The sequence below is a fragment of the Streptomyces sp. NPDC046197 genome, from assembly GCF_040646295.1.
GTDB lineage: Bacteria > Actinomycetota > Actinomycetes > Streptomycetales > Streptomycetaceae > Streptomyces.
Genome location: NZ_JBEYZY010000034.1, coordinates 1 through 57,504, shown reverse-complemented (window position 1 = coordinate 57,504; position 57,504 = coordinate 1). Strand labels below are relative to the sequence as shown.

The following is a 57,504-nucleotide window of genomic DNA, read 5'->3' as shown; positions in this document are numbered from 1 at the left end:
GGCCGAGAAGCCCGATCAGGGCAGTCGCGGTGAGCGCCCCGAAGTTGTAGAAGGAGACGATGCGGCCGACCTGGTGCCCGGGGCCGAACTCCTGCTTCAGGTACGGCAGGGACGCTCCGAGGGACGCGGTGAGCGCGCCGAGCACGAAGAACACGCAGAACGCGGAGACGACCGCCGCCTTGGCGACGTACGGAACGTGCGACAGCGGCGGTACCGACGCCTCCGGCGATGCGGACGGCACCGGCTGCGTGGGTGGTGCCGGCGGCGCGGACGGCACCGTGCCGGACGTCATGGCACCGGGCGGGGTCTCGGGGAGCGCGGTCGGTGCGGTCTCCGGCTGGGAGGTGGACTCAGGCACGGGCGCGCTCTCCCGCCGCGGTGATGGTGATCCGGGCGTCGAGCCCGGTCAGGACCAGGCTCTCCCCGCGGTCCTTGGCGTGCGCGACGGACAGGTTGGTGAAGTCCGGAGCCACGGTGATGGCGCCGGCCCCGATCAGTTCGTGCGTGCCGATGCCGACACAGACGGCGCCCGCCGAAACGGCCGAGCGCACCCCGCTGACCGAGTCCTCGAAGACGAGGGTGCGCTGCGGCCGGACGCCTAATCGCCGGCACGCGGCGAGGTAGGGGTCGGGGTGTGGCTTTCCGTGCGTGACGTCGTCGCGGGTGACCCGGACGGCGAACACGTCGAGCAGATCCAGTCCGCCCAGCGCGTTGTCGATCTTGCGCGCCCAGCTGCTGGTGGCCAGGGCGAGGAGGACGCCCCTGTCGGCCAGCCCGGTCGCCAGCGCGTCGGCGCCGGGCACGGCCGGATAGGGGGCTTCCTCCTCCACCTTGTCGACTTCCGCCCAGATCGCCGACCGGTCGGAGTCCGAGTGGTCGGGGAACAGCAGTCGTACCGTCTCGGACCCGGTGCGTCCGTGCACGTACCGCTCGGCGTCGGCGGCCGTCAGTGTCCTGCCGTGGCGCCGTGCCACATCGCGCCAGGCGTTCTCGATCACGGGCCGCGAGTCGATCAGGACTCCGTCCATGTCGAAGACGACGGCATCGACGTCGTGGTGTGTACCGGCTTTTGACTGCATTGTTCTCCTCACCCGGTCGCTCGCGCCGTTCGGCCGGCGATCGGTCGTCAGCTCGTCAGCTCGTCCGTGACCCCGTTCGCGCCGTCCTTCCACACCAGGTAGACGTCGTCGATGAGCAGCAGATCGACGACCTCGTCCTGCAGCGGATCGAGCGCGTCGCGGTGCGAGCCCACGATAGGTTCTTCGTGCTTGTTGAACGACGTGTTGACGAGCGCGCCCTGGCCGCTTTGCGCGTACCAGGCCAGCAACAGGCCGTGCAGGAAGGGGTCGTCAGCCCGGCGCACGATCTGCGGGCGGGCGGTGTTGTCGACGTGCACCACGGCTGGGCACGCCTTGGCGAACTGCTCGGTGCAGTCGTAGGTCATGGTCATGAACAGGGCCGAGGGGTGGTCGGGCTCCCAGCCGCGGTAGCAGTCCGCCGCCAGTTCCTCCGCCGTGATCGGGGCGAACGGCATGAACTCCGTGCGGTTCAGGCGCTTGTTGAGCCAGTCGTTCATGGCCGGGTCGTCGGTGCGGTAGACGACGCTGCGTCGGCCCAGCGCCCGGGGGCCGAATTCCATTCGGCCGCGGTAGAGGCCGATGACTTTTTCCTTGTCCAGGGCACGGACCAGGACTTCCTGAATACCGTGGTCGATTCGCCGGAAACGAAGCCCGGGGTAGTCCTGGAGGATTTCCTCCAGCTGTCCCTCGGAAATCGCCGCATCCGGCCCCAGTGCCATGGATGGGACCCGGTGCCGCTTTCCGGTCTCCCGGTAGGCGATGACGGCTGCGGACTGCAGCGGCAGCCCTCCGTCGCCCATCGGCGGCAGGACATATACGTTGCGGACCCCCGGAGTGTCGAAGATGCGCTGATTCAGCTTTACGTTCGCGAAGACGCCACCGGCCAGGCAGACGTTGCCGCTCGGAACCTCTCCGATGTGGCGGGCCACCAGCGCGGTCAGCAGGTTCTCGACGTGCGCCTGCGCGGCGGCGGCGACATCGGCCCGGTCGTGCTTGGCGATCTCGTCCAGGAGTTCCTCGGAGTAACCCTCGTAGGAGGGCTGGAAGAAGTCTCCGGTGCGCGCCCTTATCGTCCCGTCCTCGGTGATGTCGATCATGCTCTGCATGAGCGGGAGAAGCTTGTGCGGGTCGCCCTGCGCGGCCAGGCCGGTGATCTTCCCCTCGTGCCGGTTCGGTGTGAATCCCAGCAGTTTGGTGATCCGCCCGTAGAAGTAGCCGAGGCTGTCCGCGGAGGTCTCCCGCTGGAGCACCCGCTCGCCGTCCGCGGAGCAGTGCGTCACCGTGAGGGACTGGAAGTCGCCTCGTCCGTCGCAGGTCACGGCCAGCGCCTCGTCGAAGGGCGAGCAGAGGAAGGCGCCGAGGCCGTGGGACTCGTGATGGTCCACGTAGACCGCTTTGCCGCGCAGTCCGTTCTTGTCGACGAACTCGTCGAACTCGGCGCGCTTCGCCTTGTCGTTGCGTATCTCGTCGGAGATCCGCTTGCGCAGGTGGACGAGTCCCTCCGGTCGTTGCTGCGCCTCTTCGGCGACCCGGTCGACGTACAGCAGGAGGTGCTTGTCGGCGTCGAATCCCGCGCACCAGCCGTAGGCGACCCGGTCGATCTCCTGTAAGGAGGTGCCGGCCTCTCGCAACACGAACTCGATGGAACGAGCCGGCCAGGTCTTGTGGTCCTTTACTCGAGTGAAGCGTTCCTCGCTCACCGCGGCGACGATTTCTCCGTCACGTACGAGGCATGCGCCGGCCAAGTCGTTGTTGGTAATCCCTAGGATCTTCATCCGCTACGCCTCCGAAAGCGTTCGTGCAGCAATCCGCGCATCGTCGTCGGATTGCCGCGGGTCGCCAGGAAGCTAAGCATGGAAGTCGTGCCCAGTTCAATCGGTTGATCTCTTTTTCGCCATCCTGTTTGTAGGGTGAAAAGACGTCGATGATGACTGCTCCGTTAAACTCCAATGAAACCTGACCGCGATCGCCGGCCCTGAACTGGGGCCGGTACCAAAATGCCATCGGCCGTATTACTGACCGCCGGACACGAGCCGGAGGCGGGGCAGCCGGTTGAACGGCAGATCGGGGCTCAGATACGCGTACTCTCCACGGGACTTGATCTCCCTGGCGGACCGGCGCAGTGTTTCCCGGGCGGCCTCGACCGCACCAGCGCCGTGCTGGGCCTGCGCCAGCAGGCCCAGATGCAGGGGCAGACGGATCCGCAGCTGCCGCTCGGACAGCTCGTCGACCGCCGATTCCAGGGCGTCGAGCGCGTCCGGCGCCCCGAGCTGGTGCTGTGCCCAGCTGTGGCACACCTGGAGCATGCTCGTCCAGTGCAGCAGTCCGTGCGCGCGGGCGATCTCCAGGCCCCGGGCGCTGGAGGCGGCGACCGCGTCGGGCTCCTCGGCCAGGGCGGCGACCAGCGCATGGAAGTAGTGAGCGCTGGCCCGGTCGACCGGGGTGCCCTCGTGCCCGGTGAGCAGAAGCAGGTCCTCGGACAGTCCGAGCGCCTGGTCGGTGGCGCCGAGCAGCCAGAGGGTGAGGACACGGTGGTTCATGGCCAGGAATCGAGGGTCGTGCTGCGTCCGGTGCGTCAGCCGAGCCAGATGCCTGGGGGAGAGGCTCTCGGCCGTGCGCTCCGCCTCCGTCAGCGCGGTCAGCGCCTCGGCGGGGCGGCTGGGCAGGTGAAGGATGCCACGGGCCAGTCTTTCGTGCAGCCGGACCTCGGGGGCGTCCGACTCCTCCGCCAGGACGCGTAGTTGCTCGACACGGCGCGAGCCCTCCTCATGGCGGCCGGTGACCAGTTTGGCGATGCACTGAAGGAACAGCAGGGCGGGCTCTTCCGCCGCCAGGGCGGCCGTGGCGGCCGACAACCTCAGGATGCGCTGGGACTCGGCCTCCACCTCGCGGTCGCCGTAGCCGCGGGTGACGCTGTCGATCTGCAGGATGCGCCGGCTCAGATACAGCGCCTGCGCCGTCGTCCCACTGGTCGGGGGGGTGGAGGAGAGCAGCGTGCGTGCACGGCGGAACCAGGTCCTCGCGCTGTCGTAGCCGCCTTCCACGGCCGCCTGCTCGCCGGCGCGCAGCAGATGCGGCAGCACCTGGTCCGTGGGCAACGTCAGTGCCGCCTGCCAGGCGTGGTGGGCAAGGCGCGGGGTCACCTCGGGGCAGCCGCCCACGCGCGCGCTCAGTACGTCGACGGCCCTGATGTGCAGGGCGGCACGTTCCCGGTCGGTCATCTCGTCGAGCAGCACGTCCCGGACCAGACCGTGGCGGAACGCCAGCCCGTGGGACTGGTCGCGGTCACGACGCAACAGGCCCGTGCGCAGTGCCTCCTCCACGGCCTGGGCGTCGGGATCGCCATCGCCATCGCCATCGCCCAGCACACCCGTGAGCAGGGTCATCTCCGCCTCGGGACCCAGCACGGCGCAACTCCTGAGCACCCGCAGGACGCGTGGCGCAAGTGCGGCCAGGCGTCGGCGCAGCATGCTGCGCACCCCCGTGGGGATTCCGGTGAGAGCGCTCTCGGAAGCATGCGCGTCGTGCAGTCGGCGTGCGCCACCCGCGTGCGCCAGCAACCGGCCGAGGAGATACGGGTTGCCGCCGCTCCGCTCGTACAGTCCCCGCACCACGGCGGCGTCCAGTCCGGGCCCGGCCTGAGCCGCGACCAGGGCGTGGACATGGTCCTCGGACAGGTTGTCCAGGTGGACCACTTCCGCACGGGAGTCGGCGAGCAGCTCCTGCAGGGGGCCGTCGGGCTCGGGGTCCGTCCCGAGCCCGGGTTCCCTTGCGCTGATCACCACGCTCATGGAGCGGCCGTGGGTCCGGCCGCTCAACAGCCCCAGCATGTCGAGCGTGGGGTGGTCCGCCCGGTGCACGTCCTCGACGACGAGCAGGAGTGGAGTGTCGTCGGCGTGGCGGAGAATCGATTCGCACAGCGCGTCGTGCGCAAGGAAGTGCATCCGTGCCACGCGGCCGTCGTCGGCCGGTGCCGCCTCCTGGCCGGATAACGTTGTCATGGCATCGTGCGAACAAGGCGGTGCCACAGCGTCGTTCGACACCCCGCCCGGGGCCGTCAGTTGCCGCAGCACCTGATGCCACACCCAGCCTTCCGGCGTCCCCTGTGTGTTCCGGCAGCTGACGCGGATCACCTTCGTACCCTCGACCCACTCATCCGTGCCGGTGGTGGCCCGAGCCAGCAACTCGGTCTTGCCCGCCCCGGCCTCGCCGACGACCGCGGTGAGGTGCCCGCTGCCCCGCAGCGCGGCCGTGACCGACAACCGCACTGCGGCGAGAGCGTGTTCGCGTCCTTCGAAGAGCGGGGAATCCGGCGCGGGGCCGCGCCGTCCGAGCTCGGACGTGCCCGCGACGTCCGCACCGGTCACCCGGGCGGAGCCGGCGCCGGATCCGGGGCCGATCCGCGCAGGACGGCCCGGGTCGCGTGCACCGTCGGAAGCGCGCTCGGCCTCCTGCGGGTGGCTCCGCGCCTCGATCCGGCGGGGCGCCGGTGAGATGTCGCCAAGTTCGTGACGCAGTATGGCCAGGTGGACGCGCTGCAGCTCGCCGCTCGGAGCCACCCCGAGTTCCTCCGACAGCTGGGTCCGCGTGCGGTCGTAGAGGCGGAGCGCCTCGGCCTGCTGGCCGAGACGGTACAGGCCGGTCATCAGGCCGGCGACCATGCGTTCGTCGGTGGGGCAACGGGTCACTTCCCGGCGCAGCGCCGCGACGGCGTCACCGGTTTCGCCGAGGGCCAGCAGCGCGTCGGCGCGGGCCGCCACGGCCGCCGTACGCAGATGCTGCAACCGTGCGCCTTCCTCCGCCAGCGGGGCGTAGGACGTGAGGTCCAGGAAGGGGTCCGCCTGCCACAACTCCAGGGCGGAGCCCAGCAGATCGCGGGCGAGCTCGAACCGGCCCTCGGAGGCGTGGGCCTGCCCGCGAGCCACGAGCTGGTCGAACCGGTACAGGTCGACGGCCCCCGCCTCCAGCGTGAGGACGTATCCGGGGGCGCGGTAGTGCAGCGGAGCGGCCGTCTTGTCGGGACCCCGTTTCGACGTCAACGCCCGGCGCAGGTGCGACATGTAGGTCTGCAGGGTGGCGTGCGGACGCCGGGGCGGGTGCTCCCCCCACAGCTCGTCGACGAGCTGGTCGGCCCGGACCACCTGCCCCAGCCGCAGCAGCAACAGGCCGAGTACCGCCCGGTGCCGCGGTGGCCCCAGGTGCACCTGCTCACTGCCGCATCTGGCCGTCATCACGCCAAATGCGTCAAGTGACAGGTCTGCCGCGACGGGCCGGATTCGTTGCACTTCCGCTGTGTACGTCATACCTGGCGTATATGCCTTTCGCTCGTCACACATGTGAGGGCGAGCCGAGAGTACGCCCGCGCTTGTGTAGAAAGAGTGCCGATGGACTGACGCTCAGAATGCGCCATGTCCGACCACATGCGGCGGGTCGTGCCCCACTGCCGTACAAGTCGCCGCATAGACTTGTGATCAGCACATTCGATCTAACAGCCCGCACGGGCGGGGCTCCAGGAAGACATGAATCATCAGGTCACTTTCGCGGTTCTGGGCCCCATCAAGATCTGGCGGGACGGTGTGGAACTGCCACCGGGACCGCCCAAGCAACGCGCCGTGCTGGCCCTGCTCCTGCTCCACGCCGGGCAGCCCGTGAGCCTGAGCAGAATCGTGGACGTCCTGTGGCCGAGCGACCCTCCCCACAGCGCGGTGAACGTCGTCCACCGACACGTCGGAACGCTGCGCAAGTTGCTCGAACCGGGGCTCCCCCCGCGCGCGCCGGGCGAACTGCTGGTACGCCGCGCCGGCGGCTACGCCATCAACGTCGACGCCACCACCCTGGACCTGCTGCGCTTCCGCGACCTGGCGCATCGGGCCCGGGAGGCCTCGGCCGGCGGCACGTCGGGCTCTGCCGTCGAACTCTTCACCGAGGCACTGGCCTTGTGGCGGGGAGAGGCCGCACAGGGCGTCCCTCAGGACGTCCGTGCCCACCCGGTGTTCTCCGCCGTCGACAGCGAGTACCTGGCCACTCTGCGGGAGGGCGCCGACCTCATGCTGGCGTCGGGCGAACCCGAGCCGGTCCTGCCCCTCTTGCAACGCGCCATCGCGCAACACCCCCTCGACGAGTCCCTGCACGCGCGACTTGTGCAGGCGCTCGCCGACACCGGCCGCCAGGCCGAGGCGTTCGCACTCTACGACGCCACACGCTCCCGGCTCGCCGAGCAACTCGGCATCGACCCCGGCCCGGAGCTCAGCGCGGCCCGCGCGCGTCTGCTGCGCCAGGAGGAAGCGGCCACCGGCGGTTCGGGCGACGGCCCCCCGGCGCAGATGGCGGAGCCCGCCGTGCCCCCGCGGCTGCTGAACACCCCGCCGAACGCACCGCTGACCGTGCGGCCCACGCAACTGCCCCCGGACTTACGCACCTTCGTCGGCCGTAAGGACGAACTCGCGCGAATCACCGGCTCGCTGGACACGATCGGCGAGGGACCGGGAGCGGCGTCCGTGGTCATCAGCGCCATCGACGGGATGGCCGGCGTCGGCAAGACCATTCTCGCCGTGCACCTGGCACACCGCCTCGCCCACCGGTTCCCCGACGGCCAGCTGTACGTCAACCTGCGGGGGTTCGACCCGAGCGGCGACAGCATGGCCGCCGCCGAGGCCATGCGCTCGTTCCTGATCGCGCTCGGCGTTCCCGCCAGACAGCTGCCCGCGGACCTCGACTCCCAAGTCGCCCTCTACCGCAGCCTCCTGGCCGGACGGCGGGTCCTGGTCGTCCTGGACAACGCCCGCGACTCGCAGCATGTGCGCCCCCTGATGCCGGGCAGTTCCTCATGTCTCGTCATCATCACCAGCCGCACCCAGCTGCGGGGCCTGGTCGCCACCCACGGCGCACGACCACTGACTCTGGGCCTGCTGAGCCGGGAGGAGTCCCATGATGTGCTGGTCGGCCACCTGGGCCGGGACCGGATCGCCGCGGACCCCGACGCCGTCGAGGAGATCATCGACCTCTGCGGCCGGCTGCCGCTCGCCCTGGCGATCATCGCCGCGCGCGCCGCCACCCAGCCGCACCTGCCCCTGGCGTCCATCGCGGCCGAGCTCCGGGCCGACCACGGCAGCCTGGACGTCTTCGCCGGCGAGGACCCGTACACCGACCTCCGTACCGTCTTCTCCTGGTCCTGCAACAGCGTCGGGCCCGATGCCGCACGACTGCTGCGGCTGCTCTCGCTGCACCCCGGGCCGGACATCTCCGTCGCCGCCGCGGCCAGCCTCGCCGCGCTGCCGCTCAGGCGGGTCAGGGCGCTGCTGGCCACACTGGCCGGCGCCCATCTGCTGACCCAGCTGACGTCGAACCGCTTCGCCTTCCACGACCTGCTGAAGGTCCACGCGGCCGAGCTGAGCCGGGACAGCGACGACGAGGACACCCGCCACACCGTCCTGCGGCGCCTGCTCGACCACTACCTGCACAGCGCGTACGCCGCCGCGAGCGCGCTCACCCCGAACCGCATCGAATGGAGCCTCGAACCCGACGCCGAGCCGGGAGTCGTGGCCGAACCCGTCGCGGGACAGGAGGAGGCGACGGCCTGGCTCGACCGTGAACTGCCCGTCCTGCTCTCCGCGGTCGGACACGCGGAGCGCAAGGGCTTCCTGCACCACGCCTGGCTGCTGGCACAGACCCTGGAACTGTACCTCGACCGCCGGGGCCGCTGGCAGGACCAGGTCGGCATCCAGGAGACAGCGGTGGACGCGGCCGTCCGGCTGCGGGACCCGCTCCGTGAGGCCCAGGCCCGCAGGTCCCTGGGCTTCGCCTACGGGAGGCTCGCCCAGGACGAACGCGCGGATGTCATGCTGCGGCACGCCCTGCGCATGTTCACGGAACTCGACGACGCCGCGGGGCAGGCCCGCACCCGCCGCTCGCTGGCCTTCCTGGCCAACGTCCACGGCCTGCACAGCGAGGCTTTGCGCCAGTACGCCGAAGCGTTCGACCTCTACCGATACACGGACCATCGCAGCGGTCAGGCCAGCGTGCTGAACGAGACCGGGTGGACCTACATCGCGATCGGGGACTACGAGCAGGCGGTGGCCTGGTGCAGCCGGGCGGTCTCACTGCACCAGACGATCGGTGACACCAACGGTGAGGCGGCGGCGTGGGACAGCCTCGGCCTTGCCCACCACCACCTGGGCCGCCACCTGGGGGCCCTGAGCTGCTACCGGCGCGCACTCAAGCTCTACCAGCGCATGAACGACCGCTACCTGGAAGCGGACACCCTGCTGCACATGGGAGACACCCATGACGCCCAGGGCGCCCGGACCACCGCCGTCGCCCTGTGGCGTCAGGCGGTGCGGATCCTTGACGACATCGGTCATCCGGACGCCGAGGAAGCGCGTCTGCGGCTGAAGGGCGGGCCGACCGAGGACGAGTGACACCGCGTCCTCCCCGGCCGCCGAAGCCGCCGCGCTCTGCAAGGGGAACCGCAAGTGCCTCCGCAAGGAAAGGGTCAGCGGTCGGGCGAGGGATCGGCTAGGCACCCGACGCAGACTCGGAGTCACCACCTGGCAGCCGCCGGTGGCGCCCCCCGGCCGCGGCCCGCAGGCCGTACGCCGTGGCCCGGGCTCCGACTCCAGCGAGGCGACCGTGATACGAACCAGTGCCCAAGTGGTCACACATGCGCGACCGCATGTGCACCATACCGGGCTCTCTCTGATCGCCCTCGAGGACCTGCACCGGCTCAACGCCGAACTGCCGGTCATGAGCGAATTCATCCGCGCGGTGAAAGAGGCGCCCGAGTTCGACAAACACCACCGGCGCCGGCTCATGACGGTGTATCAGCACGATCAGTACACCGCCAAGGCCGAGAAGCAGGCCCCCGGCCTGGTCGGAACTGGCCGTCGAGGTCGTGCAGGACTCGTTTCGCGGCTGGCTCTCCTCCAGCACCGGCGTGGATCTGGAAGGCGCCGCGCTGGAGGTGAACGTATCGCTCCGCGAACCGGGTGACTACCGCAACGTGCACCGCGGCAAGACCGACCGGGCGATGAACGCCGTGTTCGTCCTGAACGAGCAGTGGCCGCAGGACGGCGGAGGCACCTACGACCTGTGGGAGGCGAGGGAGCGCCCGAGCCGGCCCGTCGCATCCAGCCGCAGCCCGGAAGCCTCTGCACGGTGGTCCCCTCGGACGGCTCCTGGCATTCGGTCTCGCCCGTGATGGTCGTGCCCGCCGCCCGCGGCTGCCCGATCGGCTGCTCCTACTGCGACGTCCACCCCATCTTCGGCCGCCCGGAACGCCGGCTCACCGTGGACCGGACCATCGACTGCATCGAGCGGTCCTTCCGCACCGCGTCCTTCGAGTACGTCGCCTTCTACGCACCGACGTTCACCCTCGACCGCCGCTGGACCCTGGAGCTGTGCGAACGGCTCACCGCGGGTGGCGCGAAGTTCCCCTGGAAGTGCGCCACGACCATGCACCACCTGGACCAGGACACGGTGCGGGCGATGGGGGAGGCCGGGTCCGTCCGCATCAGCGTCGGCCTGGAAACCCTCGACCCGCACGGGCACGGCGCGCTGCCCCGCTCCAAGCACAAGTCGCAGCAGGACCTGGAGAAACCGGCGGCCTGGTGTGCCGCCGCGGGCGTCGAACTTCAACGACACGTGGCGGGCCGATTGGAACGGCGACCTGCACGTGCTGCGCGGACCGGACATGGCCGACAGCGCGCGGCGGTTCCTGACGCTGCTGGGCACCTCGGTCGTGCTGGTGCGGTCCGACCACTCCTGGCACGGCGTGCCCCCGGTGTCCGAGGACTGCCCCGAGGACCGGCGGCCGCTGCTCATCCACTTCGTCCGCCCCTGACCAACCGCTCCGCCCGACGGCGGCGCAGAAGGGAACCCTCGTGCACACCACCCGGCCCACGGCCTCGATCTCCAGCTCGACCGACATCACGGACGACATCGTCCGCACCGGCTTCTCCATGATCCCCGGCAGCGACATGCAAGTGCCGCCGGCCCTCCAGGACAGCCTCAAGGCCCTGATCGCCTCCTTCGACGACCTGCCGGCCGATCCCTATCTGCCGGACGGCGGCCGCTACCGCTACCGGCGTCACACGCGCTACATCTACCGGCCCGCGACCGGTGAGCTGCTGGTGGCCGACAACCCGGGTTACTTCCAGACGGTGGAGAACAACCCCTTCGCGGGCGGCCAGTGGCGCAAGTACGAGGAACTGCAGGAGGAGATCCGCAGCGGGGCGTTCCTGGCCGCGCTGATCGACTTCAATGTCGGCCGGCTGCCCATGCCGGAGGTCGAGCAGTGGGCGGTGCAGGTGCAGTGCGTGCGCATCGTGGCCCGCGACGGCGCATGCGGCCGGCCGATCCCCGAGGGCGTCCACCGCGACGGCTGCACCTACGTCAGCCTGCACATGATCAACCGGCACAACATCAGCGGCGGCCGGACCAGCGTCTGCACGCCGGAGCACGAACTGATCACCGAGAAGGTGTTCACCGAGTGCCTCGACTCGTTCTTCGGCGACGACCCCCGGGTACGGCACGGTGTCGGGGACGTGGCCGTCGCCGAACCCGGACTGGGGGAGGGCACCCGCGACATGCTTCTGATGAGCTACGACCCCATGTGACGGCCCGTCACCCGGCAGCACACAACGAGAGAGACGATCGCATGAGGTGGGGCACGTGAGCAGTCAGGAGCACGGAACCGTCGTGGTCTCGGGGGCGTCGTCGGCTTCTGCCGGCGCACCGCGGAGCGACTCGCCGGGCGTGGGCACCGTGGTCGCCCTGGCCCGGCGCGGCGAGCGGCTCGAGGAGCTCGCCCGCCGTGGCCCGGCGGGCCGTGTCGCACGCCGAAGCCGACCGTTGCCGATGCCGACGAGTCTGGGGTTCGGCCCCTGCCGGGACCTTGTCTGCGCTCTGACGCTGCGCTTGCCCAGCCCTTGCACGGCCTTGCACGACGCCCACCGGCTACGGGCGCGCGGTCCCGGTGGGGGCCGGGCTCAGCCGGCCGACGGCTGGATGTAGTCCTCCAGGCGCGCCACGGCGAATCCCTGCTCCTGGACGCGCTTGAGCAGGTTGCGGAACATCTGCGTCATCGTGGCGCCCCTGAGCTCGGCGGGCCCGCGGAAGTGGGCGAGGATGATGTCCCCGGGATGCAGCTTCCGGTCCGGCTTCTGGTACTGCAGGTTGGAGATCTGCATGGTCTCGCGCCACCAGACGATCGCCCGCGGCCCGCAGGCGCGCACCGCGGTCCTGGTGTTGTTGTCGTACGCGCCGTAGGGCGGGCGGAACAGCAGTGGTGCGGCGCCGTACTGATTGGTGAGGATCTTCTGGTCGCCGCACACCTCCTCCTTCTGACGGGACAGCGAGAGGGTGTTCATGGCCGGGTGGTGCAGGGTGTGGTTCTGGATGTGGTTCCCCAGCGCCTGCAGCGGTCTGAAGTACGCGTAGTCCGACTTGATGACGTCGTTCATCAGGAACATCGTGATCGGGACCCGCAGGTCCCGCATCATCCGGACGAATTCGGGGTCCTTCTCCAGTCCGTCGTCGACGGTGATGAACACGACCTTCTGCGAGGTCGGTACATGGGCGAAAACCGGGACCCCACCCGAGGCGGAGAGCTTGACGGGCTTGTCGGCCGGAGGGCGGGGAGCGACGGGCAGTGGCGCCAGGCCCCACTTGCGCCAGACCGCGGGGCCCGGCGGGTCGGTGGGAACGCCTCCGGAGGAGGGCGGCCGCGAGGAGGTGACGGCCGGACCGGTCCCGGAGCCGCCCCCCGCTGAGCAACCCCCGACTGCCAGGGCCGCGGCGACCGCGCCCGTCAGCGGCCCGTACCACCTGCCGCGCCTGTGGTGCCGCTTCACCGCGCAGATCTCCCGAACTTTTGTGCCGACGTTCACTCTCCTGGGAACGGTACCCCGCGACATGCGCAGAAGCCGGTCTCCGGGCCGTGTGGCGCAGTGACCGGGCGCCAAAGGGGTGAGCGAGCCGCGCGCTTGGTCCCCGGAACGCGAGGCGGCCGTACGGATCTGTGCGTAAGTAGCATAGTTCATGTCATTAGCGTGGCAGTTTCTGCGCCATGCGGATGTCTCTGGCGGACCGTGTCCGGCTGGCGGTGGCGGCCCTCATGCATGCGACGGGCGAGTCGCAGACCGGCCTCGCTGCCGCGTTGGGGGTCAGTCAGGCCCAGGTGAGCCGTCGCCAGTCCGGTGCGGCCGCCTGGAGCCTGGCGGACTAGGCGGTCGCCGCGCACTTCGGTATCGACGTCCTGGACCTGATGGCCGGGCCGACCCGGGCCTCCGAATCCCTGCCGGAGCCGCGTCGCCGTCCGAGCGGGCGACGCGGCCCCGAGGCCCGTCCGGTCGCGGGGAAGGAGACCACGCGATGACGGACTTCCGCAGGAGGCGACCGCCGCAGCCGATGACACGGGCAGGCTCACCGCTCCCGATGACCCCGGTACCGGTACCGGGGTGTCGACCCCGGCGAGCGACGGCGACGCGGACGGGGTCGAGGTCCTGCCGGAGCCCCGGCCCTGCGTCCTGTGCGGCAACCCCGCCCGCCACCAGGTCGCCGGCTTTCCCCAGCGCCTGGACCCGGACGGCTGCGGCACGCCGGCGCCTGCGCAGGTGCCGCGCCCTGCGGGCCGGCCGGCCCCGCATCGAACCCCGGTGAGCGCACCTCCGTGAAGGTCGTCCCTGTCGGCCGCCGCATGCAGGCCGCGCCGGTCACGTCCGACCCGATCGGCCAGGCTGTCGCCGCCGCGCTCGACCGGTACGCCGGTGACGTCGAGGCGGCCACCGCGGTGCTGGTGAAGCGGGCGATCCCGGATGCGATGGCACCGCTGGACAAGACCCGCAAGGGCGGCCGGCACGACGTGATCGCGCATCCCTGGGTCCCGGACATCCTGCGCAAGCAGAGCGCCCGCGGCGCGGACCGGATCTGGGGGCCCGTCCGAAGCGGGCACGACCCGAACTGCCGCCCGGCGTCCACGAGGTGACCGCCCTGGACATCAACGGCATCTACCTGTCGGCGCTCAAGACCCATCTGCCGACCGGACAGCTGGAGCACTCGACCGGCGGCGACCACGACCGCCGCCGCGCAGGCGTCCACCTAATCACCCGCCCGCCTATCAGCCGGCCCCCGACCGGCGCCCGTCCCCGGCCGGGTGAGCGGGTCGGCGTCCGTTGCGGGCCTGCCGGCGGGCGACCGACAGGGCTCGCAGCGTGCCTGCCAGTGGCGGTCTCGCCGAGCCGCGCAGCAGCTTGGGACCGCGCGCGAACGCCGCGCCGGCGGTCAGCAGCTCGATCTCGACCACGGCACCCACCAGCGGCCGGTTGGGGGCCGCGGTGAGGGGGACCAACTCCCCGGCTGCCTCCAGCGAGGCGCGGGCGGCGCCGATCTGATGGTGCACCAGCTCCGTCAGGCCCGGCGGCTCCCGGCCCGCGGCCAGGTCCTCCCCCGTGACCGAGAAGCGCTCCAGCGTCCGCGCCGGGATGCCCAGCCGCCCCTCCCGCACGTCCTCGGCGAGGTCGTTCACGAAGTCCAGCCGCTGGCTGCCGTCGATGAACGTCCGGCACGCCGCCCGATACCGTCCGTCGTCGACCTCCGGCCCCAGCAAGGCACCGACCAGCATGAAGGCGGGCAGGGAGTAGGCATCCACATAGGCCTGATAGTCGGCCTCGTCGACGAACCCGGCGAAGTCCAACTCGGCCGTGGCGGTGGACAGATACTCCTCCACCACCGCCCGGAGCCGCGGATACGCGGCAACGGTGTGCACCAGTGTGCGGAGCAGCGGATCGTCGCTCATCCCCGACTCCAGAGCCTTGCGCACCCGCTGCTCCCAGGAGGCCCACGCAGCGGCCCGCCGCGCCTTCGTGCCGGTGTCCAGAAGGTTGTCCCCGTGGTGCATCACGGCCGTCGCTGCCACCACGTGCGGGAGCACCGGCCGCGGCAGCAACAGCCGGGCAGCCAGGTACGAGGTGCGGCGGAAGCGCGTCACCAGGCGCCGCTGGATGCCGTAGTCGCTCCGCAACCGCGGCTCCCGGACCCCCGCCGCGTCCAGGCTCTGATTCCACCCGCTCATGGGCCGATGGTAGGCGGACGGCTTCAGGCCGCACGGTCCGGCCCCCGATCCGAAGGCCGGTCTTCCCGGTTTGCGGAGCGGCCTGCGGCCGCCGTCGTCCGCCGTGTCTGTTCACGGCTATGAGACGGCGTGCCCGCCGCCCGCCCCACCCGTGGCGTCGTAACCCGCGCCACTCGGCGGGAGAGCCGCCGAAGCGTCGCTCGGGGTCCCGAACCGGACCGTGACGCCGGGGGAGTAGAGCACGCTGGCGGGCGGACTCGTCATGCGGGGCAGGCCGGCGGCCGTGACCAGGTCGTCGTCGAGGTCGAGGAGCTCCGCGCCGTGCAGCGGCCATGGAGCGTGCTCGTTGGGCAGGTGCAGCGTCCGGCCGCGCCATGAGACATGAAGTCCCCACCGAGCGGTCAGGAATTGTTCGAGCGGCGTGGGTTCGGTGATCGGCGGCCCGGTGCGCACCACGGCCCGGCTCCTCCCGCCCCGGCCCGCCGGATGGCGACGCCGGCAGGTGTAGGTGATCACGTCGCCGTCGCGGCTCAGCCGCATGCTGGACCAGGTGTACGGCAGTCGAACGCCGAGTCGGCCCACCAGCACGGGTATCAGCCGGGCCGCGTCCAGCGAGCGGAAGACGACGCCGCGGCGCCCCTGGTCGTCCACCGAGTACAGACGCACGTTCGTCTCGCAGAACGTGCCCAGGTAGGGAACTCCCGGCCCCGGGCCCGGGCCCACGCCGCGCATGAGGAAGGGGACCAGTCCGACGTAGGTGACCCCGTCGAGGGTGTCGGGGCGGGTACCGGCCGGCAGCAGTCGCGCAACCCGCTCCGGGGCGACCGGCCAGTGCAGGAAGGTCAGTTCGTGCCAGCCCTGAACGAGGGTCGGCCACCGCACGGGCCGCGGTGTGGACAGCGTGATCGGCTCGGTCTTCATGGTGCAGCAGTACGGGGCACTAGCACGGAAGGACGAACACGTGATGTCCCCAAGTCCCGTGTCCGCGCGGGGTTTCGAGGGACACAGGGCCTCCTCGGGTGCCCGTTTCGCGACCGCGGCGCCGTGGCCGTGAGAGTCCCGCCCCTCGGAGAGCGACGGGACTCACACGGCTCACCGCCGATGTCGGTTCAGCGCGGGTGGTCCGGCCTGGGCGGCCGTGCCCCAGGCGGACGGCTCGGCGCCCACGGTGAACGCGAGCGAGCGCACGTGCCGCAGGGTGTCCGTCGTCAGGTACGTGAGCCCGTACGGGGAGCCGTCGACGCGGGCCGACTGGATGTAGCGGCTGCCGTCCGAGGTGCCGGGCGCCGTCACCGTGAGCGCACCACGCGGGTAGTAGCGCCGGTCGAGCGTGAGGTCGACGCGGGCGAAGACCGGTGTGGACAGGCCCCAGGTGTGGTAGCCGGGCTGCACCGGGAAGATCCCGATGGAGGACAGCACGTTCCACGCCGACATGGTGCCGAGGTCGTCGTTGCCGGTCATCCCCGTCGGGGTGTCCGTGAAGAGGGTCAGCGCCGCGTGCACCACGTCGGTCGTCTTCCACGGCTGGCCCGTCGACAGGTACGTGTACGGGGCGATGAGGTCGGGCTCGTTCTGCGGGTTGTACTTGTCGGCGTTGTAGTAGTCGTACGGGCCGTTCACCCACACCTCGCGGGCGGTCTTCGCGGGGTCCTTCAGCAGCTGCTGGTAGGCGAAGAAGGAGTCCAGGCGGTCGTTGGCCGCCTGCCTGCCGCCGATCAGGGCGACCATGCCCGGCAGGTCCTGAGGCACCAGCCACTGGTACTGCCAGGCGGTGCCCTCGTGGAATCCCTCGCTCCTGGCCGGGTCGTCGGGTCCGGTGAAGGCGCCCGAGGCGTCGCGCGCACGGAAGAAGCCGGTCGAGGGGTCGAAGATCCTGCGGTAGTTCTGGGCGCGGGCGGCGTAGCGTGCCGCGTCCGCGTCGTGGCCGAGACCGCGGGCCATCTCGGCGAGCATCGCGTCCGACAGGGCGTACTCCAGCGTGGCGGACGCACCGTGGTCGTAGTCCGAGTCGCCGGGCTTCACGTGCGGGCGGCCCTTGACGTAGGGCGCGAAGCCGTCGGCGATGTACTCCTCGTTGGCCTCGCGGCCCACGGCAGGGGAGTCCGCGGGCGGCACCCCGTCGGCGTTCTTCTTCAGGGCGCGGTAGGCCCGCTCCTCGTAGCCCTTGAGCAGCCCCTGCTGGTAGGCGTTGGTGAGGAACGGGGTGACCGGGTCGCCGGTCATGATGTTCGTCTCGACCGTGCCGTACCCCCACTTGGGCAGCCAGCCGCTTTCCTCGTCGATCCTGATGACGGAGATCGCCATGTCACGGGCCTCGCGCGGCGCGAGGAGCGAGAGGAGCTGGGACTGCGTGCGGTAGGTGTCCCACAACGACCAGTTCTGGTAGTACGTGAAGCCCCGCGCGCGGTGGATCCTCTGGTCCCAGCCGGTGTAACGGCCGTCGGCGTCGCTGCCGATGTCGGGAGCGAGGAAGGACCGGTACAGGGACGAGTAGAAGGTGCGGCGAAGGGTGTCGCTGCCGCCCTGCACGCGTACGTCCTCCAGCCGGTCCTCCCAGGCCCGCCGTGCGGCGTCACGGACCCGCTGGAAGGAACGGCCGCCCTCGGCACGGAGGTTCACGGCCGCGCCGTGGGCGTCGACGTAGGAAAGGGCGGTCGTCGCCTCGACGGTCCGGTCCTTGGTGGTGTCGAAACGGACGTAGGCACCGTCCCGCCCGGTTCGCGATCCGTCGGTGACCGTCGAGCCGTTCCAGGTGCCGTACGCGGTGAACGGACGGTCGAACCGGGTGATCGTGTACACGGTGTACGGCTTGGTGTCCTGGCAGAAGCCGCTGCCGGTGATCGCGGTGCGCACGGTCCGGTTGTCGAGGATCTCGACCCTGGTGGCAACCGTCCGGTGCAGCGACTGGCCGGCATTGAGCAGGACGTCGGCCTTGTCGGTGGCGGGGAAGGTGTAGCGCTGCACGCCCGTGCGTGCGGTGGCGGTCAGTTCGGCTTCGATACCGGTCTTCAGAGCGACCTTGTAGTAGCCGGGGCTCGCCTTCTCGGCGTCGTGGCTGAACTCCGCCTGGTACTTGGCGTAGTCGGTTTCGGTGACGTCGCCGGTCGTCGGGAGCACCGGCAGATCGCCGCCCAAACCGCAGCCGACGCCGGAGAGATGGACGAGGGAGAAGCCCCGGATGTGGTTCTGCGCGTAGTCGTAACCCGTGTTGTGCCCGGTGTCCGGGGACAACTGCACCATGCCGAAGGGCACGGCGGCGCCCGGATAGGTGTTGCCCTCGTCCTCGGTGCCGATGAACGGATTGACGAGATCGGTTAGTTGACTGTTCCGGGCGGCGGCCGCGTGGGCCGTGGGCGCGGTGAGGGCGGCGCCGAGAAGCGCGATCGCTGTGACCGCCGTGCCCGCACCGCGTATGCGCAGGGTCCATCTCATGGGCGTCAGCCCCTCCCCGAAGACTTGGACAACGTTGTCAAAGCGCCAGGCGCCCATTCTTCGGCCCGCGTGTGCACCCGTCAAGAGGGCCCAGAGGCCGTGGAGTTGGGTGGTCCGGGCCCGGGTGCGTGCGCGGGGCGGAGGTCTCCGAGGGGATGGATGGGGGAGGGTCTGAAGCAACAATTCAGGACATACCCAAAGCTTTAAATAAGCCGGAAGCAACAAATCTTGACGTGACCGATCAGTGTGCGTACGTTCCGCCACAGCCGAACCGCCAGGCACGTGAACTCGGGCGCCGTGACCACCAGTTGGAAGGCCACCCCCCTTCCGTCGAGGAGCACACCATGCGCGGAAAGAGAACTGCCGTCACCCGGGCCACCTCGGACATCGACGCCGGACCACCCCCGAGCCGCCGCAGACTCCTGCTGTCCCTCCTGGCCGTCCTCGGCCTCGCGATGGGCGTCCTGATCGGCCTGCCCGAGTCGTCACGGGCCGCCGGGGGGCTGCCGTGTGACATCTACGGCGACGCCGGCACTCCCTGCGTCGCCGCGCACAGTACGGTGCGCGCGCTGTTCTCCTCCTACGACGGCCCCTTGTACCGGGTGACCAGGACCTCGGACGGCGCGGGCGCCGACATCGGACTGCTGTCCCCGGGCGGCTACGCCGACGCCGCGCGGCAGGACACCTTCTGCGGCGGCACCACGTGCCGGATCACGAAGATCTACGACCAGACCTCGCGGCACAACGACCTGACCCCCGGACCGGCGGGGACGTCCGGCATGGGCGCCGACCGGGGGGCGGACGCCGCCGAGATCGCTGTCACGGCCGGCGGGCACAAGGTGTACGGCATATGGATATCCCCCGGAGTCGGCTACCGCTACACGGGTGTCGCCTCCGGTGCGGCGGTGAACGGCCGGCCCGAGGGCGCCTACATGGTGGCCAGCGGTACCCACGTCGGGTCCGCCTGCTGCTTCGACTACGGCAATGCGGAGAGCACACCGGCCGACACCGGCAACGGTCACATGGACGCGGTGAGCATCGCGACCACGTGCTACTTCACCCCCTGCACCGGTTCGGGGCCCTGGATCGAGGCAGACCTGGAGAACGGCATGTTCCAGGGGAACAACGGCTCCAACACCGCCAACCGCGGGAACAACAGCGCGTTCGTCACGGCCGTTCTGAAGAACGACGGGCAGACGAGATACGCGCTCAAAGGCGGTGACGCGCGGTCCGGTGGGCTGACGACGTGGTGGAACGGCGCCCTGCCCACCCGCGGGGGCTATCAGCCCATGCACCAGGAGGGCGGCATCATCCTCGGCACGGGCGGCGACAACAGCAACTGGAACATGGGCACGTTCTTCGAGGGCGTGATGACGGCCGGTTACCCGACGGACGCCGCCGAGAACGCGGTTCAGGCGAACATCGTCTCCGTCGGCTACTCCGGTGAGACCGACGTGCCCAACGGTCCGCAGGCAACGATCACCGGTCCGGGCGGCAAGTGCGTCGACGTCGCCGCCGACGACACCGGCGTCAACGGTGCCGCCGTGCAACTGTGGGACTGCCAGTCCTACGCCGAGGACCAGCACTGGACCCACAATCCCGATGGCTCGCTCGGCACGCTCGGGCGCTGTCTGGACATCGACGGCAATGGGACGGCGCGGGGTACGCAGGTGGAGTTGTGGGACTGCAACGGTGTCGGTGGGCAGAAGTGGGTGCAGCGGGGGGATGGTTCGCTGGTCAATCCGCAGTCCGGCCGCTGTCTGGACTCTCCCGGCGGCGCGACGGCGAACGGCACCCGCCTGCAGATCTGGGACTGCAACGGATCGGCGGCCCAGAAGTTCTCCCTGAACTGACCGGCCGATCTGGTCCAACCAGTTGACCAGTGCGCCGTGCCGGAGCACCCTGTGCGCCATGGCAGAGCAGCGCATTCGGCGTACGGCCGTCTCGGACCAGCTCTTCTCGGTGCTGAGGGACCGCATTCTGAGCGGAGTCCTGGCCGACGGCACGGCCCTGAAGGCGGAGCGGGAACTGGCCGCGGAGTTCGGGGTGAACCGGCACGCCGTACGAGAGGCCGTCAAGCGGCTTCAGCAGGCCCGGCTGGTCGAGGTGAGCCATGGCGGCCGCACCATGGTGCTGGACTGGCGGCGCACCGCCGGACTGGATCTGGCAGTGCACATCCCCGACCCGGACAGGCCGTTGGGCTCCCACGACCTGCGGCGTGACGCGCTGGAGATGCGGGCCTGCATCGGCGCGGACGCGGCCCGGCTCTGCGCGGCCCGCCGACCGGATAACGCGGCGCAAGCCATTGTTGCGGCAGCCGCCCGCTATGCGGAGATCGGCGCCGACCTCGCCGCGCTCGGTGCGGCGGACATCGCGTGGTGGCGGCTGATCGTCGAGGGCTCCGGCAACCTGGCCTATCTGCTGGCGTTCAACAGTCTCGTGGGCGGCACGCTCGGCGTGGGCGAGGTCCCGACCGACCGGCGCGCGGAGGAACTGCTCGACGTGGGAGCCCACTTGAGGCTCGCGGAACTGATCGCCGCACGGGACGGGGAGGCCGCCGAGCGGCTGGCCCGCCGACTGCTCTCCCGCAGCGTTCCCGCCGTGTCGCAGAGGGGGACGGTCTGACATGATCCCCGCCATCGTGTACGCGATACCGTTCTTCGTCCTGCTGGTCGTCGTGGAGGCGCTCTCGTACCGCTTCCGCCCCGATGACGACGAGCTCGGCTACGAACTGCGCGACGCGCTCACCAGCATGTCCATGGGGGCGGGCAGCCAGGTGATCGGCCTGCCGTGGAGGGTGTTCGCCGTCCTGGCCTACGCCGCCCTCTACAGCCTGGCCCCCTGGCAGCTGTCCGCCTCGTCGGGGTGGACATGGGTGGTGTTGTTCTTCGCCGACGACCTGGCGTACTACGCCTTTCACCGCGCGCACCACCGCGTCCGCGTGCTGTGGGCCGGCCATGTGGTGCACCACTCCAGCATCCGCTTCAACCTGTCCACCGCGCTCCGCCAGAGCTGGACGCCCATGACGACCCTTCCCTTCTGGCTGCCCCTGGCCGTGCTGGGACTGCCGCCGTGGATGATCCTGCTGCAGCAGTCGATCAGCCTCGTCTACCAGTTCTTCCTGCACACCGAGCGGGTCGACAAGCTGTGGCGACCCATCGAGTGGGTCTTCAACACCCCTTCTCACCATCGCGTGCACCACGGCTCCAACAACGTCTACCTGGACCGCAACTACGGCGGCATCCTCATCGTGTGGGACCGTATCTTCCGCACCTTCGAACCGGAGGGCGAGCGGGTGGTGTACGGCCTGACGAAGAACATCGACACCCACAACCCGGTGCGGGTCGCCTTCCACGAGTACGCCGCGGCCTGGCAAGACGTCCGCGAGGCGCCACGCTGGCGCGACAAGGCGGGCCACCTCTTCGGCCCGCCCGGATGGTCGCCGGAGGCGAGGGCCGAGACGTGACGGGCCGCGACCGGAGGCCTCGACCCGTCTGACGTGGCGCACTTCCGTACTGCGGCCCGCATGTCACTTATGGTGGCTTCTGCGCAGGGCTTCCGTGCACGGAATGGAGTCGGGTACGTGGCGTTCGCGGAATCGGCCGGTGGCGGTGAGCCCGTCACCCCTCGCGAGTCGGCCCCGGAGTCCGGCCGGCGTTCCCCGGCACCGCTGCTGGCGGTGTGCGCCGGGTACTTCATGGTGATCCTGGATGTGACGATCATCAATGTGGCCGTGCCGGTGGTGGGACGGGACCTGTCGGCATCGCTCACCGGAATCCAGTGGATCACGGACGGATACACCCTGGTCTTCGCCGGTTTCCTGATGACCGGCGGCGCGCTGGGCGACCGGCTGGGCAACCGCCGGGTCTTCTGCTGGGGCGTGGTGGTCTTCACCGCGGCCTCGGCCGCATGCGCCTTCGCACCGAGCGCCCCCTTCCTGGTCGCGGCCCGGCTGGTCGAGGGGCTCGGCGCGGCGTTCATCGTTCCCGGTTCCCTGGCCCTGCTCCAGCAGGCCTACCCGGCGCCGGCCGCGCGCTCGCGGGCCTTCGGCCTGTGGGGCTCGATGGCGGGCATCGCGGCCTCCGCCGGGCCGCTGCTGGGCGGGCTGCTGGTCTCCACGGTGGGCTGGCGCTGGGTCTTCCTCATCAACCTGCCCGTCGGCGCGGCGTGCCTGGCGCTCACGCTACGGCACGTGGCGCCCTCGCCCCGGCATACCGCACGGGCCGTGGACTGGCCGGCGCAGTGCGCGGTCGTGGCGGCGGTGGCCCTGCTCACCGCCGCGCTGAACGAGGCCGGACGGCGTGGCTGGTCCGATCCCGCTGTGCTCGCCGGAATCGGCCTGGCCGCCCTGGCCGCCGTGGCCTTCGCCGTGCGCGAGTGGCTGGCGCGGTCTCCCGCCCTTCCGCTGCGCCTGCTGCGCTCACGCGCGATGAGCGGCGGAGCCGTGATCGGCCTGCTGTTCAACTTCGGCTTCTACGGCATGGTGTTCACCGCCAGCCTGGACTTCCAGCACCAGCGCGGCTTCAGCGCCCTGGCCACCGGCGCCGCACTGTTCCCGGCGGTGGCGATGACCATGTTCGCCTCCGTCCTGTCCGGCCGGCTCTCCCGCCGCACCGGCGACCGTCCACTGGTGGTCTTCGGCATGCTCCTGGCCGCCTCGGGGCTGGCGGGCTGGGCCGCGGCGGGGGCCGATCCCGCCTACCCGCTGCTGGTGGCTCCCATGATGGCCGCGGGGTTCGGCACCTCCTTCGCCCTCACCGGCTCCACCGCCACCGTGATGGGCGCCGCACCCCCCACGTACCCGGGGGTCGCCTCCGCCCTGTTCAACACCACCCGCCAGATCGGCAGCGCCACCGGGGTCGCGCTCGGCGGGAGTCTGCTCGCCACCGGCGGCGACTACGGTGCCGGGCTGCGCATCAGCATGGCCATCGGCGCGCTCGCCTACCTCACGGCCGCGTGCCTGGCGTGGCTCTGCGTGCCGCCGAAGCCCGAACAGCCGTAGGAGCGTGGTACCCGTGGACGGGGAGACCGGCGGTCGTGTCCACCTGAGACGGTGACGGACGACGCGGTCTCGGAATGGGACGGCATCACGGCGAGTCGCGCCAAGGGCGGGCGCCCGGGTGCCCGATGTGACACCGTGGACGCAGCCCCGGTCCGTCACTCCCCCCGTGGTGACGGACCGGGCCTGTCTGTGTCTCGGGTCGGCGGCCCGGGGGAGCGTGGCCGGCCGCCAGGAAGGGCGGTCAGGGCGGCGAACACGGCGCCGGCCCGCGCGTCGGCGTTCGGCACGAGTGCCAGGTCTGCGGCGTCGGCCGCAGAAAACGGGCGATCTCGCCGCGCGCGGCGGCGCCGGGCGGGCAGCTCCGGGAACCGGACGACCGGGGCCCGGTCCGTCTCGGCCCGCAGTTCGTTCTGCCGCTGCTGCGCGATCAAGGGCACGGCCCCGAAGGATCCGTGCTTGAGGCCGGAGCTTGTGGGCATTCCGAGGCGCTCGGAGTCCATCCGCCCGGCAGGCTTGATCGTCGCATCGGTTGGACGATGGACGACCGGATTCGCACAGACGGATCACGCCTCACCAGCCCAATGGAGGGCAAGCTCGTACGAGGGCGTGTCGCCGCGCGGAGTAGGCAGGGCGAAGCGGGGTACAACGGCTGCTGGCTCTTGTGGTCGCAGGAGCCGGAGCGCGCCCGGCAGACGGGCTGCTCCCGGCATGAATGAAGGAACAACGGTATGGCCAGCGGAACCGTGAAGTGGTTCAACGCCGAAAAGGGCTACGGCTTCATCGCACAGGACAACGGGGGGCCGGACGTCTTCGCTCACTACTCCGAGATCAAGGGCAACGGGTTCCGTGAGCTCACCGAGGGCGAGCACGTGACGTTCGACATCGGGCAGGGACAGAAAGGCCCGCAGGCACAGAACATCGTCCGGGGCTGACCCATGGTGAGGAGTGAGGCTCCTTGTCCCGAGCCGGGACGGAGGACGGCCTGAGAGACCGGGGCTGACGGCAATCGCGCGCGACCGGCAGGCAGCGGCACGCTGCCCGCCGGGTGCAGCCACGCCGTCGGCCCGCCCGGGGCCTGGGGCTCGCGTCTGGATGAGGGCGCCCTACCGGGCCCGCCCGGCGACCACCGTCGCCGCTGCCGACGAGCCCACCATGGAACGCACTCGCCGGCCCTTCTCCGTCCTGCCGCCCCGTGAGGCCGCCGAGCGCCCGGAGCGTCCGCCCGCCGCGCACCGGCCCGGACCGACCCACGATCGCCCGGCCGCGGTGGCCGTGCACCCTGGCCCAGGCCTGGGCTGACAACCCGGCATCCACCGCGGGCGGAGCGCTGAGTCACGAACCACGAACAGGGAATCAACTCCGCCGAGAACCTGTCGGGCCATCCGCCGAGTCAGGCCACGGGGCAATGGGCCGGTGAGAAGAGCGCCTACGACGCCGATCCCAACCACGACACCAACGGTGAGGGGTACAAGAAGAGGTAGGGCCGCTGCTACAACATGATCGACAGCAGGTGGCGCAAGATCGGCCGCGGCGCGAAGAGCGGCGTTCCCATGGCCGGTGGCGGGTGGATCACGGTGTGCCGGTACGGGAGCCGACACCATCCGGAACGGCTCGCCGGCCGGCCGCCGACTGCTCGGGGCGGCCGACCGGCCATGGTGGCGACGAAGCCCGGATCTACTGCGGCGGCTGGTCCCGGTCCCGGTCCATCCCGCCGAGCTGGTCCTTCAGCTTGTCCTGGGCTGTGTCGACCTGGCCGCGGTACTTGTCCTGGGTCCGCTCGTCGACGTAGTCACCGCCCTTGTCGATGCCCTTGCTCGCCGCGTCCTCATGGCCCTTCAGCAGGCCCTTGAGCTTGTCCAGCATGCTCATGTGCGCGTCCTCCCTGTTTGGTCCGTTCCACTCCAGGATGGACAGTGGCCCTGCGAGACGCATCCGCTGGGCAGGCGGGCAGGCGCGGCCCGCAGCCGGGGCCGCCGGGCCCGCCGGGCCCGCTTTCGGCTGCGGCGGTGCCGCACGACCCTCTGTGCCGCACGACGTCTCTAGCGCCGGGACGGGGCAGGGGGCTGTGGTGTGGCGGAGCGGACCTCGGCCGCGTGTGCGAGCAGCAGCAGGGCGTCCACCAGGTCGTGGGCCGCGCTGCCCGTCGCCAGGCGCCGGAGTTGAAGACCCATCACCACGGCGACCGTGGTGGCCGCCAGTCGTTCGGCGTCCGGGATCCCGAGCGAGGTGAGGATCTGAGCGGCGAGCCGGTCGTAGGCGTCGAAGGCCTCCGACGCGGCGTTGCGGAGGCGGTCGTCGCGCCCGGCCTGGACGTAGAGCTCGAAAGGGGCGATGTGCGCGCTGTCGTAGGCCGCCCCGCACGCCACCTGGCCGGCCAGGGACGCCGCGGCCTGGATGTCCATGCCGTCGTTGGTGCACTGGTCCGCCAGCCGTGTGAAGTGGCGTGTCTCCTCACGCACGAAGTGCAGCAGACTTTCCCGGAGCAGTTCGTGCTGGGTCGCGAAGTGGTAGGTGACCGATCCCAGTGAGAGGCCCGCTTCCTTCGCGATCCGCCGGTTGGTGACCGCGGCGACTCCGTCTTCTCCGATGATGCGCAGGACGGCGTCGATGATGCGCTGGCGAGTGGGTGCGGAACGGGCGTTGGACATGCCGCTCATTGTCCCACCGGAGCCCACCGGTGATCAGCGCGGCCCGGAGGGCGTCACTGCCGTGGACACGACGAAGCTTTCTCTCTATCGTTCGTTCGAACGAACGGAATCGGAGGGTAGCGATGCACGTAGCGGGAGCAACCGTTCTGCTGACCGGAGTCACCGGTGGCATCGGCGGAGCGTTGGCCGCCGAACTGTCCGCCCGCGGTGCGGACCTCGTGCTCACCGGCCGGCGCCGCGAGGCGTTGGAACCGCTCGCCGAACGCCACGGCGCCCGTACGATCCTGGCGGACCTCGCCGACGCCGACGATGTGCTGCGCCTGGCCGAAGAAGCCTCCGGTACGGACATCCTCATCGCGAACGCGGCTCTTCCCTCCAGCGGCGACGTGCTGGAGTACACGCCGGCCCAGCTCGACCGGGCGCTCGCGGTCAACCTGCGCGCCCCCGCGACGCTGGCGCGCCTGCTCGCTCCGCAGATGGTGGCGGCCGGGCGCGGTCACGTCTGCTTCGTCGGGTCGTTGTCGGGGATGGCGGCCACCAAGTGGTCCTCCGTCTACACGGCGACGAAGTTCGGGCTGCGCGGATTCGCGCTGTCCTTCCGCCAGGACCTGCACGGAACCGGCGTGGGAGTCTCGATCGTTCAGCCCGGCTTCGTGCGTGGGGCGGGGATGTTCGCCGACACGGGCTCGTCGACGCCCGGCGGCGTGCGTACGGTCTCTCCGCACCAGGTCGTCAGCGGGGTGTTGCGGGCGATCCAGCGGGATGTCGCGGAGATCAACGTCGCCCCGGTCGAGCTGAGGATCCTCACGAAGATCGCCTCGCAGTTCCCGGGCTTCGCCGAGCGGGTGCAGCGGCTGGCACGAACGGAGCAGACGATGCAGCAGATCGTGGCGGCGCAGCGGTCGAGCCGCTGAGCTGCCCGCCCCGCGGCGCGCAGGGGCGGGGTCCGCACGGTCTTGGCGGACGTCAGCCCAGGTTGCCGGTGCGGGCGGCCCGCCACAGGTCGACGCCGCCGTCGGTGGCGTACTTGTCGATCTCGGCCAGTTCTTCGGCGCTGAAGGCGAGGTTGTCCAGCGCGGCGACGTTCTGCTCCAACTGCCCGACCCGGGAGGCACCGATGACCAGCGAGGTCACGCGCTCGTCCCGCAGGGCCCAGGCGAGGGCCATCTGGGCCAGGGTCTGCCCGCGGCGCGCCGCGATCTCGTTCAGGGCCCGCAGCCTGTGCAGCATGTCGTCGGACAGCCACGTGGTGTCGAACGACGTACCCTGTGCGGCCCGCGAGTCCTGGGGGATGCCGTCGAGGTAGCGTCCGGTCAGCAGCCCCTGGGCGAGGGCCGTGAAGCCGATGACCCCGAAACCCTCCTCCCGGGCGACGTCGAGCAGGCCCTCGTTCTCGATCCAGCGGTTGACCATGCTGTACGACGGCTGGTGGATGAGGAGCGGAGTGCCGAGGTCACGGAGGATGGCGGCGGCCTCACGGGTCCGCTCGGCGTCGTAGGAGGAGATGCCGACGTACAGCGCCTTGCCCTGACGGACGGCGGTGTCGAGCGCACCCATCGTCTCCTCGAGCGGAGTGGTCGCGTCCAGGCGGTGGGAGTAGAAGATGTCCACGTAGTCCAGCCCCGTGCGCCGCAGCGACTGGTCGAGCGAGGCCAGCAGGTATTTGCGGGAGCCGCCGCCCTGGCCGTAGGGGCCGGGCCACATGTCCCAGCCCGCCTTGGTGGAGATCACCAGTTCGTCGCGGTAGGGCGCGAGGTCCTGCTTCATCAGCCGGCCGAAGTTGATCTCGGCGGACCCGTAGGGCGGGCCGTAGTTGTTCGCGAGGTCGTGGTGGGTGATGCCCAGGTCGAAGGCGCGCAGGGCGATCTCGCGCTGGGTCTCGAACGGGCGGTCGTCTCCGAAGTTGTGCCAGTAGCCGAGGGACAGGACGGGAAGGTCGAGCCCTGAGCGGCCGGTGCGCCGGTAGCGCATGGTGCCGTCGTAACGCTCAGGATCCGCGACGTAGCTCATCAGGTGATCTCCGGGTGGTGCAGTAATCGGTGCCCCAATGGGTGCAGGGGACGGGTTCCACACTGCGCGCGCGTGATCCTGAAGTCCAACTGTTCCGGTTCATCGGATTCAGCGACGCCGCTTCTCAATCCTGACCGCACAGGACGACGGCGGCCGTGTTCGCGGCACACCGTCCCGTGGGCGGGGGGCTTCCGAACCCGTTGCCGTGGGCACCCTTGACAGCGTGCGTGCTGTTTCGCGACGTTTGGTCCCTGGGGAGACGCCAGCAGCGCGTCATAGGGGGGAGCGGTCGTCCATGCGATCCATGAGCAGACATCAACGTGCCTTGCAAGCCCGTGCCACCACCGGCACGTCCCTCGCGGAGCCTGTGGAAGGGCGGTTGATGTGAGGTGGACATCACCATTCACAGACCCGACGAGCTGAGTGACTCGCTGCGCCGTGCCTGGCACCAGGCCATGGACGCGTCGCCCGAATACGCCAATCCCTTCCTGGCACCGGAGTTCGCGATCGGGATCGGCCGGTACCGCGGTGGCGCCCGGGTGGCGGTCCTGCGGGAGGACGGAGAGCCGGTCGGCTTCTTCCCGTACGAGCGCAACGCCCTCGGCGTGGGGAGGGCCATCGGTCTCGGCCTGTCCGACTGCCAGGCGCTCGTGCACCGCCCCGGGGTCTCCTGGAAGGCCCGGGACCTGCTGCGGGCCTGCGGGCTGTCGATTTTCGAGTTCGACCACCTCGTCCAGGAGCAGAAGCCGTTCGAGGGGCACATCACCGGGACGTTCGCCTCACCGGTGATCGACGTCAAGCCCGGCGACGGCGACTACCCGCAATGGCTGCGCAGCGCCTACCCGGGTCTGGCCAAGACGGTGCTGAAGAAGGAGCGCCGCATCGGGCGCGACACCGGCGAGGTGCGGTTCATCTTCGACGAACGCGATCCGCGGGCGCTGCGCACCCTGATGCGGTGGAAGTCCGCCCAGTACCGCCGGACGGGACGGATGGACCGGTTCTCGCGGCCGTGGATCGTCGACCTGGTGGACTACCTGTGCCACGTCCGGGAGGACCACTTCACCGGCGTGCTGTCCGTGCTGTACGCCGGCGACCGGCCGGTGGCCGCGCACTTCGGCCCGCGATCGAACACGGTGCTCGCGGCCTGGTTCACCGCGTACGACCCCGAGCTGCGCTACTACTCGCCCGGCTTGATCATGCACCTTCGGCTGGCCGAGGCCGCTGCCCGGCACGGGGTGACTCTGGTGGATCTGGGACGCGGCGACAAGGAGTACAAGGACTGGCTCAAGACCCGCGAGCTTCGTGTGGCCGAGGGGTTCGCGGCCCGTCCCCACCCGGTGGCCGCGGCGCACCGGCTGTGGCGCAGACCGGTGCGCGGACTGCGCAACACGGTCCTGGCCCATCCCCAGCTCCGGGAACCGGCCGACCGGCTGCTGAAGACGGTGGGCGCGCTGCGCACGTCGGGCGGAACGGGACGGGTCGCACGCTGAGCAATCCCGCCCCCAGCAATCCCGCCCCCCGCACCGCACACCCGCCACCGCCACCGCCACCGCCCCCGCGAGCGGCCCGGCTGGGGCGGCGGTGACCCGGCGGCGAGCGCCGTGCTGGAAGCGTCCGCGCTGCGGTGGGCGGGCTCAGGCGGCCTGTGCGGCCTGGAGCCGGTCTTCCGGGAGCGGGCCGGGCGGGGTGAGGGTGGCCGTGCCGTCGGTGAGGTGCAGGACGAGATCCGCCTGGGCGGCGAGGCGAAGGTCGTGGGTGATGAGGAACGTGGTGCGGTCGGCCGTGAGACGGCGCAGCGGCGTCATGAGCCGGGCGGTCGCGGCGTCGTCGAGACCGGTGGTGGGCTCGTCGAGGACGAGTACGGGCGCGGTGCGGAGCATGGCCCGGGCCAGGGCGATCCTGCGGCGCTGGCCGCCGGACAGGTGGCCGCCCCGCTTGCCGACGGGGGTGTCGTAGCCCTCGGGCAGGGCGCTGATGAAGTCGTGCGCGTCGGCCGCGTCGGCGGCGGTGAGCACCTCCTGGTCGGAGGCGCCCGGCCGGCCGTAGGTGATGTTGTCGCGGACGGTACCGTCGAAGAGCATGCTGTCCTGGGGCAGCAGGGTGATGTGCCGGCGCAGTTCGTCCACCGTGAGGTCGGCGATGTCCCGGCCGTCGAGCAGGATCCGGCCCCGATCGGGCTCGTGAAACCGCAACAGCAGCTTGCCGAGGGTGGACTTGCCGGAGCCGCTGGGGCCGGTGACCGCCACCAGCAGGCCGGGTGCGATGTGCAGGTGGACCCGGTGCAGCACCGGCCTGCCGCTGCCGGGGTAGGAGAAGCCGACGTCCTCGAAGGTGACCGCGCCGCGGACCGGCTCGGCGAGCGGCGAACCGCTGCCTGCGTCGCCCGGCCGCCGGTCGCTGCCGGATGCGGGCTCGGTCCGCAGCACCTCCAGGAGGCGTTCGCAGGAGGCGGTGGCCGAGGACGCGTTGACCAGGAGTTCGCCGAGTTCCTGCAGGCGTGGATGGAGGTATCCGAGGTAGGCGGCGAAGGAGAGCAGGCCGCCGACGCTGAGGTGGTGCTCGGAGATCTGCCAGGCCCCGGCGCCGATCACGGCCAGGACGCTGAGGGTCTCGATCAGCTCGCCCAGGGGCCCGTACAGCGCCGAGAGCCGGATCTGGCGCAGACCGGAGCGCATCCAGGTGCGCCCTTCGCGGTGGACCTTGCTGAGCTCCGCTTTCTGTCGCCCGTACGCCTGGACCAGCGACATGTTGGTCAGGTTCTCCTCCAGGACGGTGGCCAGCCGGCCGTTGCTGTCACGTTCCGCGCGGCTGGCGCTGCGCATCAGGGTGCCGAACACCCGGGCGACGACCCAGATCAGCGGCGCGGCGGCCAGGATGATCAGGGCCAGCTGCCAGCTGGTCCAGAAGGCGGCGACGGCGAAGACGAGGGCGCCGACCGAAGCGGTGATCAGCTCGACCGGGGCGGACGCCACCAGCGACTCCACGGCTTCGATGTCGCCGGTCATCCGGGAGACCAGGTCACCGGTGCCGTACCGGTCCAGGGCGTCCGGCGGCAGCTGCTGGACGTGCTGGAAGACCCGGTCGCGCAGGCCGAGCAAGAAGTGCTCACTGGTCCAGCCCGCGAGGTAACTGCCCGCGGCGGAGGCCAGCGCGCCAACGGCGGCGAGCACCAGCCAGGTGACGGCCGGCTCCCAGAAGGCGCCCAGGTCCCCGGGTGACAGCACGTCGTCGGTGAGCCGGCCGGCGAGGCCTATCGCGGCCGTGTCGCATCCTGCGGAGATCACCAGCAACACGGCGGAGGCCGTGACGACCGCCCGGTTGACGCTCACCAGCGGCCAGAAGGCCCGGAACGCGGCCAAGGGCGAGATACGGGCGTGGCGGATACTCATGGCGGGCCGATACTCCCTGGTCGGTGCCCAATTCGACGAAGCGCCGGGATTCGTCCGCAACGTTCGCTGCGGACGAATCCCGGCGCGATGCGACTGTCTGCCGGATTACTACTTGGCGCACTTCTTGTGCTTGCGATGGTGCTTCTTGTGCTGGTTCTTCGCCTGCTTTCCGGCGCAGCCGTTCTTCTTCTTCTTGGCCTTCTTGACCAGCATGATCTTGTCGAAGGACATGAGTGCTACACCTCTCTGAACGGGCTTTCGGATGGTGACCAGGAATACGGATGGGGAGTGCGCCCTGTTCAAAAAAGCCAAGGTTAATATCGGATCCATTTTCCTTACTGATTTCTCGCAATGGGCGCACACAAGCGTGTCGTGCTCCGGTGCGGTATTGGGTTTCGCCGACCAGGCCTTCCGGCGGGCTGACGGGTCTGCCGGGGAGGAATGGGTAGGTTTCGGGTGAGTCGGCAACTCCCGGGAGCCGATGTGAACCACTACGACCTAGGCAGCCACAGCCGGTGTGTGACGACGTCGTCCCCCGAGGCCCAGTCGTGGTTCGACCGCGGACTGATCTGGACCTATGCCTTCCACCACGAGGAGGCGGTCCGCTGTTTCGAAGCGGCTGCCGAGGCGGATCCCGGCTGCGCCATGGCCGACTGGGGCCTGGCCTATGCCCTGGGACCCAACTACAACAAGCCCTGGGACTTCTTCGACGACCAGGACCTGACGCGGGCGGTGGAGCGCACGCATGCCGCCGTGGAACGCGCGCACGCCAGGCCTCCGCCTCCCCGGTGGAGCGGGCTCTCATCGAGGCACTGCGCGCCCGCTACCCGCGAGCGGAGGCCAAGGACGCGGAGGACTGCTCGGTGTGGAACGTCGCCTACGCCGACAGCATGCGGGCCGTCCACCGGCTGGCGCCCGACGATCTCGACGTGACGACCTTGTACGCCGACGCCCTGATGAACCTCACGCCGTGGCAACTGTGGGACATCCGGACGGACCGACCGGCCGCGGGAGCGCGCACGCCGGAGGCCAGGACGCTGCTGGAGCGGGCGATCGCGACGGAGGCGGGCGCCCGGACAGCGCGGCCCCCTGGGTGCCGCCGGGTTCACTCGCGGTGGTGTGCGTCGACCGGGCACAGAATGAAGTCCGCGAAGGCCCGTCTGCCGGGCCGGTCACCGATCTCCGTGATGGCCGCACGCAGCGCGCGCAGGTGGCCGGTGGTCATCTGCAGCGGCGGCTCGTCGGGCTGGTAGGTGGTGCGGACCGGGTAGTCGACACCGGGCCGTCGCGTCATCTCGATGTGGCAGCCGAGTACGTGGGAGACCGTTCTGCGTTCGCAGAAGTCGATCAGGCGGTCAATTGTGCGGGCGAAGGCCGGCCAGTCCTCGATGTACAGCCGGCCGGGATAGACCGTGTCGCCGGTGAGCAGGAAACCGGTCCAGGGGTCGTAGAAGGTCACCGCAGCACTGTGGTGGCCCGGAGTGGCAAGGCAGTCCAGCACCCGGCCGCCCAGGTCGACTCGCGCTTCGGCGTCGGGGTTCGCATCGAATCCGAAGTACTTCCAGGCGGTGGCCGGATCGGCGTCCACCACCGTGGTGCCGGGCCGGTCGGTGAACTGCGCGTCGCCCGCGATGTGGTCCCCGTGCGGGTGCGTGTGCAGAACCAGCAGAGGGTATGCGTCTCGCGGATTCCGGGCGAGCCAGCCTTCGACCAGTTCATCGACCACCCGGCGCAACGGGAAGAACTCCGCGGACTCGGTGGCACCGGTGTCGATCAGCACCGCCCTGGCATTTCCGAACATCAGGAACAGGAACGGCGCCTCGTAGTCGACGGCCATGTTCTGCCGCAGGACGTAGGTGTGTTCGTCGTACGCATGGACCTGTACGTCAGGGTCGGTGTTGTGCTTGGCCGACGGTGAACCATGAATCCACCGAACGTCCAGTCCCCGTGGCCGGGGCACTCCACCGGCGAAATCGATCCACCGCTCGCCTGCGTCCACGACGTCTCCCGAAGTGCGTCGTCTTGGCAGGCCGGGTACGGCGCACATCTCGTCCGGGGCAGGCCCGACGAGCCTCCACGGCGACCGTATCACCGCACCGTGCCGGTCCAAGAAGGGCCGAGCCGGTACTTCGGCACGGTCCTGCGCAGCGACCGGCCGCAGCGACCGGCACACCTGTCAGCAACTACCGTCGGACACGGTCAAGTTGATACGCGAAGCTGTCGCCAACCGTCGCGGGCGAGAGGCTTCATGCGGCGGGCCGCCCGGCACGTCGTCGGCAGCGGGGTCCGCCTGCTCCTGGACATCGGTACGGGCCTGCCCACCTCGCCCAACGTGCACGAGACCGCCCAGGAAGTGGCGCCGGACGTGCGCGTGGCGTACGTCGACAACGCCCCGATCGTGAACGCCCACACAGACGCTCTGCTCGGCCACTCCGGCACCACCAGCGTCGTACTCGGCGACCTGCGCGATCCACGGGCGATCGTGGACCACCCCGACCGCCGCGGTCATCGGCGATGTCCAGGGCCACAGCACGAGTGCCGCCACTCTCATGGGTCAGGTCCGCACCGCGGTGCACGCCCACGCGACTGTCGGCGCATTCCCCGGCGAGGTGCTCGCCCGGACCAACCGCTTCCTCGGCGACCTCGAGTCCGGTCTGTTCACCAGTTGCCTCATCGCCCGCATCGACGTGTCCCGCCACCGGGCCTGCCTCGCCAACGCCGGGCATCCTCCACCCCTGGTGCGGCACCCTGACGCCCGTACCGAGATCCTCGAAGTCCCTCCGGGCCTGCTGCTGGGCATCGACCCCGACAGCGACTACCCCACCACCGAGATCCCCCTTCCGCCCGGTACCGTGTTCGCCCTCTACACCGACGGACTCGTCGAGACCCCCGGCACCGACATCGGCGCAGCCATCGCCCACCTCGCCGCGCGACTCGCCGAGGGCGACGACGCCACCCTGGACGCACTCGCAGACGGCCTCGTCGCAGATGCCGCCTCCCGCAACAGCAGCGACGACATCGCGCTCCTCCTCGTCCGTCCCCACTCCTGACCGGCCGTCAGTGCGACCGGTGGTCGACGGAAAGCGTGATCAAGACAGTGGTACACCGACGCGTCGTGACACCGTCCCGCCCTGCCCGCCCGGCCGGAGCCTTGCTGCCGGCGGGCCGTACGAGCGTTCCCGCGCGCTGCACCCCGGATCGCTCACAGGACGGCAGCGGCCCTGCTCTGTGCCTGCGCGAACTCGCTCACGGGATCGCCATCGACGCGCCAGGGCCAGGCGGTGACCGTGCCACCGAGTGCCTCGAAGACCGGACGGGCCTCGCGCCGCCGTTCGGCCGCCATCAGGGCGTAGGCAAGGAGGTTCAGGTCGGCAAGGGCGGCGGCATGGCGCAGGAACGCCGGCTGGACCCACGAGTGGACCGCGCGTTCCAGAGCCCGGGCCGCCGACGCCTGGGACCAGTGGTTGCGTGCCACGAGCGCTTCCAGTCCGCCCCGGGCGACGACAGCGTGGTACTGCAGGACCTGGGCCGTGAGCTCCGTCGCCGCGCAGGCCGCGTTGGCCGGCATACGGGCGGACAGGGCGTCGACGAACTCCAGCACCTGGAGGCGTGATCCGGACTCCTCCGGGGTGAGGTAGGCCAGCATGCTCAGGTATGCCTCACGGTTCCAGCGGTCGCGTGCCAGCACCTCGTTCCACACCCCGTACACCTGTGGCTGCTCCCAGCGCTCCAGGCGTGACACACCGAGCAGCACCACCCACGGCGTCGGGTCTTCCGGTGCGAGATCGGCAGCCCGGAAACAGGTCTCGGTGACGGCGGCCGCGTCTTCCAGCCGCCCCCGCGAGCGGCCGCGTGTGAGTTGCGTCCATGCGTGCAGGACGTGTGCGCTCGCATCGTGCGGCTCACGCGTGGCCCAGGCCGACGCCAGGTGGGACTCGGACAGGTAGTCCGCCAGGACGGACAGACGGTGCGTGCGGCGGTCCCAGCCACCCGTGTCCTGGTTCAGGAGGCGGGACATCTGGGCCAGACACAAGTCCGTCGTCGCGATCGTGCCAGTTCTGGTGATCGCCAAAAGGGACTTCAGCAGCTTGCCCAGGGCCTCGTCGTCGAGTTCCGGGGCCAGGCGCGCCCTTCTGCGACGGCTTGAAAGAAATGCCATGAACGGAGGTTAGAGGAGTCCAGGACCCAGACAAGACATGCGTCTGGATCGTTATGGGTTACACGTCTCACCAGGCGTTACCTGCTCGTATGGCGAGACGCGTGCACTTGGCGCCGGGCGCGGGCGGCGGGCCTTCCCCCCGGTCGCCGGCGGCGAGATCCAGCCAGGCGGCCGTCCCGCCCCGGCGAGGTGACCGCGCCGACCACTCGTCAAGTCGCGCGTGGGTGGCACGGTTGGGCAACCGGAGCTCGGGCTCGGGAGCTTCCGAGGGGATGCGGGAACAGATTTTCTAGAACCAGCCACGCGTTCCCAAACCGGTCCATAGGATGCATCCATCGCGCCGCTCGCAGCGGGCGTGTGCGCACGGCAGTGTCATGTACACGACGGGGGATGCATGGACGGGCTGTTCGTCTTCGGTATGGGCTTCCAAACCGCTGGGGTTCCGACCGCGAGGTCGTGATCGGCAGTTCGGCCGCCGGTGCCGCGGCGACGCGCACGGCAGCGGCCGAAGTCACGTGTCTCGCCGGCCCGGCACCTGTCCCCATCGGCAAGCGGCCTGGGCGTGAAGGCGCCTGAGCCGCTGATGTCTTCGTCCCACACCGAAGGAGCAACATGAGGATGTCACGGGCAGTAATGGGCTCGAATGTCCGGAAAGTCTTAGTAGTCGCCAGTTCGATGGTGGTCGCGGCTGTCGCATGCGTCGCGACCCCCGCGGACGCCGCACCGGCGGCCGACGCGGCACCGGCCAAGGGGTGCCAGACCCTCAGAGCCACACGGACACGTCTCATCGGCGCGGACGGGAAGACCGTCTCGCCGTCAGCGGCGTCAGCCGTGCGGGCCGCGGCCGCGAAGGAGCTGACGTACCGTCTGCCGGGCGGTGCGACCATGTCGACGACCGTCCCGCCCCAAGGCTTCCGGCCGCAGACCGCGGCCCCCGCGACGGCACGCGCCTACGGCTTCAACGCCCCGGACGCCCCCACGGCGCTGGCGGCATGGCGGGCGAGATACAAGGGGTATCGCGCGACCGTCCCCTCCGTGCCGTGCCTGGCACCGTCGCGCAAGTCGTCACTGCGGGTCTCCTACAGCAGCAACTGGGGCGGCTACGTCGCCACCGGGCACTCCAACTACAACGAGGTCTACGACGACCAGAACATCCCCACCTACTCCGCCGCCTGCGGCTCCAACAGGAACACGATGGCCTCCCCGTGGATCGGTCTGGGCGGTTACGGGGGATCCACCAAGCTGATCCAGCAGGGCTTCGACGCGGGCTCCTCGGACACCGCCACCACCGGTGCCCGCATGTGGTACGAGTACCTCAACGCCTCGCACCAGAATCCGCTCGTCTACATCGGGTCCACGAAGCGGACCGGCGACGTCATCTCGCAGTACATGACCTACGGCTCCGGAAAGGCCGTCTTCCACTGGTACGACCGGACCACCGGATCCGGCTGGTCACCGGTCACCGTGTCGGGCCTGTCGGGGTACTACGACGGGCGGACCGCGGACTTCATCACGGAGCGGCCGTTCGGCAGCCTGCGCAAGTTCAGCCGACAGACGTTCAGCGCCGCCGGTGCCAGGTACGGCAGCACCTTCAAGGACCTCTTCAAGCTGTCGACCACCGAGGTGCGGCTGACGACCAACGGCGCTTCCTCCGGTGCCGCCATGTTCACCAACACCCACTCCACGTCCAGTTCGTTCTACCAGACCTGGAAGCGCTGCTCCTAGCCGCAAGGAGTCGGCACTGCCGGTACGCCGGGAGCGGCTCTACGCTCCCGGCGGCCACCGGCACCTCACGTGCCCGGCCGGAGCCTCACCTTCTGGCCACCGGCGGTGACCGCATACCTGACGGTCGAGCCTGCCTCGGTGACCGCGCAGCGGATGGCGACGGTGCCGCCGGGCACACCGGACAGAACCTCCTCGGGGTTCTGGTTCGTCGCGGACTCACGCTTGTCGCGGACCCGTTCGACGGTGGTGAACGTGCCCGCAAAGGCGGCACCGTGTCCGAGCCCCTTCTCGCACACGGAGGCCGGCGACCTCGTCGCGGTGTCCTCACGCCACAGCGCGACGAGGCGCCTGTGGCTGTCCAGGAACCGCAGCGTTCGAGCGGACGTGCCGCCCGGCTCGTCCACGACCACGTACGCGGTACGGGCGACCGCCCCCAGGAGATCGGGTGTCGGCGTCGTCAGCATCGGGCAGGACTGACCGCGCCGCGGCGGCAAGGTGGCAGCGAACGAGCCGTCCGGATGCAGCGTGAATCCGGCGCCGACCAGCGGGCCGCAGGCCCTGTTCACCTGCCACGTGTCCGGGGACCCGTCGGCGCCGATGACGATGTTCGCCGGAAGGCCGCCGACGTCGCGCCACGACGAGACGTCGCGGCCGTCGACCTGAACGGCGATCCAGCGCCCGGTGAGACGTTCGGCGCCCAGGGCCGGCCCGCGGACCTGAGGAGCAGCCGTGGTGACGCTCCTGTCGTGCCTCATCTGTGTTGCCACGGCCACCGATCCGGCGACGGCAACGACGCAGGCGCATACGCCGGCGACGGCGAGCCACCGGCGCCGGCGCCGCTTCGAGCCCACCCGGACCGCCTCGTCGATGTCGATGTGGTCGGCAGGAGCAGTGATGCTGATGGCCGCGATCCGCGCGGCGAGATCTTCCGGCGCCTTGTCGGGGTTCACGCTGCTCCTTCGGTCTTGGCCGGTCGTGCCCGGAGCCGGGAGCGCAGGGCCTCCAGGCCACGGCTCGTCTGGCTCTTGACGTTGCCCGAACTGGTCTTGAGCAGGTTCGCGGTCTGCTCGATGGACAGATCCTCGAAGAAGCGCAGCACGAGGACGGTCCGCTGGCCGACCGGGATCGCGAGCAGGGCGGCGATCAGATCGTCGTCACGCTCGTCGATGCTGGTGTTCGGGTGCGAGCCCAAGGTGGCCACGTCGGCCTCGCTGATCTCGCGTCGGGCCGGCCGCCGTCGGTAGTCGGTGTTCAGATTGCACAGGATCCGATGGACGTACGCACGCGGATCACCGCCTGCCACCACTCTCTCCCACCTGGAGTAGAGCCGTCCGAGCGCGTCCTGGACCAGGTCGTCGGCCAGGTACCAGTCGCCGCAGAGCAGGAACGCCGTCGTACGCAGGCGCGTCCGATGCTCGAGCACCCAGGCACGGAAGGCCGCCTCGCGGGAATCCGTCACGCTCCTCCTCGTCTCACGCATCGGCGCGTTGCCTGCATCGGTCCCCAGCCGACCCAGGTCCCCTCCTTCCACACGTCCTACACGGAATCCGGTCCGCCAAAGGTTGCACACGGCTTCGAGCTCGTCGCCGTGTGCGGGCGCAGAGGTCGCGCCGGAGACCCGAAGCCGCCGTTCGGATCACCGACGGCGGCCCTTCCGGTGATTGCCGGGCGCCTCGCGAGCAAGGCGGCTGCCGCAGGGGTAGGGCGTGTCAAGGAGACGACGGACCGCAGAACCCCTGGAGGAGACCAGTCATGTACGCAGCAATCCGACGCTATGAAGGCGTGACCGATCCGGCCGAGGCCGCACGGCTCGTGAAGGAGGGGTTCGTGCCGCTCATGCGCCAGATCCCCGGCTTCGTGGCCTACTACTGGCTCGATGCCGGGAACTCGGTGATGGTGTCGACCAGCGTCTTCCAGGACAAGGCCGGTGCCGATGAATCGATCTCGCGGGCGTCGGACTACGTGCGGGACAACCTCGCGTCGCTGATGCCCAACCCGCCCCAGGTCATGGCCGGGGAGGTCGTGGCTTCCGCATAGCCTCGATCCGTTGCGATCAGGATGTGGCATCCCGGCTGCCGGACCCGCGCCGCACCCTATAGTCGGCTGAGTGGACCTGGCGACGGCGCTCACCGTGGTGGGGACTGTCGCGGGCGTCATGAGTGTGGCTGTGGCGATCATTCAGCTTCGGCAGCCGACGGCTCCCGCGCCGCGCAGCGACCCCGGCACGTCCCCAGGACACGGCGCGGCGTGCACCCCATGTGGCCGACCCCGGTGCTGCCCAGCAGGGGACTTCCGGCACGGCACACGTGGCACAGACACTGAGCCCGCCGACCGGTCGACTGGGCGAGGTGCACGGACGAGAAGCTCAGCTTGAACTGCTGAGCAGGTGTCTGCGCGAACCCGATGGCCGTTTCCGGGTACTGGGCGGTCTGGGCGGCACGGGCAAGACGACTCTCGCCCTCGCGTTGGCCGAAGGTGCCGAGCACCAGGGCCGCAAGGTGTGGTGGGTGTCCGCCACCGAGCAGAGATCGCTCACCGGTTCCCTGCTCGGGCTGGCCCTCGCCCTCGGGGCGCCGCCGGCCCAGGTGGCGGAGGCCAGGGCGGGAGCCCGCAACGCCGCCGATGTTCTGTGGGACAGGCTGGAGCGGGAACAGGGCTGGTTACTCGTCTTCGACAACGCGGACGACACCGCCGCCCTGGCTCTCGGAGACGCTTCCGTAGGAGATGGCAGCGGGTGGCTTCGCGCGACGTGTTCGGGTCTGATCGTTGTCACCAGCCGAGTCGTGGACCCCGGAGTCTGGGGTCGGCACGCCGTCATCGAAGCGGTCCCGTGCCTGGAGGCCGCTGACGGCGCCCGGGTCCGCCAAGAGCTGGCTCCCCATGCCGGCGCTCCGGCAGAGGCGCAGGTGCTGTCCCAGCGCCTTGGCGGCCTGCCCCTGGGGCTTCACCAGGCCGGCGTCTACCTGGGGTCGCCTTGCGGCCGAGCGCACGTTCAGCGCCTATCTGGAGGCGCTCAACGATCGCTTTCCCCTTCTGATGAGCGCCGGAGGAGACCCCCGTTCGGAGGTGACACACACCTGGGAGTTGTCCCTGGACGCCCTGGAGGCCCAGGACACGGGGCAGGCCCGGCCACTGCTGAGGGTTCTGTCCTGCTACGCGCCCGCGGTGGACGTCCCTTCCGCGCTTCTGTCTCTGCAGGTACTGGGCGACAGCCTCGGCTTGACGGACACGTCCGTGCGAAGGGGACTGGAGGCATTGCTGTCGGTGGGCCTCGTCGAACTGGCCGCGCCCGCCGGGACAGAGGGAACCGCCGGCGTCGTCGTGCACCCGTTGGTGGTGGCCTCCAGCCGCCAGCACCTGGACGTACGGTCGACGACGACCGCCGCCCGGGCCCTGCGAGTCGCCGCCGACGACCTGCGGCAGGACAGCCCCGAGGACTGGCCCACCTGGCTGCGGCTACTTCCGCATGTGCTGTCGCTCCTCTCCCTGCCTCCCGCGGCAATGGACGACGAGGGGCTCTCCGCCGTCGCGTGGACCGTGGTGCGTACCTGCTCGGCACTGAGGTGGAGCGGAGCATGGTCGGCTCCGGAAGGAGTCACACGCGCTGCCCTCCGCCAGGCGGACGTGCTCGGTCCCGGACACGAGGCGGTGCTCGGCCTCCGCTGTCAACAGGCCCTCGCAGCCCTCTACCAGGGGCGCTGGGCGGAAGCGGAGACGCAGCTGGGCGACATTCTGAGGGGCCAGCTCGACGCCCTGGGCCCGGAACATCCCGCCACCCTGGCGACGCGTCAAGAATGCGCACACCTGCTCCTGGAACAGGGACGACTGGCTGAGGCCGAAGCGGCCTGCCGCGATGTGCTGAAGGACCAACTCGGGGTACTGGGACCGGATCATCCAGAGGCCCTTGCCACGCGCCACTGGTTGCTGCGGGCCATCGGCGAGCAAGGGCGCCGCTCGGAAGCGGAAGCGGGATACCGCGACCTGTTGCAGACACGGATCCGGGTGCTCGGCCCTGACCATCCGTACACCTTGATGACCTACAACAACCTGGGCCTGCAGATCGTCGAGCAGGGGCGCTACGCGGAAGCGGCGCTGATCTACGAGGAACTGGTCGAGACCCGCGTACGCGTCTTCGGCGCCCAGCACCCCCTACACCCTCCAGGCTCGCTCCAACCGGGCCGCAACCATGACGGAACTGGGCCGCTTCGCGGAAGCGGAGGCGGAACTGCGCAGCGTGCTGGACATGGAGAGACGGGTACTCGGAGCCAGCCATGTGAACGTCCTGGACGCACGCTACGAACTGGCACGGGCGGTGGCGGCGCAGGGGCGCCACGCGGAGGCCGAGACGGAGTTGCGTGAAATCGTCGAGGCGGAGACCCAAGTGCTCGGACGTGATCACCATCTGACGGGCGACGCCCGATTCGCCCTCAGCCGGACACTGGCCCGGCAAGGCAGGCTTCCGGAGGCAGTCGCGGAGCTTCGGGACCTCCTGGCCGTGCAGACGCGCACCCTGGGCCCGGAGCACCCAAGAACCTCGGCGACGCGGGAGAGCCTCGCCGCCCTGGAAACCGGCGCACCCTTCTGAACCTGACGGACGCCGAGCCGGACGGGAACGCCGCGATCGGGTGGCACAGCTCTGCGCGGTACGCAGTCGCTCACGGGAAGGTGCACGACAGACACAGGTGGGCGAGACTGCTGCTATGGCGTGGCCCTCGCTCCCTCCTGGGCAGGCCCGAGGCTCCGAGTGCGGGTGCCCGAGACCGGAGGTGTCGATCGCCGAGCTGCTGCCGGCCGTCGCGCGGGCCGCGCAGATCGTCGGGCACGACTGCGAGGTTCAGCTCCTGCCGGAGGAGGCCGCGGCGCTGGGGCGGGTGGCGGAGCCGAGGAAGCGGGAGTTCGCCGCGGGCCGGATCTGTGCCCGGCGCGCACTGCGAGCACTGGGGCGACCGGCCGTCGCGATTCCGATCGGAGCGCATCGCGAACCTGTGTGGCCGCAAGGGGTCGTCGGCAGCATCACGCACTGCCCCGGCTACTGCGCCGCGGCCGTGGCGCCGGAGCGGGACCTGGCGGCCGTCGGCATCGACGGCGAGCCGCACGAGCGATTGCCGGACGATGTCCTGGGTGAGATCGCCAGCCGGGCCGAGCTGGCGGCTCTCGATGCCCTGCCCCGGGGCAGTGTCCACTGGGGCAGGGTCCTGTTCAGCGCCAAGGAGAGCATGTACAAGGCGTGGTTCCCGCTCACCTTCAAGTGGCTCGACTTCACCGATGTGTCCGTCACCGTGGACTCGTCCGACGGGACCTTTCACGGGCGTCTGCTCGAGCCCGCGATCGCCGGGACGGCGCCGACCCGGTTCGACGGGCGCTTCGTGGTGCGCGCCGGCCTGGTGCTGACGGCGGTCGCGGTGGCACGGTCCGGACCGCTGGTGCCGGCCGCGCCGGGACGTTAGCAGGCCGTGGCAGTCGCAAGAGCACGCCGTTCGACCGTCCAACCCGTCATCCGTTCAACAGGGACTGCGGCGCCCGGGTGCGGGGGACTGCGCCGACGGTGCCGGCCGGACGTCACGAGGACCGGAACGGGCCTGCGCGTCGGAGCCCAGGACGTCGTCGCCGTAGAGATCCTGTATCCAGTTGGCTTGGTAAACGGTGTCGAGATAGCGCTCGCCGAGGTCCGGGGCGATGGCCACCGCGGTGAGGGCCTGTGTGTGGCGCTGGGTCAGCCAATCGATCGCCCCGCTGACCACGGTGCCCGTGGAGCCGCCGAAGAGGAAACCGTGCCGTGCCAGGCGATGGCAGGCCCGGATGGTGTCGGCCTCCTCGACCTCAATGGCCTCGTCCACGTACGAGGTGTCGAGCAGTGGCGGTCGTATGCTCATGCCCAGCCCGGGAAGCATCCGGCGTCCGGGCGGCCCGCCGAAGGTCACCGAGCCGACGGTGTCGACCGCGACGATCCGCACATGCCGGTGCCAGTGCCTGAACCAGCGGGCGCAGCCCATGAGCGTTCCGGCGGTGCCCGCGCCGACGAACAGGACGTCAAGTTGCGGGAACCAGCGTGCGATCGCCGGTGCCGTCCTGTGGTAGTGCGCCTTCCAGTTGTTCGCGTTGGTGTACTGGCTCAGCCAGACGTACCGCTCGTCCGCCACGCACCGCGTGCGGACGTAGTCGAGACGAGCGCCGAGGAAACCGCCGTCGGGGCTGGGCTCGGTGACGACGTGGACCCGGGCGCCGAGCGCCTCCATCAACAACCGCGTCGACAGGTTGCAGCGCGAGTCCGTCACACACAGGAACTGGTAGCCCTTGCTGGCCGCTATCACGCTGAGAGCCACGCCCATGTTGCCCGACGAGGACTCCACCAGGACCGAGTCGGGCGTGATGACGCCGGTCCGCTCCGCGGCCTCGACCATCTCCGTCGCCGGCTTCAGCTTGATCGAGCCGGCGAAGTTGAAGCCCTCACACTTCAGGAACAGCGGAGAACCGAAGATCGACTGCAGGTCGACGTAGAGGTCCTCCTCGTTGAAGCTGTAGGGCTCGGATATGACTGGCACGATGGCCTCCGTGGGTTGAAGAGCCGCTCGGCGCCGGTTGTGCCGGCGGCCGCTCATCCGTAGCGGTTCAGCTCGTGGAAGAAGTCCGGGACGACGTGCAGCTCTCCGGACCCGGCGACCTGGTCGTAGACGTACTTGCCGAGGGCCAGGTCGAGTACTCCCAGGCCGAAGGGCGAGAAGACCACGGGACGGTCCGGTGGCGGTGTGACGCGCCCGGCCAGGACGTCCTCCAGGGTGCCGTCGAGGAACTGGCGGTTGCCGGTGAGCTGCTCGGTCAGATGCGGTGATGTCTCGGCTCGCAGGCAGTGTTCGACGTCGTCGACGATGTTGGCCGACGCGAGCAGAACCGCGGGCGCCAGGTCGCGCAGCGACACATGGAGTACGAGTGGGCCGTGGGCGAACCACGCCGGGTCGTGGATGTGGGGTCGGGGTGCGACGGTGGCGAAGACCACCAGGTCACTGAGGCGGATCACCTGCTCGGCGTTGTCGTGCACGGTGATCTGCCCGACGGCCCCGGACTGTTCCAGGCAGCATCGGAAAGCTGCCGCGTTGGCGTGGGACAGGTCGAACACGCCGACATGCTCGAACGACCAGCCGGTGCCGGCCAGGAACGTGTGAATGTAACGGGCGATCAGCCCTGTGCCGACGAAACCGATGCGGGTGGGGCGCGGCCGGTGACGGCTGAGCCGGTCGGCCGCCAGCGCGGCCAGCGCCGCCGTACGGGAAGCGCTGATGATGGAGCTCTCGAGGCACGCGAACGGGTAGCCGGTGTCGTGGTCGTTGAGTATGAGCACCGCCGATGCCCGAGGGATCCCGGCCGTGACGTTGTGCGGGAAGCTGGAAATCCACTTGAGGCCGTCGACCGGTGTCTCGCCGCCGATGGACGCGGGCAGCGCGATGATCCGGGAGGACGGGCGGTCGTCGAACCGCAGGAAATAGGAGGGCGGGTTCACCGAACCCCCTTCGGCGTGCAGCCGGTAGGCGGCCTCGACCAGCTCCACGATGCGCTGTTCGCGGCCTTGCAGCACACGCTGCACCTGCGCGCCGGAGACGACGGCGAAGGGCGGCACCCGCAGCGGCCCGGACGCGGTGAGCCGGGGCGCGGGGGAGTAGGTGGTGGTCATGATGGGATCACCTCCACGGTCGGCGAGCAGTCGGCCAGTCGCACCGCGTCGGCCAGGGCCGCGACGACGTCGCGCGGTCCCTCGTAGGCCTCTCTGCTGTGGGCGGTGCGCACGTTGTCGACGAGCAGGAGGTCGCCGTTGCGCCATGGTTCGCGCACGGTGTGGGCCTGGTAGACCTTGTTGATCAGGTCGACGGTGTCCGGGGACATCGCATCGCCGTTCCCGTAACGGGTGTTGAACGGCAGTCCGTCGCCGCCGTAGAGATCCACCAGGTACTCCCGTATCTCCGGATCCAGCGTCCATTCGCTGAGGAACGCGATCTGGTTGAACCAGCAGCGCCGCCCCGTGACGGGGTGATGGATCACGGCGCTGCGGTGCTGCGTGGTACGCAGCCCGCCGTCGGGCTGCCAGGCGAACTCGATCGCGGTGGTGCGGCAGTAGTCCTCGACGGCCGCTCGGTCCTCGGTGCCGAACGCCTCGGCCCAGGAGGCGCCGATGTCTTCGTTGTAGTTACGGGTGAGCAGCCATCCTTCGTGCTCGAACCGCTCGACGAGCGCGTCGGGCAGGGCATCGAGCACGGTCGGCGAGTCGGCGAGGGCGGTCGCACCACCGCTGGTGGGAGCGCTCAGGCACACGAACTGCAGCATGGCCGGGAACCGGAGGGCGTAGCTGAGTTCGTGGTGCATGCACATCTGCTGGTTGGGCGGCCACTTCGACGACGAGTACACGCCGTTGCCGTAGGCGCGTCGTGCGGCGAACGCCTCCCTTTCGTCCATCAGGCTGCTCGCCAGCCGTGTCAGGACCGAGGTGGCCTTGGACAGGTCGTCCAGCCCAAGACCGCGCACCAGCACCGCGCCGTGCTCGGTCACCAGGCTCCGGAGCGTGTCCCGGTGTTCGGCCGCCCAGCAGGACGGATCGTCGGCCGGGCCGGTCGTCAGTATCGGCAGGTGGCCGATCCGCAGGTCCGGCTCGAGTGGTCGTGCGGTGGATGAGGACGACATCGCGCATTGCCTCCGGTAGCGGTTCACGAAACGGTCCGGGACGGTGCGACCCTGGCGTCGAGCAGGCGGGCCAGGTCGGCGAGGACCGGATGTCGGGTGAGGTCCTTCAGGGACACCGTGCGGTCGAGGCGGATGGCGAGCTGGACCGCTGTCAGTGAGGTGCCGCCGTCGTCGAAGAAGTGGTCGTGCCGGCCGACCCGGTGCCGGGGGATGCCGAGCACCGCGGCCCAGGCGGCGGCCAGCCGCTCCTCGGTCGGTGTACGCGGTGATGCGTCGGACCCTGTGTCCGTCGCCTCGTCGGTGCTGCGGGAAACAGTGCCGTCGAGGTCCGCCGCGAGCGCGTTCAGCGCCCTGCGATCGACCTTGCCGTTGGCGGTCAGGGGGAGGTCATGGCGCCAGTGGAAGGCCGAGGGGACCATGTAGGCGGGCAGCCACCGGCCCAGTTCGTCCCGCATCTCGCCGTCCGGGAGCGGGAAATCACCGCAGCAGAAGGCCACCAGGCGGCCGCCCCGGTCGCCCTGGGTGACCGCGACCGCGCCGGCGTGCACGCCGGGCACTTTGAGCAGGGCGCTTTCGACCTCCTCGATTTCGATGCGGAAGCCGCGGACCTTGACCTGGCTGTCCCGGCGGCCGAGGAAGTCCAGCTTGCCCCCGGGCAGCCAGCGGCCGTAGTCGCCGCCTCGGTAGAGCCGCTCGCCGGTGCCGTAGGGGTCGCCGGTGAAGGACTGGCGCGTGCGCTCGGGATCGTTGACGTAGCCGCGGCCGACGCAGACTCCGCAGAAGACGATCTCGCCGGGGGCGCCGAGCGGGACCGGCGACAGGTTCTCGTCGACGACGCGGACCTGCACGTTGTGGATGGGGCGGCCGAGCGGGATCCGCTCGCCGTCCGGAATGCGGTCCATGACCTCGTGGTTGGTGTCGTCCGAGGTCTCCGTGAGCCCATAGGCGTTGACCAGCCTGATCCCGGGCTGGACGGAGAACCAGCGCTCCACGAGGTCCTTCTTCAGGGCCTCGCCCGTGACCGACACACAGTGCAGGTCGGGCAGCCGGCGCGGGAACCGCTCAAGGACGGAGACCACGGCGTCGAGGTAGGAGGGCACGGCCTGCAGGACGCCGACCCGGCCCTCGGCGATGGTGTCGAGATAGCGGGGGACGTCCAGGATCACCTCTTGAGGGACCAGCAGGGTCCGCCCGCCCACCAGCAGCGCCGCCAGCAGCTGCCACAGGGAGATGTCGAAGCACTGGGGCGCGGTCTGGGCGACGACCTCGCCGCTGCCGATCCGCAGGTCGTCGATCTTGGCATGGATGTGGTTGAGCATCCCCGCGTGCTCGCACATCGCGCCCTTCGGCTGTCCGGTGGAGCCGGAGGTGAAGTAGATGTAGGCCAGCTGGTCCAGGGACACGCCGAGGCCGAGGTCGGCGGCCGTGTCCGCCTCCGCGTACGCCGTGTCGATCAGCAGGGTCCGTACGACGGGCAACGTGCCGACGGCGGGGGAGAGGTTGCTGGTGCTGCCGGGCTCGGTCAGTACCAGCAGGGACCCGGCGCGGGAGAGCGTGTTCGCGATGCGTTCGGCGGGGAAGTGCGGCTCGATGGGCAGGTAGACGCATCCTGCCTTGAAGACGCCGAGGACGGCGGCCGCCCAGTCCGGGTCGCGCTCCGTCACCACCGCGATGACGTCCTCCCGGCCGGCCCCACGCCTGAGCAGAGCCCGCGCCACGCAGTTGGCACGCTCGTTGAGCTCCGCGTACGTCCACCGCCGGGCCCCGTGCACGACGGCCACGGCGTTCGGTTCGTCCTGGACGCGCTGCTCGAACAGGGTGTGGACACAGCACTGCGGGAGCTCGCGCCGGGAACCGGCGAGCCCGTCCAGCTGGAAGCGGATCTCCTGGGCGGACAGCAGGCTCTGCGACCCGTGGCGGGCGTCCGGATGGGCGGCCATCGAGGTCAGGGCGGTCAGGTGGTACCCGGCGACGCGTGCGGCGTACGGGGCGTCCAGCGCATCGCGGCGGTACCGCAAGCGCAGGACGGCGCCGCCGTCGTGCCATGTCCACGCGAGCTGCAGCACGGTCCCGGCGGGGAGATCGTCACCTCGCACGGCCCTGCCCCGGTGGTCGGCAGGGAGCGGATCGAAGGAGGCCTCGCTCAACGGTCCGGGCAGGCCCACCTCACGTTCGAGGTTCTCGACCGGGAAGTGCCGGTGCGCCAGCAGGTCCGCTTCGGCACGCCTGGCCTCTCGTACGAGTGCCGCCCACGACGGGGGCCCAGTCGTCAGCCTGCACGGCAGCGGCCGCCGACCGGGCTCGGCGAGGTAGCCGGTCGTGACCTCGCGCTCGCCGGACAACGCCGCCAGCACTTTGGCATGCGCCGCCAGCAGGACCGTGCCGATCGGCACGGCCAGGTCATCGGCCAGCCGGTGCACCGCGGCCATGACCCTGTCGGGGATCATCGTCTCGTGCTCGGCAACGCCCGGCACCGGCGCGGCGGACCAGCGCGGAATGGCGGTGATCCCGCCCTCGCCGAGCACGGACCGCCAGAAGTCCTGGTCCTCGGGGTCCTCGGGCCGGAGCGTACGGCGGCCGGGTGCGACGGTCATCGGCTGCACCTTCCCGCGTCCTCGTGGTCCCGAGCCAGGTCACGGGCCGGATTCCCGCCCCACCGGGAGCGCTGGGGGACCACCTCGCCCTTCATGAGGAAGGAGTCCGGGGCGAGCTCCGCGCCGTCACCGACCACCACGCCGTAGTGGACGAACGCCCCGACTCCGAGCGTGCAGCCGTTGCCCAGCGTGGTGTGGTCGGACTTGAACGTGCCGTCCTCCTGCGAGTGGCACTGGATGACGCTTCCCGCGTTGAGCGTGCAGGCGTCGCCGATGGCCGCCATCGTCCGCTCGGTCACGTAGCAGCCGTCGTCGAAGACCCTGCTTCCGATCCGGACGCCCAGGAGCCGCCAGATGACGTTCTTGAAGGGGGTGCCGTTGAAAATCCGCAGATAGGTCTCCGAGGGCACCTTCCAGTAGCGCTCACGCCACCAGAACCGGGGGTCGTAGATCGAGCAGTACAGGGCTCCCGGAGGGCGCGCCGCCGTGACGCAACGCTCGACCAGGACGAAGTAGACCGGGGTGTAGACCAGAACGAGAACGTCGGCCAGGCCAACGGCCGGGGCGCCGAGCCCGGCGTACAAATCCCCCGCCCCGGCGGCGAGCAGAGCGGCACCGAGAACGTAGATCCACCGCGACAGCAGGTACCACCCCATGGTGGCCGCGTTGTGCTTGTTCTTCGCCGCGAGGCCGCGCCGGAGCTCCTCGCCGCTGCGCAACCGGTCGAATCGGCTGTCGCGCAGCACCGAACGCGGGATCTCGAAACTGGGAGAGCCGAGCAACCCCACGCCTTCCCGGATCTCGCCGTCGATCGGCACCATGACCTTCGTCGCCAGAAGGCAGTTGTCACCGGTGCGCGCCCGCGCCGGGAAGGCGATCCGGTTTCCCAGGAAGCTGTGCGCCCCGATCGATGCGCGGGACACCCGGAACGCGGTACTGGAGAAGTCGGCATTCACGATCGACAGGCCGTCGGCGACCATCGTGCCGCTGCCGACGGAACTCAGGAAGGGGGTTTCGTGCCGCACCTCCGTGCCGAAGTTCGACCCCGTCTGCTCGATGTGGAAGAACTGGTAGCCGATGGCACGCAAGTAGTGGACGATGCAGGAGCTGTCACCGAACAGACGGGTGAGGATCCGCCTGTTGGTCAGCCGGAAAACTGCCCGGTGTATCGAGTAGCGCCATCCGTACAACGGGTAGTCACGGTCCGGCACGAGCGCATGGGCGAGCAGGCGGGGCAGGATGCTGAGGAGCAGCAGGCCGATCGGGACACCGCAGAAGACCAGCACGGCGGCGGCAATGGCGGCCTGCCGGTAGAACGTCCCGCTGGCCAGGACCGCGGGGCCCGGCTGCATGATCGTTTGCAGTTGCGGGACCCCGACCAGGAGCATGACCACGCCACCGATCATGATCGGCACGTAGGCGAACAGCGTGACAACCAGCTGCATGACGCTGTGCACGGCTCTGCGCACCGTGGCGTGCGGCATCTCGCCCACCACCTGGAAGTCCACCTCGGTCCGCTCCGCCGGGGACCCGTGCCAGCGCTCACCGTCGGGCACCTGCTGTCCGCTGTGCAGCGAGGAGGCGTGCCCCAGCTGGGAACCGTCGCCCAGCGCGGTCCCGATGTCGATCACCGTGGCCTCGCTGATCAGCGCCGATCTTCCGATGCTGACCGGGCCCGGCTCGATGACACCGTGGTGCGCCCGGTAACAGGAGAAGAACGAGTCCTTCCGGATGACCGTGCTCTCACCGATGGTGAGCAGGTCGGTGCACACGGGGACATTGCGGGAGAGGAGCACGGTACCGCGCCCGATCCTGGCGCCGAGCGCCCGCAGGTAGAGCACATACAGCGGCGAACCGACGAAGAGGACCAGCGGATCGGTACGGATCAGGGTCCGGACCACCCAGAAGCGGACGTACCCCAGGGACCATATGCGGATCTGCCGCGGCTTCCACCGGCCGACCAGCGCCCACTTCACGATGACGGGCAGGGCGCACAGCCCCACGAAGCCGGCGGCGCCGAACAGGACCGACCTCAGGTACACATCCAGCACGTTCGACCCGTTGGAGATCCACTCGTATCCCGTGGCGCTGGCCAGCGCCACCAGGTAGGTGTAGCCGAGGAAGGCGAGGACCTGCAGGACTCCGCACAGAACGTAGTGGGTCATGCCCGCCATGGCGTCGGGCGTCGGTTGCCGGGCCTGCGACTCCTGGTCCGTGGGGAGCTGGACCACGGGGTGCTGGGCGGCCGGGGGCGGGGCCGGGGACTCGGTGTCCGGGACGGCTGCGGCCAGCCCGCTGATCGTGGGGTGCTGGTATACGTCCTTCATCGACACCGAAGGCAGATCGGCCCTCTTGCGCAGCCGCGCGCAGAAGTGCGCCATCACGAGGGAATCTGCGCCGAGGTCGTCGAAGAAGTGACTGTCGACCGGCACCTCCTCGGTATGTACGACCTCGGCCAGTACTTCCGCCAGAGCGCGCTCCATATCGGGGTGCGCGTCAGTCGGGGGAGGTCCCGCACCGGCCGCCGGTGCCTCCCGGACGCCGGGTGAGCCCCCCGGCCGGCCTTTGTGGGTACCACTTTCCGGTGCCCTTGAGGTGAGCCTCGCATCGGACGTCATAACTTCTATACGGAGGACTTGGGCGGATGTATTGGACAGCCAGGGCTTTTCTCACATGACGAGCATTCATCTCATAAGTCAGACGGAGGTGCGGGGGCCGACCGCTGAAGTGGTATTGACAGGTCAGGTGGTCTGGAAGGAATGCTGCTGCACGAGCCGGGCCGCTACCCCCGTCGCCCACTTCCCGCGCCAAGACCTCGAGCCGCGGTGTCTGGTCGGCCGCGGCAAGGTCACGCACCACAAGGACCTGGGTGACACCGCCTGGTACGCGGTGCGGGCCGGCGACCGCGCCACGGAACGCGCCGCCTGGGAGTTCACCGCGCTTCCCGCACACGCCTGTGCACTCCAAGGCCGTATCGCGTTCGCGTGGCGCGCGATGGACGCCTTCTACGAGGAGGGCGAGCGCATCCAGGGGCACGCCGCGGACCCCTACCACCGCATCGACATCCGCACCACCTCACGGACCATCGAAGTCCGCCACGGCGACACCGTGGTGGCCCGCTCCGCGCGCCCCCTGGTGCTCTTCGAGTCCGGATTCGCGCCGCGTTGGTACGTCCCGCGGGCCGACACCGACGAGACTCGGCTGTGACCCGTTGAAGGCCGGACCTTCTGCCCGTACATGGGTCTGGGCGACTACTACGACATCGGCGAGGCACGCCGTGCCGCCTGGTCGTACCGCGATGCCTACCGGGAGGCCGACCGGATCGGTCGCCTGGTGTCATTCGAGCCGGACCAGGTCGAGGTCCGGCTCGACGGCGAGCGCCTGGAACCGGAGCCCGGGCAGAAGGTCGTTCCGCACGGCGTCGACCGTGGTCTGGACGTCGACGAGCTCCGGACCCGCTGGGCCCCCTGAGACGTTCGCCCGGACGGTCACCGCCTCGACGCCCGCGCCGGTCAGGGCATCTCGAAGTCGCGCACGTCGAAGCCGGGGGCGACGACGCAGGTGACGAGCACGGGCCGGTCGCCGACGGGCTCGGCGGTCTGCCAGACCGTTGCGGGGACCACGAACTGGGGCACCTCGCCGTGTGCCACGTCGCCGCCGAGCGTGACCGTCCCGGCGGCCGTCTCGTCGGGGGTGGAGCCACTGCCGCCCAGCCGCAGGCGAAGGGGTCCCTCCCCGTGCCACAGCCACATTTCGTCGGAGCGGACCCGGTGCCAACGGGACACCTCCCCGGGGTGCAGCAGGAAGTAGATGCCGGTCGCGTAGGGCCGGCTGCCGTCGTAGCCGGCGGGCACGGCCTCGGCGGCCGTCCGCCAGGTTTCCCTGAACCACCCGCCCTCGACGTGTGGTTCGAGGCCGAGGCGGGAGACGAGTTCCGAAGGGTGGGTCATGGGCACATCCTCCCGCAGCGGCCCCGGGCCCCGGCCGGGCGGTGTCAGTGCACCCAGACGTCCGGGCCACCGCCCCGCCACTCGATCCCGCCGTACGCCCGCACGTACGCCTCGTCGGCTTCGCCGAACCCGGCCCGGCGCAGGAAGTCGGCGACGTCCAGCAGCCCGTAGGCCATGCCGAGGAACTGCTCGCCCACCCGGACTCGCCGCCCTCCGTCCTCGGCGGGTGGGTACACGATCACAGCGGCCATGTCCCCAGCGTCACCTCGCGCCGGGGCCACCGCATGCGGGAAGGGTCCTCCCAGGTGGTGCCGGGTCATACGGCCGGGGGACGACCGGCGCGGGGCCAGGCGTTGCTGCTTACGGGGCGCGAGCACGGCCCGGTCGTCACCAGGCGCGACAGCGGGCCCGCGTCAGTGCAGGTCGGCCGCTGCCGGTGTGTCGTCGAGGAAGCCCCCCGACTGGTGCTGCCACAGCTTGGCGTAGGCGCCGTCCGAAGCGAGCAGTTCCTGGTGCGTGCCCTGCTCGACGATCCGTCCGCGGTCAAGGACGACGAGCCGGTCCATCCTGGCGACGGTGCTCAGCCGGTGCGCCACCACGAGCGCCGTGCGGCCGTCCATGAGCTGCCACAGCGCTTCCTGGACGAGGATCTCGCTCTCGGAGTCCAGGGCGCTGGTCGCCTCGTCGAGCAGCAGGATCGGCGCGTCACGCAGGATCGCCCTGGCCAGGGCGACCCGCTGCCGCTGTCCCCCGGACAGCTTGACTCCACGCTCGCCCACCATGGTGTCGAAGCCGTCCGGCAGTGTGTCGGCGAACTCCGTGACATGGGCCGCCTCGGCGGCGCGGCGGATCTCGGCGTCGGTGGCGTCCGGCCGGGCGAACGCGATGTTGTCCCGCAGCGTGCGGTGGAACATCGCCGGGTCCTGCGGTACGTAGGCGATCAGGCTGCGCAGGTCGGCCTGGCGCACCCGGCTGATGTCCTGCCCCCCGATCAGGATCCGACCGCCGTCGATGTCGGTCATCCGCAGCAGCAGCCGGGTGAGCGTGGTCTTGCCGCCGCCGGACCGGCCGACCAGACCGATCTTCGTCCCACTGGGCACGGCCAGTTCCAGGCCCTCGAAGAGGCGCTTGGCACCGGCGTGGGCGAAGGTCACCTTCTCGAAGCGGATGTCGGCGGCCGTCGGCCGCAGCGGCTCCGGCGACGCCGGGTCGAGCACGGTGGGCGGCGTCAGCAGCAGGTCGGTGAACTGCGCGGCCTCCGTCATGGAGCTCTCCAGGCGGCGGTAGATCTGGTTGAACTCGAACATGATCCGTGTCGCGTTGGTGTAGTACGTGAAGGCGACCACGACCGCCTCCACGCCGTGGCTGCCACCGCCGAGCGTGACCGCGAGCAGCAGGCCCAGCGCGTTGGTCAGTACGGACATCGGTGCGACCAGCGTGTCGATGCGCAGGTTGCCGTAGTCCCACGACCGCAGCATGAGCCGCCGCGACTGTGCGACGCGCGACCGGTGCTCCGCGGCCTCGAGCCTCTCGGCGGCGAACGCGCGGACCGTGTCCATGTTCGTCAGGCTGTCGGCGACGTGGCCGGACACCCGGGCGATGGCCTCCTCCCGCTGGTCGACGAGGGCTTGGCGGCGGCGGATGAGGGGTGCCACGCACAGCGCCGTCGACGCGATCATCGCCAGGAGCCCGACGACGAGCAGCGGTTGGTAGCGCCACAGCACCACCGATCCGAACACCAGCGGCACCACGCTGCCCACCACCGAGAACGTCAGCGTGTCGACGAACTCCTCGAAGCGGGAGGCGAAACTCAGGACTCGCTTGGTCAGCGACCCGGCGAAGTTGTCGTGGAAGAACGCGGCGTCCTTGGCGAACAACTCGTCCATGCCGATCACATACAGGCGCTCGATGCCGAGGGCGTCGAGACGGTTCAGGCAGTGCAGGCCGATGCGCCACAGCGCCTCCGCGAGCAGCAGGACGCACGCGAAGCCGAGGACATAGGGCAGCGCGGAGCCGACGGAGACACCGGCATCGCCGGCAATGCGGCCCACGAGCTTTGCGACGACCAGCGGAGCGATGTAGTTGATGCCGATGTTGCCCAGGGCGGGCAGCAGCATCGCGGGCACCGTGAGTCGCCGGAGGCGGGCCAACTCCCGCCCGTAGTAACGCAGTGCGAGGAGCACCGAGCCCCTACCCGGCGCACCCTCGCGCGATCCGAACGATCCCATTCCACCCCCGTGTCGTGTACGGCGGCCGACGCCTGCTTCCGCGCGGAGAAGCCGGTGTTCCACCGGCCGTGCGGAGCGTCGGTTCGAGTGAGCCGCCCTCGCCCGGCAAGCGCCGTGGCGGGAGGGCATGACGGCGGAGCCCCCACGCGGCTCTGGCGAGGTGTTCGTCGAGTACGAGGGGACCGACCAGGAACCGCAGTGTCGCGCGGCGGCGCCCGCGGAGTCCAAGCGTTTTCCGGTCGGCCGCATGCGCCCGGGCGTCGGAGCCGGAGGCACCACCGCCGCTGGGCCGAGTGCCGGCCAGGGCGACTGCTGCGCGGTGCCGGTAATTGCTGTGGCGGTCCGTGAAGGGGGCTTGGCAGGATGTTCGGGATGTCCGCCGAGCCTTTCTCCCTCGACTCCTCCCTCGACTCCTCCCTCGACTCCTCCCTCGACTCCTCCCTCGACTCCTCCCTCGACTCCTCCCTCGACTTCTCCCTCGGCACTTTCCTCGACCCGTCCGCCATCCGCTCCTTCGATCACCGCTCCGCCGCCCGCGATGCCCTGCGCGGCTTGACGGTGGGTGACTCCTTCGGCGCCCAGTTCTTCGTACCGGACAACCTTCCTGGCCTGCGTGAGCGGCGGTTGCCCGCCGCGCAGTGGCCGTGGACGGACGACACGGAAATGGCCTGCTCGGTCTTCGAGGTGCTGCGCCGACGCGGCAGCGTGGACCAGTACGAACTGGCGCAGGGCTTCGCGCGCAGGCACGACTTCGACCGCGGCTACGGTCCGGCGACGAACCGGCTGCTGCGCCTGATCCGCGAGGGCGGAAGGTGGCAGGAACTGGCCGCGGGGCTGTTCGACGGACAGGGGTCATGGGGCAATGGGGCCGCGATGCGCGTGGCGCCGCTGGGGGCCTGGTTCGCCGTGGACCTGACCGAGACGGCCGTGCAGGCCGGCCGGTCGGCGCGAGTGACGCACACCCATCCGGAGGCGGTGGCCGGTGCGGTGGCGGTGGCGGTGGCCGCCGCGTGCGCTGCCCGCGGGCGTGTCCGGCCGGTGACCGGAGCCCAGTTGCCGGCAACGGTGGAGAAGCTGACACCGGCGGGGCGGGTGCGGTCGGGCGTGGCCGAGGCGCGGGAACTGCTCGGTCAGCCCCACGCCGAGTATGCGGCGCACCGGTTGGGCAACGGGCGGCGGGTGAGTGCGGCGGACACGGTGCCGTTCGCCCTGTGGTGCGCGGCCCGGCACCTGGAGGACTTCGCGGAGGCGCTGTGGGCGTGCGCGTCGGTGGGCGGGGACGTGGACACCACCTGCGCGATCGTCGGCGGGATCGTCGCTGCCCGGGTGGGCACGGCGGGAATGCCCGCCGTATGGCGGGCTGCCTGCGAGGCGCTCCCGGAGTGGGTCGCGGAGGGCGAGCTCGGCCAGGACCTCGGCCGTGCCGGGTTGCGTCGCGAGCTGACGCCGCTGCGCCGCCCCGAGCCGATTGCCGTACCGGAGCTGGTGTGGACCCCGGGGCAGTGGCAGCGGGTCCGGCACGGAGTGCGGTCGCTGAGCATGGACGAGAAATGGGAGGCGTACCTGGAGGGCGACCGACTGATGCTGCACCGGAGCGGAACCGGCCGCGGCATCTACCGGGTGGCCGTGGCCGAGGAGGCGACGGGCCGGCGGCCGGTTGCGGCATGGGTCGAGTCGGACCCGGAGCTGTACCGCCGCGGTCACGACGAGACGGAGAGCGCCTTCCTGGAACTCTTCCTGCGTGCCTGGTACATGGACGACCCACGACCAGAACTGTGGCAACGCAACCGGGAGTTGCGCCGCGCCGAGGGGTGAGGGGGGATTCCCGGAGGGCGGGTCCGCGCGGGCGGCCATGGAGCGGCGGCCGGCTGCGCGGCTTCGGCCGATGTGCCGACGCCTGCTCGGCCCCGGCCGGGCCGTGCGGCGGCCGTTCGGGCGGTGCGGCGTCGCCTGATCTCGGCCGCCTGCCAGACGGCGAGGAGCAGCAGTGTGCCCGTTTCGGCCACGAGACTCAGCAGGGCCTGCGGCGCGGGCTGCAGACCGCTTTCGGTGAATCCGGACACGCCCACCGTGCGCGAGGCGGCGAAGCCGCCGAGGGCGCCCAGCGCCGTACCGGCCGCCGCGACCCTCAGCAGCGGCGGCATCCCGATCAGCAGCAGAGCGGCGACCGCGAAGGAGACGCTCGCCTGGAGCAGGAACAGCGGGCCGACGAGGTGGATGAAGCGGTACTCGTCGACATAGAGCTGGGCGTGGACGAATCCGCTCCCGGCGACAGCGGCCGCTGTGGCGGCCGCAGGGCCGGGGCGAGGAGTGTCCCGGTGCTCATGCCAGCCTCTGATCCTTGATGGCCAGTTCGCGGTCGCCTTGGCGGTAGCCGACGCTGCGGATGCCGAGTGCCTCTTTGAGCTGCCGGGCAGGGATGACCTGCGGGGTGGGGGCGGGGGCGCGGCCCGGCTTCGGCAGGGGGTAGGCGGTGGTGGTGGCGGAGTGGAAGGTGATGTTGCCCTCTGTCTTGGTGAAGAGCTGGTGGACGTGCCCGTTGAGACAGGTGAC

The 57,504-nt window shown here is 70.4% G+C and carries 42 protein-coding genes, 9 pseudogenes and 1 riboswitch (1 of these 52 only partly in view); of the genes and pseudogenes, 25 read left to right on the top strand and 26 right to left on the bottom strand.

Annotated elements, in window-relative coordinates; all coding sequences use genetic code 11:
• The 4 genes from AB0A61_RS33100 to AB0A61_RS33085 form a co-directional block, all read right to left on the bottom strand.
• On the bottom strand, positions 1 to 358 hold the beginning of the coding sequence (locus tag AB0A61_RS33100; RefSeq protein WP_361300653.1) for an MFS transporter. Its footprint begins 935 nt before the window's first position; 358 of the gene's 1,293 nt are visible here — the first part of the coding sequence; the start codon lies at positions 356 to 358; its stop codon lies off the left edge, out of view.
• Positions 351 to 1,079 (bottom strand): HAD family phosphatase, encoded by a 729-nt coding sequence (locus AB0A61_RS33095; protein ID WP_361300650.1) that lies wholly within the window; start codon positions 1,077 to 1,079, stop codon positions 351 to 353. The genes AB0A61_RS33100 and AB0A61_RS33095 overlap by 8 nt, the downstream gene beginning before the upstream one ends.
• Positions 1,080 to 1,126: 47 nt before the next feature.
• Entirely contained in the window at positions 1,127 to 2,854 is a 1,728-nt protein-coding gene (locus AB0A61_RS33090; RefSeq protein WP_361300647.1) for a carbamoyltransferase C-terminal domain-containing protein, read from the bottom strand.
• 237 nt (positions 2,855 to 3,091) lie between these two features.
• Entirely contained in the window at positions 3,092 to 6,310 is a 3,219-nt protein-coding gene (locus AB0A61_RS33085; protein ID WP_361300644.1) for a BTAD domain-containing putative transcriptional regulator, read from the bottom strand.
• A gap of 288 nt (positions 6,311 to 6,598) precedes the next feature.
• Here AB0A61_RS33085 and AB0A61_RS33080 point away from each other — a divergent pair, with 288 nt between their 5' ends.
• The 5 genes and pseudogenes from AB0A61_RS33080 (at position 6,599) to AB0A61_RS33060 (ending at position 11,692) form a co-directional block, all read left to right on the top strand.
• Positions 6,599 to 9,496: a BTAD domain-containing putative transcriptional regulator gene (locus AB0A61_RS33080; RefSeq protein WP_361300641.1), complete on the top strand. Its 2,898-nt coding sequence runs from the start codon at positions 6,599 to 6,601 to the stop codon at positions 9,494 to 9,496.
• Between the two features lie 473 nt (positions 9,497 to 9,969).
• A complete protein-coding gene (locus AB0A61_RS33075; protein ID WP_361300638.1) occupies positions 9,970 to 10,275 on the top strand; it encodes a hypothetical protein in 306 nt (101 codons plus the stop codon).
• A pseudogene (locus AB0A61_RS33070) lies at positions 10,275 to 10,655 on the top strand (radical SAM protein); the annotation flags it as partial. The gene AB0A61_RS33075 and the pseudogene AB0A61_RS33070, both read left to right, overlap by 1 nt.
• Positions 10,656 to 10,767: 112 nt before the next feature.
• Positions 10,768 to 10,917 carry a hypothetical protein gene (locus AB0A61_RS33065; protein ID WP_361300688.1) on the top strand — a complete coding sequence of 50 codons (150 nt, stop codon included), beginning with the start codon at positions 10,768 to 10,770 and terminating at the stop codon, positions 10,915 to 10,917.
• A gap of 40 nt (positions 10,918 to 10,957) precedes the next feature.
• Entirely contained in the window at positions 10,958 to 11,692 is a 735-nt protein-coding gene (locus AB0A61_RS33060; RefSeq protein ID WP_361300635.1) for a 2OG-Fe dioxygenase family protein, read from the top strand.
• A 372-nt stretch (positions 11,693 to 12,064) separates the two neighbouring features.
• Here the strand turns inward: AB0A61_RS33060 and AB0A61_RS33055 are convergent, their stop codons facing one another.
• A complete protein-coding gene (locus tag AB0A61_RS33055) occupies positions 12,065 to 12,964 on the bottom strand; it encodes a polysaccharide deacetylase family protein (RefSeq protein ID WP_361300632.1) in 900 nt (299 codons plus the stop codon).
• Positions 12,965 to 13,143: 179 nt separating this feature from the next.
• On the opposite strand from AB0A61_RS33055, the pseudogene AB0A61_RS33050 reads away from it, so the two are divergent.
• Both AB0A61_RS33050 and AB0A61_RS33045 read left to right on the top strand, forming a co-directional pair.
• Positions 13,144 to 13,452: pseudogene (locus tag AB0A61_RS33050) on the top strand (XRE family transcriptional regulator).
• A 294-nt stretch (positions 13,453 to 13,746) separates the two neighbouring features.
• Positions 13,747 to 14,061 carry a hypothetical protein gene (locus tag AB0A61_RS33045; RefSeq protein WP_361300629.1) on the top strand — a complete coding sequence of 105 codons (315 nt, stop codon included), beginning with the start codon at positions 13,747 to 13,749 and terminating at the stop codon, positions 14,059 to 14,061.
• Between the two features lie 132 nt (positions 14,062 to 14,193).
• Here AB0A61_RS33045 and AB0A61_RS33040 read toward each other — a convergent pair whose 3' ends face one another.
• The 3 genes from AB0A61_RS33040 to AB0A61_RS33030 form a co-directional block, all read right to left on the bottom strand.
• A complete protein-coding gene (locus AB0A61_RS33040) occupies positions 14,194 to 15,147 on the bottom strand; it encodes a squalene/phytoene synthase family protein (RefSeq protein WP_361300626.1) in 954 nt (317 codons plus the stop codon).
• Between the two features lie 117 nt (positions 15,148 to 15,264).
• Positions 15,265 to 16,068, bottom strand: a complete 804-nt coding sequence (locus AB0A61_RS33035) for a DUF2071 domain-containing protein (RefSeq protein ID WP_361300623.1) — start codon at positions 16,066 to 16,068, stop codon at positions 15,265 to 15,267.
• Positions 16,069 to 16,239: 171 nt separating this feature from the next.
• Complete coding sequence (locus tag AB0A61_RS33030; RefSeq protein WP_361300620.1) at positions 16,240 to 18,579, bottom strand: GH92 family glycosyl hydrolase; 2,340 nt, start codon at positions 18,577 to 18,579, stop codon at positions 16,240 to 16,242.
• Between the two features lie 455 nt (positions 18,580 to 19,034).
• Here AB0A61_RS33030 and AB0A61_RS33025 point away from each other — a divergent pair, with 455 nt between their 5' ends.
• The 5 genes from AB0A61_RS33025 (at position 19,035) to AB0A61_RS33005 (ending at position 24,513) form a co-directional block, all read left to right on the top strand.
• A complete protein-coding gene (locus AB0A61_RS33025) occupies positions 19,035 to 20,432 on the top strand; it encodes an arabinofuranosidase catalytic domain-containing protein (RefSeq protein ID WP_361300682.1) in 1,398 nt (465 codons plus the stop codon).
• 58 nt (positions 20,433 to 20,490) lie between these two features.
• Positions 20,491 to 21,204 carry a GntR family transcriptional regulator gene (locus tag AB0A61_RS33020; RefSeq protein ID WP_361300617.1) on the top strand — a complete coding sequence of 238 codons (714 nt, stop codon included), beginning with the start codon at positions 20,491 to 20,493 and terminating at the stop codon, positions 21,202 to 21,204.
• A 1-nt stretch (position 21,205) separates the two neighbouring features.
• On the top strand, positions 21,206 to 22,045 hold the full coding sequence (locus tag AB0A61_RS33015) for a sterol desaturase family protein (protein WP_361300614.1): 840 nt from the start codon (positions 21,206 to 21,208) through the stop codon (positions 22,043 to 22,045).
• Positions 22,046 to 22,162: 117 nt separating this feature from the next.
• Positions 22,163 to 23,581: an MFS transporter gene (locus AB0A61_RS33010; RefSeq protein ID WP_361300611.1), complete on the top strand. Its 1,419-nt coding sequence runs from the start codon at positions 22,163 to 22,165 to the stop codon at positions 23,579 to 23,581.
• 728 nt (positions 23,582 to 24,309) lie between these two features.
• A complete protein-coding gene (locus AB0A61_RS33005) occupies positions 24,310 to 24,513 on the top strand; it encodes a cold-shock protein (protein ID WP_361300608.1) in 204 nt (67 codons plus the stop codon).
• Positions 24,514 to 25,255: 742 nt separating this feature from the next.
• On the opposite strand, the gene AB0A61_RS33000 is transcribed toward AB0A61_RS33005, so the two are convergent.
• On the bottom strand, positions 25,256 to 25,450 hold the full coding sequence (locus AB0A61_RS33000; RefSeq protein WP_361300605.1) for an antitoxin: 195 nt from the start codon (positions 25,448 to 25,450) through the stop codon (positions 25,256 to 25,258).
• Positions 25,451 to 25,620: 170 nt separating this feature from the next.
• Positions 25,621 to 26,229, bottom strand: a complete 609-nt coding sequence (locus AB0A61_RS32995; protein WP_361300602.1) for a TetR family transcriptional regulator — start codon at positions 26,227 to 26,229, stop codon at positions 25,621 to 25,623.
• 122 nt (positions 26,230 to 26,351) lie between these two features.
• Between AB0A61_RS32995 and AB0A61_RS32990 the strand changes: the two genes are divergently transcribed.
• Positions 26,352 to 27,143 (top strand): SDR family NAD(P)-dependent oxidoreductase, encoded by a 792-nt coding sequence (locus AB0A61_RS32990; RefSeq protein WP_361300599.1) that lies wholly within the window; start codon positions 26,352 to 26,354, stop codon positions 27,141 to 27,143.
• 52 nt (positions 27,144 to 27,195) lie between these two features.
• Here the strand turns inward: AB0A61_RS32990 and mgrA are convergent, their stop codons facing one another.
• A complete protein-coding gene (mgrA, locus tag AB0A61_RS32985; RefSeq protein ID WP_361300596.1) occupies positions 27,196 to 28,239 on the bottom strand; it encodes an L-glyceraldehyde 3-phosphate reductase in 1,044 nt (347 codons plus the stop codon).
• A 389-nt stretch (positions 28,240 to 28,628) separates the two neighbouring features.
• Here mgrA and AB0A61_RS32980 point away from each other — a divergent pair, with 389 nt between their 5' ends.
• Entirely contained in the window at positions 28,629 to 29,729 is a 1,101-nt protein-coding gene (locus tag AB0A61_RS32980) for a GNAT family N-acetyltransferase (RefSeq protein WP_361300593.1), read from the top strand.
• Between the two features lie 144 nt (positions 29,730 to 29,873).
• Here the strand turns inward: AB0A61_RS32980 and AB0A61_RS32975 are convergent, their stop codons facing one another.
• Both AB0A61_RS32975 and AB0A61_RS32970 read right to left on the bottom strand, forming a co-directional pair.
• Positions 29,874 to 31,628, bottom strand: coding sequence for an ABC transporter ATP-binding protein (locus AB0A61_RS32975; RefSeq protein WP_361300590.1), 1,755 nt, complete (start codon positions 31,626 to 31,628; stop codon positions 29,874 to 29,876).
• Positions 31,629 to 31,736: 108 nt separating this feature from the next.
• Positions 31,737 to 31,859 (bottom strand): hypothetical protein, encoded by a 123-nt coding sequence (locus tag AB0A61_RS32970; RefSeq protein WP_361300587.1) that lies wholly within the window; start codon positions 31,857 to 31,859, stop codon positions 31,737 to 31,739.
• Between the two features lie 210 nt (positions 31,860 to 32,069).
• Here AB0A61_RS32970 and AB0A61_RS32965 point away from each other — a divergent pair.
• Positions 32,070 to 32,698 (top strand): annotated as a pseudogene (locus tag AB0A61_RS32965) (hypothetical protein); the annotation flags it as partial.
• Positions 32,699 to 32,733: 35 nt separating this feature from the next.
• On the opposite strand, the gene AB0A61_RS32960 reads toward AB0A61_RS32965, so the two are convergent.
• Complete coding sequence (locus AB0A61_RS32960; protein ID WP_361300584.1) at positions 32,734 to 33,627, bottom strand: MBL fold metallo-hydrolase; 894 nt, start codon at positions 33,625 to 33,627, stop codon at positions 32,734 to 32,736.
• Between the two features lie 12 nt (positions 33,628 to 33,639).
• Positions 33,640 to 33,706, bottom strand: a riboswitch (guanidine-III (ykkC-III) riboswitch).
• 161 nt (positions 33,707 to 33,867) lie between these two features.
• Here AB0A61_RS32960 and AB0A61_RS32955 point away from each other — a divergent pair.
• Together AB0A61_RS32955 and AB0A61_RS32950 are read left to right on the top strand one after the other, a co-directional pair.
• Positions 33,868 to 34,131, top strand: a pseudogene (locus AB0A61_RS32955) (SAM-dependent methyltransferase); the annotation flags it as partial.
• A pseudogene (locus AB0A61_RS32950) lies at positions 34,127 to 34,678 on the top strand (PP2C family protein-serine/threonine phosphatase); the annotation flags it as partial. The pseudogenes AB0A61_RS32955 and AB0A61_RS32950, both read left to right, overlap by 5 nt.
• Positions 34,679 to 34,830: 152 nt before the next feature.
• Here the strand turns inward: AB0A61_RS32950 and AB0A61_RS32945 are convergent.
• On the bottom strand, positions 34,831 to 35,787 hold the full coding sequence (locus tag AB0A61_RS32945) for a hypothetical protein (RefSeq protein WP_361300581.1): 957 nt from the start codon (positions 35,785 to 35,787) through the stop codon (positions 34,831 to 34,833).
• 885 nt (positions 35,788 to 36,672) lie between these two features.
• On the opposite strand from AB0A61_RS32945, the gene AB0A61_RS32940 reads away from it, so the two are divergent.
• A complete protein-coding gene (locus tag AB0A61_RS32940) occupies positions 36,673 to 37,512 on the top strand; it encodes a G1 family glutamic endopeptidase (RefSeq protein WP_361300578.1) in 840 nt (279 codons plus the stop codon).
• A 65-nt stretch (positions 37,513 to 37,577) separates the two neighbouring features.
• Here the strand turns inward: AB0A61_RS32940 and AB0A61_RS32935 are convergent, their stop codons facing one another.
• Positions 37,578 to 38,462 carry a hypothetical protein gene (locus tag AB0A61_RS32935; RefSeq protein ID WP_361300575.1) on the bottom strand — a complete coding sequence of 295 codons (885 nt, stop codon included), beginning with the start codon at positions 38,460 to 38,462 and terminating at the stop codon, positions 37,578 to 37,580.
• Positions 38,459 to 38,971 (bottom strand): SigE family RNA polymerase sigma factor, encoded by a 513-nt coding sequence (locus AB0A61_RS32930; RefSeq protein ID WP_361300572.1) that lies wholly within the window; start codon positions 38,969 to 38,971, stop codon positions 38,459 to 38,461. Before AB0A61_RS32930 ends, AB0A61_RS32935 begins: the two co-directional genes overlap by 4 nt.
• Positions 38,972 to 39,264: 293 nt before the next feature.
• Between AB0A61_RS32930 and AB0A61_RS32925 the strand changes: the two genes are divergently transcribed.
• The 4 genes and pseudogenes from AB0A61_RS32925 (at position 39,265) to AB0A61_RS32910 (ending at position 42,959) form a co-directional block, all read left to right on the top strand.
• Entirely contained in the window at positions 39,265 to 39,549 is a 285-nt protein-coding gene (locus tag AB0A61_RS32925) for a hypothetical protein (protein WP_361300569.1), read from the top strand.
• An 843-nt stretch (positions 39,550 to 40,392) separates the two neighbouring features.
• Positions 40,393 to 41,649: pseudogene (locus AB0A61_RS32920) on the top strand (tetratricopeptide repeat protein); the annotation flags it as partial.
• Between the two features lie 49 nt (positions 41,650 to 41,698).
• Positions 41,699 to 42,097: a tetratricopeptide repeat protein gene (locus AB0A61_RS32915; protein WP_361300566.1), complete on the top strand. Its 399-nt coding sequence runs from the start codon at positions 41,699 to 41,701 to the stop codon at positions 42,095 to 42,097.
• 181 nt (positions 42,098 to 42,278) lie between these two features.
• On the top strand, positions 42,279 to 42,959 hold the full coding sequence (locus tag AB0A61_RS32910) for a 4'-phosphopantetheinyl transferase superfamily protein (RefSeq protein ID WP_361300563.1): 681 nt from the start codon (positions 42,279 to 42,281) through the stop codon (positions 42,957 to 42,959).
• Between the two features lie 54 nt (positions 42,960 to 43,013).
• Here the strand turns inward: AB0A61_RS32910 and sbnA are convergent, their stop codons facing one another.
• The 5 genes from sbnA to AB0A61_RS32885 are packed head-to-tail and all read right to left on the bottom strand — an operon-like array spanning position 43,014 to position 51,256.
• Positions 43,014 to 44,054: a 2,3-diaminopropionate biosynthesis protein SbnA gene (sbnA, locus tag AB0A61_RS32905; RefSeq protein ID WP_361300560.1), complete on the bottom strand. Its 1,041-nt coding sequence runs from the start codon at positions 44,052 to 44,054 to the stop codon at positions 43,014 to 43,016.
• 53 nt (positions 44,055 to 44,107) lie between these two features.
• A complete protein-coding gene (gene sbnB, locus AB0A61_RS32900) occupies positions 44,108 to 45,178 on the bottom strand; it encodes a 2,3-diaminopropionate biosynthesis protein SbnB (protein WP_361300557.1) in 1,071 nt (356 codons plus the stop codon).
• On the bottom strand, positions 45,175 to 46,179 hold the full coding sequence (locus tag AB0A61_RS32895; protein WP_361300554.1) for a TauD/TfdA family dioxygenase: 1,005 nt from the start codon (positions 46,177 to 46,179) through the stop codon (positions 45,175 to 45,177). Before AB0A61_RS32895 ends, sbnB begins: the two co-directional genes overlap by 4 nt.
• Before the next feature lie 23 nt (positions 46,180 to 46,202).
• Positions 46,203 to 48,773, bottom strand: a complete 2,571-nt coding sequence (locus AB0A61_RS32890) for an amino acid adenylation domain-containing protein (protein WP_361300551.1) — start codon at positions 48,771 to 48,773, stop codon at positions 46,203 to 46,205.
• Positions 48,770 to 51,256 (bottom strand): Pls/PosA family non-ribosomal peptide synthetase, encoded by a 2,487-nt coding sequence (locus tag AB0A61_RS32885; protein ID WP_361300548.1) that lies wholly within the window; start codon positions 51,254 to 51,256, stop codon positions 48,770 to 48,772. The genes AB0A61_RS32890 and AB0A61_RS32885 overlap by 4 nt, the downstream gene beginning before the upstream one ends.
• Positions 51,257 to 51,446: 190 nt before the next feature.
• Between AB0A61_RS32885 and AB0A61_RS32880 the strand changes: the two are divergent.
• Positions 51,447 to 52,244, top strand: a pseudogene (locus tag AB0A61_RS32880) (DUF427 domain-containing protein).
• Positions 52,245 to 52,285: 41 nt separating this feature from the next.
• Here AB0A61_RS32880 and AB0A61_RS32875 read toward each other — a convergent pair.
• The 3 genes from AB0A61_RS32875 to AB0A61_RS32865 all read right to left on the bottom strand — a co-directional run bounded on the left by AB0A61_RS32875 (position 52,286) and on the right by AB0A61_RS32865 (position 54,951).
• Positions 52,286 to 52,723 (bottom strand): cupin domain-containing protein, encoded by a 438-nt coding sequence (locus AB0A61_RS32875; protein WP_361300545.1) that lies wholly within the window; start codon positions 52,721 to 52,723, stop codon positions 52,286 to 52,288.
• 44 nt (positions 52,724 to 52,767) lie between these two features.
• Positions 52,768 to 52,974, bottom strand: coding sequence for a hypothetical protein (locus AB0A61_RS32870; RefSeq protein WP_361300542.1), 207 nt, complete (start codon positions 52,972 to 52,974; stop codon positions 52,768 to 52,770).
• A gap of 162 nt (positions 52,975 to 53,136) precedes the next feature.
• Positions 53,137 to 54,951, bottom strand: a complete 1,815-nt coding sequence (locus AB0A61_RS32865; RefSeq protein WP_361300539.1) for an ABC transporter ATP-binding protein — start codon at positions 54,949 to 54,951, stop codon at positions 53,137 to 53,139.
• Positions 54,952 to 55,455: 504 nt separating this feature from the next.
• Between AB0A61_RS32865 and AB0A61_RS32860 the strand changes: the two are divergent.
• A pseudogene (locus tag AB0A61_RS32860) lies at positions 55,456 to 56,340 on the top strand (ADP-ribosylglycohydrolase family protein); the annotation flags it as partial.
• Positions 56,341 to 57,000: 660 nt separating this feature from the next.
• A complete protein-coding gene (locus AB0A61_RS32855; protein WP_361300536.1) occupies positions 57,001 to 57,192 on the top strand; it encodes a hypothetical protein in 192 nt (63 codons plus the stop codon).
• Positions 57,193 to 57,273: 81 nt separating this feature from the next.
• Here AB0A61_RS32855 and AB0A61_RS32850 read toward each other — a convergent pair.
• Positions 57,274 to 57,504 (bottom strand): annotated as a pseudogene (locus AB0A61_RS32850) (metallophosphoesterase); the annotation flags it as partial.

Coding starts and splice junctions, on each gene's coding strand:
- sbnB (WP_361300557.1), bottom strand. CDS start 45,178: ATGACCACCACCTACTCCCCCGCGCCCCGGCTCACCGCGTCCGGGCCG.
- AB0A61_RS33095 (WP_361300650.1), bottom strand. CDS start 1,079: ATGCAGTCAAAAGCCGGTACACACCACGACGTCGATGCCGTCGTCTTC.
- AB0A61_RS32890 (WP_361300551.1), bottom strand. CDS start 48,773: ATGACCGTCGCACCCGGCCGCCGTACGCTCCGGCCCGAGGACCCCGAG.
- AB0A61_RS33015 (WP_361300614.1), top strand. CDS start 21,206: ATGATCCCCGCCATCGTGTACGCGATACCGTTCTTCGTCCTGCTGGTC.
- AB0A61_RS32915 (WP_361300566.1), top strand. CDS start 41,699: ATGACGGAACTGGGCCGCTTCGCGGAAGCGGAGGCGGAACTGCGCAGC.
- AB0A61_RS33080 (WP_361300641.1), top strand. CDS start 6,599: ATGAATCATCAGGTCACTTTCGCGGTTCTGGGCCCCATCAAGATCTGG.
- AB0A61_RS32870 (WP_361300542.1), bottom strand. CDS start 52,974: ATGGCCGCTGTGATCGTGTACCCACCCGCCGAGGACGGAGGGCGGCGA.
- AB0A61_RS32925 (WP_361300569.1), top strand. CDS start 39,265: ATGTACGCAGCAATCCGACGCTATGAAGGCGTGACCGATCCGGCCGAG.
- AB0A61_RS33085 (WP_361300644.1), bottom strand. CDS start 6,310: ATGACGGCCAGATGCGGCAGTGAGCAGGTGCACCTGGGGCCACCGCGG.
- AB0A61_RS32865 (WP_361300539.1), bottom strand. CDS start 54,951: ATGGGATCGTTCGGATCGCGCGAGGGTGCGCCGGGTAGGGGCTCGGTG.
- AB0A61_RS32945 (WP_361300581.1), bottom strand. CDS start 35,787: ATGGCATTTCTTTCAAGCCGTCGCAGAAGGGCGCGCCTGGCCCCGGAA.
- AB0A61_RS33040 (WP_361300626.1), bottom strand. CDS start 15,147: ATGAGCGGGTGGAATCAGAGCCTGGACGCGGCGGGGGTCCGGGAGCCG.
- AB0A61_RS33035 (WP_361300623.1), bottom strand. CDS start 16,068: ATGAAGACCGAGCCGATCACGCTGTCCACACCGCGGCCCGTGCGGTGG.
- AB0A61_RS32970 (WP_361300587.1), bottom strand. CDS start 31,859: ATGTCCTTCGACAAGATCATGCTGGTCAAGAAGGCCAAGAAGAAGAAG.
- AB0A61_RS32975 (WP_361300590.1), bottom strand. CDS start 31,628: ATGAGTATCCGCCACGCCCGTATCTCGCCCTTGGCCGCGTTCCGGGCC.
- AB0A61_RS32895 (WP_361300554.1), bottom strand. CDS start 46,179: ATGTCGTCCTCATCCACCGCACGACCACTCGAGCCGGACCTGCGGATC.
- AB0A61_RS33090 (WP_361300647.1), bottom strand. CDS start 2,854: ATGAAGATCCTAGGGATTACCAACAACGACTTGGCCGGCGCATGCCTC.
- AB0A61_RS32990 (WP_361300599.1), top strand. CDS start 26,352: ATGCACGTAGCGGGAGCAACCGTTCTGCTGACCGGAGTCACCGGTGGC.
- mgrA (WP_361300596.1), bottom strand. CDS start 28,239: ATGAGCTACGTCGCGGATCCTGAGCGTTACGACGGCACCATGCGCTAC.
- AB0A61_RS33000 (WP_361300605.1), bottom strand. CDS start 25,450: ATGAGCATGCTGGACAAGCTCAAGGGCCTGCTGAAGGGCCATGAGGAC.
- AB0A61_RS33030 (WP_361300620.1), bottom strand. CDS start 18,579: ATGAGATGGACCCTGCGCATACGCGGTGCGGGCACGGCGGTCACAGCG.
- AB0A61_RS32940 (WP_361300578.1), top strand. CDS start 36,673: ATGTCGACGACCGTCCCGCCCCAAGGCTTCCGGCCGCAGACCGCGGCC.
- AB0A61_RS33005 (WP_361300608.1), top strand. CDS start 24,310: ATGGCCAGCGGAACCGTGAAGTGGTTCAACGCCGAAAAGGGCTACGGC.
- AB0A61_RS33065 (WP_361300688.1), top strand. CDS start 10,768: ATGGCCGACAGCGCGCGGCGGTTCCTGACGCTGCTGGGCACCTCGGTC.
- AB0A61_RS33020 (WP_361300617.1), top strand. CDS start 20,491: ATGGCAGAGCAGCGCATTCGGCGTACGGCCGTCTCGGACCAGCTCTTC.
- AB0A61_RS32875 (WP_361300545.1), bottom strand. CDS start 52,723: ATGACCCACCCTTCGGAACTCGTCTCCCGCCTCGGCCTCGAACCACAC.
- AB0A61_RS32885 (WP_361300548.1), bottom strand. CDS start 51,256: ATGGAGCGCGCTCTGGCGGAAGTACTGGCCGAGGTCGTACATACCGAG.
- AB0A61_RS33025 (WP_361300682.1), top strand. CDS start 19,035: ATGGGCGTCCTGATCGGCCTGCCCGAGTCGTCACGGGCCGCCGGGGGG.
- AB0A61_RS32995 (WP_361300602.1), bottom strand. CDS start 26,229: ATGTCCAACGCCCGTTCCGCACCCACTCGCCAGCGCATCATCGACGCC.